This is a genomic window from Haemophilus sp. oral taxon 851 str. F0397 (genome assembly GCF_000242295.1).
GTDB lineage: Bacteria > Pseudomonadota > Gammaproteobacteria > Enterobacterales > Pasteurellaceae > Haemophilus.
The window spans coordinates 115,343-172,254 of record NZ_JH591072.1 but is presented as its reverse complement, the minus strand read 5'-3'; the positions used below and the strand labels follow the sequence as shown (position 1 = coordinate 172,254).

The 56,912-nt window shown below is 38.6% G+C and carries 65 protein-coding genes and 3 tRNA genes (2 of these 68 running past the window's edge); 45 read left to right on the top strand and 23 right to left on the bottom strand.

The genetic code is table 11. The annotated features are described in order from the left end of the window. Positions 1–124, top strand: partial view of an anhydro-N-acetylmuramic acid kinase gene (locus HMPREF9096_RS05420; RefSeq protein ID WP_009500245.1) — the end only. 1,016 nt of this gene lie to the left of the window's left edge; 124 of the gene's 1,140 nt are visible here — the last part of the coding sequence; its start codon lies beyond the left edge, outside the window; its stop codon occupies positions 122–124. Positions 125–133: 9 nt separating this feature from the next. Then, the gene (gene murQ / locus HMPREF9096_RS05425) at positions 134–1,045 is read left to right on the top strand and encodes an N-acetylmuramic acid 6-phosphate etherase (protein WP_009500243.1); all 912 of its coding nucleotides are present in this window, start codon (positions 134–136) and stop codon (positions 1,043–1,045) included. Between the two features lie 29 nt (positions 1,046–1,074). Here murQ and HMPREF9096_RS05430 read toward each other — a convergent pair whose 3' ends face one another. Beyond that, positions 1,075–1,917: a divergent polysaccharide deacetylase family protein gene (locus HMPREF9096_RS05430; RefSeq protein ID WP_032803333.1), complete on the bottom strand. Its 843-nt coding sequence runs from the start codon at positions 1,915–1,917 to the stop codon at positions 1,075–1,077. Beyond that, complete coding sequence (envC, locus tag HMPREF9096_RS05435; RefSeq protein ID WP_009500240.1) at positions 1,917–3,149, bottom strand: murein hydrolase activator EnvC; 1,233 nt, start codon at positions 3,147–3,149, stop codon at positions 1,917–1,919. The genes HMPREF9096_RS05430 and envC overlap by 1 nt, the downstream gene beginning before the upstream one ends. Positions 3,150–3,323: 174 nt before the next feature. On the opposite strand from envC, the gene HMPREF9096_RS05440 reads away from it, so the two are divergent. Together HMPREF9096_RS05440 and HMPREF9096_RS05445 are read left to right on the top strand one after the other, a co-directional pair. Beyond that, a complete protein-coding gene (locus HMPREF9096_RS05440) occupies positions 3,324–4,007 on the top strand; it encodes a 2,3-diphosphoglycerate-dependent phosphoglycerate mutase (RefSeq protein ID WP_005625827.1) in 684 nt (227 codons plus the stop codon). A 77-nt stretch (positions 4,008–4,084) separates the two neighbouring features. Continuing rightward, positions 4,085–4,687, top strand: a complete 603-nt coding sequence (locus HMPREF9096_RS05445) for a hypothetical protein (protein ID WP_009500238.1) — start codon at positions 4,085–4,087, stop codon at positions 4,685–4,687. 85 nt (positions 4,688–4,772) lie between these two features. On the opposite strand, the gene rpmE is transcribed toward HMPREF9096_RS05445, so the two are convergent. Further along, complete coding sequence (gene rpmE, locus HMPREF9096_RS05450) at positions 4,773–4,985, bottom strand: 50S ribosomal protein L31 (RefSeq protein WP_005625828.1); 213 nt, start codon at positions 4,983–4,985, stop codon at positions 4,773–4,775. Positions 4,986–5,159: 174 nt separating this feature from the next. On the opposite strand from rpmE, the gene mutY reads away from it, so the two are divergent. The 25 genes from mutY (at position 5,160) to HMPREF9096_RS05570 (ending at position 22,619) form a co-directional block, all read left to right on the top strand. Next, positions 5,160–6,296, top strand: coding sequence for an A/G-specific adenine glycosylase (mutY, locus tag HMPREF9096_RS05455; protein ID WP_009500235.1), 1,137 nt, complete (start codon positions 5,160–5,162; stop codon positions 6,294–6,296). Beyond that, positions 6,274–6,546, top strand: coding sequence for an oxidative damage protection protein (locus HMPREF9096_RS05460; protein WP_005625838.1), 273 nt, complete (start codon positions 6,274–6,276; stop codon positions 6,544–6,546). The genes mutY and HMPREF9096_RS05460 overlap by 23 nt, the downstream gene beginning before the upstream one ends. Positions 6,547–6,560: 14 nt before the next feature. Then, entirely contained in the window at positions 6,561–7,637 is a 1,077-nt protein-coding gene (gene mltC, locus HMPREF9096_RS05465; protein WP_009500231.1) for a membrane-bound lytic murein transglycosylase MltC, read from the top strand. 235 nt (positions 7,638–7,872) lie between these two features. Continuing rightward, a tRNA-Phe gene (locus HMPREF9096_RS05470) sits at positions 7,873–7,948 on the top strand. Between the two features lie 2 nt (positions 7,949–7,950). Continuing rightward, positions 7,951–8,026 (top strand) — tRNA-Asn (locus HMPREF9096_RS05475). A gap of 935 nt (positions 8,027–8,961) precedes the next feature. Beyond that, positions 8,962–10,152 (top strand): phage major capsid protein, encoded by a 1,191-nt coding sequence (locus tag HMPREF9096_RS05480; RefSeq protein WP_009500230.1) that lies wholly within the window; start codon positions 8,962–8,964, stop codon positions 10,150–10,152. Between the two features lie 44 nt (positions 10,153–10,196). After that, on the top strand, positions 10,197–10,763 hold the full coding sequence (locus HMPREF9096_RS05485; RefSeq protein WP_009500229.1) for an HK97 family phage prohead protease: 567 nt from the start codon (positions 10,197–10,199) through the stop codon (positions 10,761–10,763). 1 nt (position 10,764) lies between these two features. Next, a complete protein-coding gene (locus HMPREF9096_RS05490) occupies positions 10,765–11,997 on the top strand; it encodes a phage portal protein (RefSeq protein WP_009500227.1) in 1,233 nt (410 codons plus the stop codon). Then, positions 11,981–12,337: a phage head closure protein gene (locus tag HMPREF9096_RS05495; protein WP_005626382.1), complete on the top strand. Its 357-nt coding sequence runs from the start codon at positions 11,981–11,983 to the stop codon at positions 12,335–12,337. Before HMPREF9096_RS05490 ends, HMPREF9096_RS05495 begins: the two co-directional genes overlap by 17 nt. Further along, positions 12,324–12,638 (top strand): head-tail connector protein, encoded by a 315-nt coding sequence (locus HMPREF9096_RS05500; RefSeq protein ID WP_005626378.1) that lies wholly within the window; start codon positions 12,324–12,326, stop codon positions 12,636–12,638. The genes HMPREF9096_RS05495 and HMPREF9096_RS05500 overlap by 14 nt, the downstream gene beginning before the upstream one ends. A gap of 10 nt (positions 12,639–12,648) precedes the next feature. Beyond that, on the top strand, positions 12,649–13,005 hold the full coding sequence (locus HMPREF9096_RS05505) for an HNH endonuclease signature motif containing protein (RefSeq protein ID WP_009500225.1): 357 nt from the start codon (positions 12,649–12,651) through the stop codon (positions 13,003–13,005). A 229-nt stretch (positions 13,006–13,234) separates the two neighbouring features. Continuing rightward, complete coding sequence (locus tag HMPREF9096_RS05510; protein WP_005626376.1) at positions 13,235–13,609, top strand: phage terminase small subunit P27 family; 375 nt, start codon at positions 13,235–13,237, stop codon at positions 13,607–13,609. Positions 13,610–13,616: 7 nt separating this feature from the next. After that, a complete protein-coding gene (locus HMPREF9096_RS05515; protein ID WP_009500224.1) occupies positions 13,617–15,284 on the top strand; it encodes a terminase large subunit in 1,668 nt (555 codons plus the stop codon). Positions 15,285–15,420: 136 nt separating this feature from the next. After that, positions 15,421–15,603 (top strand): hypothetical protein, encoded by a 183-nt coding sequence (locus HMPREF9096_RS05520; protein WP_009500223.1) that lies wholly within the window; start codon positions 15,421–15,423, stop codon positions 15,601–15,603. Between the two features lie 2 nt (positions 15,604–15,605). Then, complete coding sequence (locus tag HMPREF9096_RS05525; protein ID WP_009500222.1) at positions 15,606–16,385, top strand: hypothetical protein; 780 nt, start codon at positions 15,606–15,608, stop codon at positions 16,383–16,385. Positions 16,386–16,634: 249 nt separating this feature from the next. Beyond that, positions 16,635–17,018, top strand: coding sequence for a hypothetical protein (locus HMPREF9096_RS05530; RefSeq protein WP_009500221.1), 384 nt, complete (start codon positions 16,635–16,637; stop codon positions 17,016–17,018). 99 nt (positions 17,019–17,117) lie between these two features. Beyond that, complete coding sequence (locus tag HMPREF9096_RS05535) at positions 17,118–18,092, top strand: hypothetical protein (protein ID WP_009500220.1); 975 nt, start codon at positions 17,118–17,120, stop codon at positions 18,090–18,092. A gap of 199 nt (positions 18,093–18,291) precedes the next feature. Then, positions 18,292–18,513: an AlpA family transcriptional regulator gene (locus tag HMPREF9096_RS0108695; protein ID WP_005760675.1), complete on the top strand. Its 222-nt coding sequence runs from the start codon at positions 18,292–18,294 to the stop codon at positions 18,511–18,513. A gap of 94 nt (positions 18,514–18,607) precedes the next feature. After that, a complete protein-coding gene (locus HMPREF9096_RS05540) occupies positions 18,608–19,195 on the top strand; it encodes a host cell division inhibitor Icd-like protein (protein WP_009500218.1) in 588 nt (195 codons plus the stop codon). After that, complete coding sequence (locus HMPREF9096_RS05545; RefSeq protein WP_009500217.1) at positions 19,188–19,559, top strand: hypothetical protein; 372 nt, start codon at positions 19,188–19,190, stop codon at positions 19,557–19,559. Before HMPREF9096_RS05540 ends, HMPREF9096_RS05545 begins: the two co-directional genes overlap by 8 nt. After that, positions 19,549–19,749: a hypothetical protein gene (locus tag HMPREF9096_RS05550; protein WP_009500216.1), complete on the top strand. Its 201-nt coding sequence runs from the start codon at positions 19,549–19,551 to the stop codon at positions 19,747–19,749. Before HMPREF9096_RS05545 ends, HMPREF9096_RS05550 begins: the two co-directional genes overlap by 11 nt. Then, positions 19,739–19,945 (top strand): hypothetical protein, encoded by a 207-nt coding sequence (locus tag HMPREF9096_RS05555; RefSeq protein ID WP_005629564.1) that lies wholly within the window; start codon positions 19,739–19,741, stop codon positions 19,943–19,945. The genes HMPREF9096_RS05550 and HMPREF9096_RS05555 overlap by 11 nt, the downstream gene beginning before the upstream one ends. Continuing rightward, positions 19,932–20,471: a hypothetical protein gene (locus HMPREF9096_RS05560; protein ID WP_009500215.1), complete on the top strand. Its 540-nt coding sequence runs from the start codon at positions 19,932–19,934 to the stop codon at positions 20,469–20,471. Before HMPREF9096_RS05555 ends, HMPREF9096_RS05560 begins: the two co-directional genes overlap by 14 nt. Beyond that, positions 20,464–20,856 (top strand): hypothetical protein, encoded by a 393-nt coding sequence (locus HMPREF9096_RS05565; protein ID WP_009500214.1) that lies wholly within the window; start codon positions 20,464–20,466, stop codon positions 20,854–20,856. The genes HMPREF9096_RS05560 and HMPREF9096_RS05565 overlap by 8 nt, the downstream gene beginning before the upstream one ends. After that, entirely contained in the window at positions 20,844–22,619 is a 1,776-nt protein-coding gene (locus HMPREF9096_RS05570) for a phage/plasmid primase, P4 family (RefSeq protein WP_009500213.1), read from the top strand. Before HMPREF9096_RS05565 ends, HMPREF9096_RS05570 begins: the two co-directional genes overlap by 13 nt. Positions 22,620–22,811: 192 nt before the next feature. On the opposite strand, the gene HMPREF9096_RS05575 is transcribed toward HMPREF9096_RS05570, so the two are convergent. The 8 genes from HMPREF9096_RS05575 to HMPREF9096_RS05610 all read right to left on the bottom strand — a co-directional run bounded on the left by HMPREF9096_RS05575 (position 22,812) and on the right by HMPREF9096_RS05610 (position 31,439). Then, a complete protein-coding gene (locus tag HMPREF9096_RS05575) occupies positions 22,812–24,038 on the bottom strand; it encodes an integrase arm-type DNA-binding domain-containing protein (RefSeq protein ID WP_009500212.1) in 1,227 nt (408 codons plus the stop codon). Between the two features lie 187 nt (positions 24,039–24,225). Then, a tRNA-Leu gene (locus HMPREF9096_RS05580) sits at positions 24,226–24,311 on the bottom strand. A gap of 25 nt (positions 24,312–24,336) precedes the next feature. Continuing rightward, positions 24,337–24,678: a preprotein translocase subunit SecG gene (gene secG, locus HMPREF9096_RS05585; protein ID WP_005639110.1), complete on the bottom strand. Its 342-nt coding sequence runs from the start codon at positions 24,676–24,678 to the stop codon at positions 24,337–24,339. Positions 24,679–24,786: 108 nt separating this feature from the next. Then, on the bottom strand, positions 24,787–26,742 hold the full coding sequence (locus HMPREF9096_RS05590; RefSeq protein ID WP_009500211.1) for a DNA topoisomerase III: 1,956 nt from the start codon (positions 26,740–26,742) through the stop codon (positions 24,787–24,789). A gap of 15 nt (positions 26,743–26,757) precedes the next feature. Further along, complete coding sequence (recR, locus tag HMPREF9096_RS05595; RefSeq protein ID WP_005626527.1) at positions 26,758–27,360, bottom strand: recombination mediator RecR; 603 nt, start codon at positions 27,358–27,360, stop codon at positions 26,758–26,760. A 62-nt stretch (positions 27,361–27,422) separates the two neighbouring features. Continuing rightward, positions 27,423–27,752 (bottom strand): YbaB/EbfC family nucleoid-associated protein, encoded by a 330-nt coding sequence (locus HMPREF9096_RS05600; protein WP_005629464.1) that lies wholly within the window; start codon positions 27,750–27,752, stop codon positions 27,423–27,425. A 168-nt stretch (positions 27,753–27,920) separates the two neighbouring features. Further along, positions 27,921–28,766, bottom strand: coding sequence for a 23S rRNA (adenine(2030)-N(6))-methyltransferase RlmJ (locus HMPREF9096_RS05605; protein WP_009500209.1), 846 nt, complete (start codon positions 28,764–28,766; stop codon positions 27,921–27,923). A gap of 72 nt (positions 28,767–28,838) precedes the next feature. Beyond that, a complete protein-coding gene (locus tag HMPREF9096_RS05610) occupies positions 28,839–31,439 on the bottom strand; it encodes a penicillin-binding protein 1A (RefSeq protein ID WP_009500208.1) in 2,601 nt (866 codons plus the stop codon). A gap of 98 nt (positions 31,440–31,537) precedes the next feature. On the opposite strand from HMPREF9096_RS05610, the gene HMPREF9096_RS05615 reads away from it, so the two are divergent. From HMPREF9096_RS05615 to glmS, 12 genes are all read left to right on the top strand, one after another. Then, positions 31,538–32,335, top strand: a complete 798-nt coding sequence (locus tag HMPREF9096_RS05615; protein WP_009500207.1) for a hypothetical protein — start codon at positions 31,538–31,540, stop codon at positions 32,333–32,335. Next, the gene (locus HMPREF9096_RS05620) at positions 32,336–32,842 is read left to right on the top strand and encodes a hypothetical protein (RefSeq protein WP_009500206.1); all 507 of its coding nucleotides are present in this window, start codon (positions 32,336–32,338) and stop codon (positions 32,840–32,842) included. Next, positions 32,839–33,360, top strand: a complete 522-nt coding sequence (gene comC / locus HMPREF9096_RS05625) for a competence protein ComC (protein WP_009500205.1) — start codon at positions 32,839–32,841, stop codon at positions 33,358–33,360. The genes HMPREF9096_RS05620 and comC overlap by 4 nt, the downstream gene beginning before the upstream one ends. Next, positions 33,357–33,770, top strand: a complete 414-nt coding sequence (locus HMPREF9096_RS05630) for a pilus assembly protein PilP (protein WP_032803332.1) — start codon at positions 33,357–33,359, stop codon at positions 33,768–33,770. Before comC ends, HMPREF9096_RS05630 begins: the two co-directional genes overlap by 4 nt. A 9-nt stretch (positions 33,771–33,779) precedes the next feature. Next, positions 33,780–35,117 (top strand): type IV pilus secretin PilQ family protein, encoded by a 1,338-nt coding sequence (locus tag HMPREF9096_RS05635; protein WP_009500203.1) that lies wholly within the window; start codon positions 33,780–33,782, stop codon positions 35,115–35,117. A 12-nt stretch (positions 35,118–35,129) separates the two neighbouring features. Continuing rightward, complete coding sequence (locus HMPREF9096_RS05640) at positions 35,130–35,816, top strand: ComF family protein (RefSeq protein ID WP_032803337.1); 687 nt, start codon at positions 35,130–35,132, stop codon at positions 35,814–35,816. Positions 35,817–35,891: 75 nt separating this feature from the next. Beyond that, positions 35,892–36,488, top strand: coding sequence for a Fe-S biogenesis protein NfuA (nfuA, locus tag HMPREF9096_RS05645; protein WP_009500201.1), 597 nt, complete (start codon positions 35,892–35,894; stop codon positions 36,486–36,488). A 67-nt stretch (positions 36,489–36,555) separates the two neighbouring features. Then, entirely contained in the window at positions 36,556–37,350 is a 795-nt protein-coding gene (nudC, locus tag HMPREF9096_RS05650; RefSeq protein WP_009500200.1) for an NAD(+) diphosphatase, read from the top strand. Positions 37,351–37,385: 35 nt separating this feature from the next. Continuing rightward, complete coding sequence (locus HMPREF9096_RS05655; protein ID WP_009500199.1) at positions 37,386–37,976, top strand: YjaG family protein; 591 nt, start codon at positions 37,386–37,388, stop codon at positions 37,974–37,976. Positions 37,977–38,113: 137 nt separating this feature from the next. Next, positions 38,114–38,386, top strand: a complete 273-nt coding sequence (locus HMPREF9096_RS05660; protein ID WP_005634530.1) for an HU family DNA-binding protein — start codon at positions 38,114–38,116, stop codon at positions 38,384–38,386. Between the two features lie 127 nt (positions 38,387–38,513). Beyond that, positions 38,514–39,287: a DeoR/GlpR family DNA-binding transcription regulator gene (locus HMPREF9096_RS05665; protein ID WP_009500198.1), complete on the top strand. Its 774-nt coding sequence runs from the start codon at positions 38,514–38,516 to the stop codon at positions 39,285–39,287. Positions 39,288–39,342: 55 nt separating this feature from the next. Continuing rightward, entirely contained in the window at positions 39,343–41,175 is a 1,833-nt protein-coding gene (gene glmS, locus HMPREF9096_RS05670; RefSeq protein ID WP_009500197.1) for a glutamine--fructose-6-phosphate transaminase (isomerizing), read from the top strand. 119 nt (positions 41,176–41,294) lie between these two features. Here glmS and fis read toward each other — a convergent pair whose 3' ends face one another. The 11 genes from fis to menB form a co-directional block, all read right to left on the bottom strand. Next, positions 41,295–41,594, bottom strand: a complete 300-nt coding sequence (gene fis, locus HMPREF9096_RS05675) for a DNA-binding transcriptional regulator Fis (protein ID WP_009500196.1) — start codon at positions 41,592–41,594, stop codon at positions 41,295–41,297. Continuing rightward, entirely contained in the window at positions 41,588–42,568 is a 981-nt protein-coding gene (gene dusB, locus HMPREF9096_RS05680; protein WP_009500195.1) for a tRNA dihydrouridine synthase DusB, read from the bottom strand. Before dusB ends, fis begins: the two co-directional genes overlap by 7 nt. A gap of 146 nt (positions 42,569–42,714) precedes the next feature. After that, positions 42,715–43,602, bottom strand: a complete 888-nt coding sequence (prmA, locus tag HMPREF9096_RS05685; RefSeq protein ID WP_009500194.1) for a 50S ribosomal protein L11 methyltransferase — start codon at positions 43,600–43,602, stop codon at positions 42,715–42,717. Between the two features lie 35 nt (positions 43,603–43,637). Beyond that, the gene (locus tag HMPREF9096_RS05690; RefSeq protein ID WP_009500193.1) at positions 43,638–44,510 is read right to left on the bottom strand and encodes a DMT family transporter; all 873 of its coding nucleotides are present in this window, start codon (positions 44,508–44,510) and stop codon (positions 43,638–43,640) included. Between the two features lie 119 nt (positions 44,511–44,629). Beyond that, a complete protein-coding gene (gene panF, locus HMPREF9096_RS05695) occupies positions 44,630–46,084 on the bottom strand; it encodes a sodium/pantothenate symporter (protein WP_009500192.1) in 1,455 nt (484 codons plus the stop codon). Further along, positions 46,081–46,338, bottom strand: coding sequence for a YhdT family protein (locus HMPREF9096_RS05700; protein WP_005634512.1), 258 nt, complete (start codon positions 46,336–46,338; stop codon positions 46,081–46,083). Before HMPREF9096_RS05700 ends, panF begins: the two co-directional genes overlap by 4 nt. Before the next feature lie 203 nt (positions 46,339–46,541). Then, positions 46,542–47,888, bottom strand: a complete 1,347-nt coding sequence (gene accC, locus HMPREF9096_RS05705) for an acetyl-CoA carboxylase biotin carboxylase subunit (protein WP_009500191.1) — start codon at positions 47,886–47,888, stop codon at positions 46,542–46,544. Between the two features lie 176 nt (positions 47,889–48,064). Next, positions 48,065–48,523 (bottom strand): acetyl-CoA carboxylase biotin carboxyl carrier protein, encoded by a 459-nt coding sequence (gene accB, locus HMPREF9096_RS05710; RefSeq protein ID WP_009500190.1) that lies wholly within the window; start codon positions 48,521–48,523, stop codon positions 48,065–48,067. Between the two features lie 152 nt (positions 48,524–48,675). Continuing rightward, positions 48,676–49,125 carry a type II 3-dehydroquinate dehydratase gene (gene aroQ / locus HMPREF9096_RS05715; RefSeq protein ID WP_032803331.1) on the bottom strand — a complete coding sequence of 150 codons (450 nt, stop codon included), beginning with the start codon at positions 49,123–49,125 and terminating at the stop codon, positions 48,676–48,678. Between the two features lie 56 nt (positions 49,126–49,181). Continuing rightward, complete coding sequence (gene menC, locus HMPREF9096_RS05720; RefSeq protein WP_009500188.1) at positions 49,182–50,171, bottom strand: o-succinylbenzoate synthase; 990 nt, start codon at positions 50,169–50,171, stop codon at positions 49,182–49,184. A 68-nt stretch (positions 50,172–50,239) separates the two neighbouring features. Beyond that, a complete protein-coding gene (gene menB, locus HMPREF9096_RS05725; RefSeq protein ID WP_005630980.1) occupies positions 50,240–51,097 on the bottom strand; it encodes a 1,4-dihydroxy-2-naphthoyl-CoA synthase in 858 nt (285 codons plus the stop codon). Positions 51,098–51,242: 145 nt separating this feature from the next. Between menB and HMPREF9096_RS05730 the strand changes: the two genes are divergently transcribed. Beyond that, the gene (locus HMPREF9096_RS05730; protein ID WP_032803330.1) at positions 51,243–51,809 is read left to right on the top strand and encodes a DUF5358 domain-containing protein; all 567 of its coding nucleotides are present in this window, start codon (positions 51,243–51,245) and stop codon (positions 51,807–51,809) included. Positions 51,810–51,880: 71 nt separating this feature from the next. Here the strand turns inward: HMPREF9096_RS05730 and rpsT are convergent, their stop codons facing one another. After that, the gene (rpsT, locus tag HMPREF9096_RS0108685; RefSeq protein WP_005548279.1) at positions 51,881–52,144 is read right to left on the bottom strand and encodes a 30S ribosomal protein S20; all 264 of its coding nucleotides are present in this window, start codon (positions 52,142–52,144) and stop codon (positions 51,881–51,883) included. 266 nt (positions 52,145–52,410) lie between these two features. On the opposite strand from rpsT, the gene murJ reads away from it, so the two are divergent. The 3 genes in view from murJ to ileS are tightly spaced (at most 46 nt apart) and all read left to right on the top strand, a layout consistent with a single transcriptional unit that may run on beyond the window. Beyond that, positions 52,411–53,985 carry a murein biosynthesis integral membrane protein MurJ gene (gene murJ / locus HMPREF9096_RS05735; protein WP_032803328.1) on the top strand — a complete coding sequence of 525 codons (1,575 nt, stop codon included), beginning with the start codon at positions 52,411–52,413 and terminating at the stop codon, positions 53,983–53,985. Between the two features lie 46 nt (positions 53,986–54,031). Further along, on the top strand, positions 54,032–54,958 hold the full coding sequence (gene ribF / locus HMPREF9096_RS05740) for a bifunctional riboflavin kinase/FAD synthetase (protein ID WP_032803327.1): 927 nt from the start codon (positions 54,032–54,034) through the stop codon (positions 54,956–54,958). Between the two features lie 28 nt (positions 54,959–54,986). Then, positions 54,987–56,912, top strand: partial view of an isoleucine--tRNA ligase gene (gene ileS, locus HMPREF9096_RS05745; protein WP_009500184.1) — the 5' portion only. 900 nt of this gene lie beyond the right edge of the window; the window shows 1,926 of its 2,826 coding nt (coding positions 1–1,926); it begins with the start codon at positions 54,987–54,989; its stop codon lies off the right edge, out of view.

Sequence of the window (56,912 nt, the reverse complement as noted above, 5' to 3'; positions counted from 1 at the left end):
TGTAGAAGCCGCTGCTTTTGCTTGGTTGGCTTATTGTCGAATGAACAATTTACCAGCAAACCTGCCTAGCGTAACTGGCGCAAAAAGTGCGGTTAGTTTGGGGGCTATTTTTCTTAAAAACTAAGGCCAAAATATGAATGACATTATATTAAAAAGTTTATCCACGTTAATTACTGAACAACGAAATCCGAATTCAGTTGATATTGATAGTCAAAGTGCTTTAGATATTGTTCGATTAATGAATAAGGAAGATAAACAAGTTCCTTTAGCTATTGAAGCGTGTTTGCCTGAGATTTCGTTAGCGGTAGATAAAATCGTTCATGCTTTTCAACAGGGCGGACGTCTGGTGTATATTGGGGCTGGGACGAGCGGTCGTCTCGGCGTATTGGATGCATCAGAATGTCCTCCTACATTTGGCGTGTCTGCGGAAATGGTTAAAGGTATTATTGCGGGGAGCGAATATGCTATCCGTCATCCCGTAGAAGGGGCAGAAGACAATACAAAAGCTGTACTTGAGGATCTACAAAGTATAAATTTTTCAAAAAATGATGTATTAGTTGGTATTGCCGCAAGTGGTCGCACACCTTATGTTATTGCAGGTCTTCAATACGCTAAATCTCTCGGCGCTTTGACAATTTCTATTGCGAGTAATCCAAAATCTGCTATGGCTGAGATAGCCGATATTGCGATAGAAACTATTGTTGGCCCCGAAATATTGACGGGTTCTAGCCGCTTAAAATCTGGCACAGCACAAAAAATGGTACTGAATATGCTGACTACGGCAAGTATGATTTTATTGGGTAAATGTTACGAAAATTTGATGGTCGATGTACAAGCTAGTAATGAAAAGCTTAAAGCACGCGCTGTACGCATTGTGATGCAAGCAACGGATTGTGATAAAGTGCTCGCTGAGCAGACATTAATTGAAGCAGAGCAAAATGCCAAACTTGCAATTATGATGATTTTGAGTAATTTATCGAAATTAGAGGCGAAGGCATTATTAGAAAGACATCAAGGTAAATTAAGAAATGCACTTTCTAAATAAGACAAAAACCTGATTGTAAAATCAGGTTTTTATTTTGGAATTCCACGTAGTAATCCAACGGGTTCAAAAGGTTCCATTGAGGTTGGCGCAGGCATTTCTGTAAATAATAAAATAAATGGTTTAGGCGGGATTATTTTTTCATTACGCCATAAGTTGCCCATTCCGACAAGTTGGATATCTTCAGGTAAATTGTTAATTCCTGCTTGTAACGTCGCAATGGTATTTGGACGAGGATGTCCTATCGCAATCGCTGTACCATGTTTCCTTGCATATTGAATTGCAGCTTGAAATTGATGTTGAACGTCAGCTAGCTCGTTACTATCATCTAAAAATATGTGGCGATCTAATGAACGAACCCCTTGTTCTTTTGCTATTTTTCCTGCTACAGATTTTCCTATTGTTCGACTATCTAAAAAGAATAAATGTTTTTCTTGAAGTGCTGTCATTAAATAAGTCATTAATTTGGGATCGACCGTAGCCGCACTGCCCATGTGATTATTCATGCCAATGGCATAATTTACGATATTTTTAGCCGTATTTACCCGATCATTGACCTGAGCTGAAGACATTCCTAAATGCAGCCCTCCATCTTCTATTTTCATCGCACTCACCGGTTGCATTGGCATATGAATTAAAATGTCTCGACCTTGAGATTTTGCTTCTTGATTTCGTGCTCGAGCATGAGGCGAAGCAGGAATAATTGCTACGGAAATTTCACGCGGCATTGCAAAAATAGCCGCATCTTCTTTGAGATGATAGCCGACATCATCAATAACAATAGCAAGTTTATTTTGCGCAAGGGAGATGGAAGTATAAAGTGCGGTAGAAAAAATGATGAAATTTTTTACCGCACTTTTTATGAGAAGTTTCATTAACGAATCCATCCGGTTGGATTGACTGGTGTGCCTTTTCGGCTAATTCCAAAATAGAGTGCGGAACGAGAGATTTCACCAGTATTGCCCACTTGAGCAATAGTTTGTCCAGCAGAAACAAGTTGACCAACTTTTACCAATACAGCTTGATTGAAACCATACAAGCTTAAGTCGGTTTCTCCATGTTTAACGATGACCATATAACCGTAGCCATTCAAATACCCAGCTAAAATGACACGTCCAGCCGCAATCGCTTTGACTGCAGTTCCAGATGAGGCACCAATAACCATACCTTTCCAACGAACTTCACCAGCCTGAATCGTTCCAAAATTATGTAAAGTTGGGCCTGAAACTGGTGCTGAATATTGTTTTTTAGCAATCCCTAAACCACTTGTGCTGTTAAGCAATTGACGTTCTTGTGCTGTCGGTTGATAAGGTTTTGAAGTCCTTTTTTCTTCAGCTTTTTGTCGTTGTGAAAGCGCTTCTCGCTCTCTTTTTTCTTGTTCTAAGGCCGCTTTTTCGGCACGTTGAATTTCTTGACGGAGCGCTTGTTCATTAGCCTTTAGGTTATCCAATTTATTTTGATCTCTCGCCAAATTTTTATTAAGTTCATTTAGCGTAGATTGGCGTTCTTGTTGTGATTTTTGTAATTCTTGTTGCTGTTTTTTTTGCGTTAAAAGTTGATCTCGATGATTTTTTTGTTGGCCTAAAATTGATTCTTTTTGGGATACAATTTGAGCTTGTGTTGCTTTTAAACTATCAATTATTTCGATTCGAACTTGGTTTAAATGTTGATAGTACACTTTCATGCGTTCTGCTTTTTCCGCATTTTTAGAAAACATTCTTTCAATGACGGAAGGATTTAAACCTGAGCGATAAATCATATCCATTTGTTTCGCTAATCGTGATTTTTGTTCAGATTCTTGTTTTTCCAATTGTTTGAGTTGTTTATCTGAATCAGAAATTTGCTTACGAATTTCTTTCAAGCTCATTTCCGTTTCATGTAACTCACCCACGACAGCATTAATTTTACTTTCATGGTTTTTCAAATTAGCTTGTAACTTAGCTTGCTCGCGTTTTTGTTCAGCAATTTTAGATTCTTGTTGCTTAATTTGCTTTTGAATCTGGTTAAGATCGGAAGCATGGCTTATTGGGGAAAAAATCAACAAACCGCAGCTAAAAAGTGCGGTGAAAAATGGTGATATTTTTTTGTTTAGTCCCGAATACAGCATAATTTTTCCTAAATTCTTAAAAACGCACAAATCTTATCATATTTGTTAAAAGGCGAAAAAGTTTAGCCTCTATTTTTTGCTAAAGATCAGGAAAACTTGCTTTTTGCTTTTAAACATACTTAATTTTTGCTATAAAGTGCGAGTTATCTTTTACTTAAATTTTAGGAGATTCTTATGGAATTAGTATTTATCCGTCACGGTTTTAGTGAATGGAATGCGAAAAACTTGTTCACTGGCTGGCGTGATGTAAATTTAACAGAACGCGGCGTAGAAGAAGCAAAAGCAGCGGGCAAAAAATTATTAGATGCTGGCTATGAGTTTGATATCGCATTTACATCTGTGCTAACTCGTGCAATCAAAACTTGTAACATCGTGTTAGAAGAATCCCATCAATTATGGATTCCTCAAGTGAAAAACTGGCGTTTAAACGAACGTCATTATGGTGCTTTACAAGGTTTAGATAAAAAAGCGACTGCGGAACAATACGGTGACGAACAAGTTCATATTTGGCGTCGTTCTTATGACATTTCTCCACCAGATTTAGATCCACAAGATCCAAATTCTGCACACAATGACCGTCGTTACGCAAATATCCCATCTGACGTAGTGCCGAATGCAGAAAACTTAAAAATTACTTTAGAGCGTGCACTTCCATTCTGGGAAGATCAAATTGCACCAGCAATGCTTTCTGGTAAACGAGTTTTAGTTGTTGCTCACGGTAACTCACTCCGTGCATTAGCAAAACATATTATCGGTATTTCTGATGCTGAAATTATGGATTTTGAAATTCCAACAGGCCAACCTTTAGTATTAAAACTAGATGATAAATTAAATTATGTAGAACACTACTACCTTTAATTTATCGCTTTACTTTTTTAATTTAACATTCAAAGTGCGGTTAATTTTAACCGCACTTTATGTTTAAGGAGACATGAATGAGAAAATTGATAACGTTCATTTTGGTGGTGTTGCCATTTTTTACAACATCAGTTACTGCAGCACCAGTACATAAAAATCAAATAAATAAAAAAATTGTAGTAATCAAATCTTTAGATAAAAAACAACAAACTAAAAAAACGAAAGAAACTAAATCAGTTCTAACCAAGAAAACTAGTACTAAGAATAAAAAACGAGTTGAGAAATTGACAGACAAAAAGCCCAAAGTTTTGGTAAAGGAAATTAGTTCGAAACCTAAGGCATCTATTGAGAAAAAAACGACAACAGTTGTTTCAACAAAACATGAAAAAACAGCAAAGGAGAAATCAGTTTATAAGCCAGTGATTGTGCCACAGTGTAATGATTTTTCTGTATCAAAAGTGCTATCTGATGCATTTAAGCAGCAAGGAGATTCAACTAAAACCAGTATGATGGTGAAACAAATTCTTCAAGCAAGAGAAACACAATTTTATCCACAAAAAGGCATTAGAAGTTGCCATGCTTTAGTGGTGACTGAGAGCAAAAGTTATCAAACAGATTACAGCATTATTTTGAATGATAAAGGATTTTTCGTTCAGGTTGAGAATGCGATAAGTTTGTAAACTAGTTTGCTGAAATGAGCAAAATTTTATCTTCTTGATAAAACAAAACCCCGCAGATTCGCGGGGTTTTTCAAACAAGTCCAAATTATTTTGTGCTTGGAATTTTGAAACGGCTGTTGAAACGCTCAACACGACCACCAGTATCAACAACACGTTGTTTACCAGTATAGAATGGGTGGCAGTTACCACACACATCAAGATTGATGTCTTTACCTAAAGTTGAACGAGTTTTGATCACATTACCGCAAGAACAGGTTGCTGTGATTTCTTTATATTCAGGATGAATACCTTGTTTCATAGAAAACCTCAAAATGAAGCCACGCCGCTATAAGAACTTTCTCCCCACACCGCGTGAGTTAATAATACGCCATAATTGGCACCAAATAGATCGCGGATTATACTGAAAAAATACAGATAAACAAGCCTTATTTTCGTGTAAAATCATTCGGATTTTTAACCGCACTTTTCTTTTATGTTAGCAAAATCTTCAAGTAACGCACCTTTTGCACAATCTGTGCTGAAATGGTATGACAAATTTGGCCGTAAACATTTGCCGTGGCAACAAGATAAAACGCTTTATGGTGTATGGCTTTCTGAGGTGATGTTACAACAAACACAAGTCGCGACAGTGATTCCTTATTTTGAGCGATTTATTAAAACATTTCCAAATATCACCGCACTTGCCAATGCTTCTCAAGATGAAGTTTTGCATTTATGGTCTGGTTTAGGCTATTACGCTCGGGCGCGTAATTTGCATAAAGCGGCCCAAAAAGTGCGGGATGAATTTAATGGAAATTTTCCGATAGATTTTATGCATGTTTGGGCGTTACCAGGTGTAGGGCGCTCGACAGCTGGGGCTATTTTATCTTCCGTATTAAATCAGCCTTATCCGATTTTAGACGGTAATGTAAAACGAGTGTTAGCTCGCTATTTTGCTGTTGAAGGGTGGCCTGGTGAGAAAAAAGTAGAAAATCACTTGTGGACGTTGACGGAACAGGTTACACCCACAGATCGTGTGGCGGATTTTAATCAAGCTATGATGGATATTGGCGCGATGGTATGTACGCGAACCAAACCAAAATGTGAGCTTTGCCCATTAAATTTGGAGTGTTTAGCTTATCAAAATCATAGTTGGGAAAAGTTTCCTGCCAAAAAGCCTAAAAAAAATATGCCTGAAAAAGACACTTATTTTTTGATTTTATCTAAAAATGGCAAAGTGTACTTAGAGCAGCGAGAAAACTCGGGGTTATGGGGCGGATTATTTTGTTTTCCACAATTTGAAGATAAAGCTTCGTTGCTTCATTTTTTAGCGCAAGAAAAAGTCAGCTATTATCAAGAATGGCCAGCTTTTCGTCATACCTTTAGCCATTTCCATTTATATATCTATCCTATTTATGCAGAAATGGACGGTGGAATTAATATTGAGCAAGCTAATTTAGATTGGCGCAAAGTTGTGGAAAGTCCAAAAGAATATCAATCAAATCTATCAAGTGCGGTCAAATATTGGTATGATCCGCAAAATCCTGAACAGATCGGGCTGGCTCAGCCTGTGAAGAATCTTTTAATACAATTTGCAAGGAATTATTATGGCAAGAATGGTATTTTGTGAGTATCTTAAACAAGAAGCGGAAGGTTTAGATTTCCAACTTTATCCTGGAGAACTAGGTAAACGAATTTTTGATTCGGTGAGTAAGAAAGCTTGGGGCGAATGGATTAAGAAACAGACGATGTTAGTGAATGAGAAAAAACTCAATATGATGAATGCGGAACACCGTAAATTGTTAGAACAAGAAATGGTAAATTTTTTGTTTGAAGGTAAAGATGTTCATATTGAAGGTTATGTTCCTCCATCAAACTAATTGGCTGTTATACAATGAAAAAGTATTTAGTATTAGCGTTATTACCGCTTTTGTACGCTTGTAGCGATTCATTAAATCGTGGAGGCATGAATTATGATGAGTCCTTTGCAAAAGACACGCAAGGGTTAGATATCCTCACAGGACAATTCTCGCATAATATTGACCGCATTTGGGGCGTAAATGAATTGTTAGTGGCTAGTCGAAAAGATTACGTGAAATATACAGATTCTTTTTATACGCGTAGCCATGTGAGTTTTGATGAAGGTAATATCGTTATTGAAACCCAGCAAGATTTAAATCGTTTACATAATGCTATTGTCCATACCTTGTTAATGGGGGCGGATGCAAAAGGTATTGATTTATTTGCATCTGGAGATGTGCCGATTAGCTCTCGCCCATTCCTTTTAGGGCAGGTTGTGGATCATCAAGGGCAACAAATTGCTAATCAAGTTATCGCAAGTAATTTCGCCACTTACTTGATTCAAAATAAATTACAAACTCGTCGATTACAAAACGGGCATACTGTGCAATTTGTTGCGATTCCAATGATTGCAAATCACGTAGAAGTGCGTGCACAGAAATATTTACCATTAGTTCGTAAAGCGGCTGAACGTTACGGCATTGATGAAAGTTTGATTTTAGGTATTATGCAAACAGAATCGAGTTTTAACCCATATGCGATTAGCTATGCAAATGCTATTGGATTAATGCAAGTCGTGCCTCATACAGCAGGCCGAGATGTATTTGCAATGAAAGGAAAGAGTGGTCAACCATCAACGCGTTATTTATATGATCCTGCGAATAATATTGATGCTGGCGTATCTTATTTGTGGATTTTACAAAATCAATATTTAGATGGGATTACGAACCCAACCTCAAAACGTTTTGCAATGATTTCTGCTTATAATAGTGGTGCAGGTGCTGTATTGCGTGTTTTTGATAATGATAAGGATATGGCGATTTACAAAATTAACCAAATGTATCCAGAGCAAGTTTATCGCATTCTAACGACAGCTCACCCATCATCACAGGCTCGCAATTATTTGTTGAAAGTTGATAAGGCACAGAAAAAATTCCGTGTTAGACGATAATTGAATTTTTTCAGATAATCAAAAATGCTCGTTGGGAAATGTCATCGAGCATTTTTTATAATAAGTGCGGTTTATTTTAAAATAATTTTATTATTTCGTTGTTTTAATAAACATATTGATGATTAACTATTCAAACGCAACGTTTTTTTGTATTTTTTTAAATTTAAGTGTTGACCGAATCCCGAAAAAATAGTTTAATACGCTCCGTTGTCAGGCAGTGGCCAATAACGATAACGCCTCGATAGCTCAGTCGGTAGAGCAGGGGATTGAAAATCCCCGTGTCGGTGGTTCGATTCCGCCTCGAGGCACCATTTCCTCCTTAGTTCAGTCGGTAGAACGGTGGACTGTTAATCCATATGTCGCAGGTTCGAGTCCCGCAGGAGGAGCCAAATTCAGAAAGGCCGCTAAAGAAATTTAGCGGCTTTTCGCTATCTTTTATTCCAGCATATAAATCATTTCTCCATTTAAAACGGAAGTTATTAAGCATCAGAATTAATTCTCTTTCTTCCCATCCTTTTTTCTTTATCTTCTTTCTTTTGTATTTTCATTAATGCTTTGAATCAGTAAAGAAAAACGTTCATATGAACTTTGTGTATATTTATAAAGATTATATCTAGTTATAAAAGGAGTGGTTTCTTACAGCTTGTAATAATGAAATAAAGCCTTTATAGGGCATTCAAGGAAAACTCTTTGCTATATCTAATAATCAGATCTTATCTTCTATAGTTTGCTGTTTTTGATATTGAATTCTGGAGATCGTATTGTGATGGAATATGAGAGGGGAAATAAGATAAATTCAATAATATAGATAAAACAAAACCCCGCGATTAGTTTCGCGGGACTTTGTTTAGTCAAATGGTGCCTGGGAGAGAAGTGAATTAGTTATATAAGATATTGATTTAAAATAAGTTTATTTTAGTTTATTTATTTTTGGTTACTATTTTGGTTACTAAGGCAAAATCTAATAAATCACACTATATCAAAAAAACTTTTTATATTTTAGCCTCCATCTCTCTACTTTTATTAAAAAATATTAAAAAAACCTTATTTATTATATATTTATAAAAGTGGACACTATTTTTTTAAGTCTCCACTAGTATCCACTAGTCTCCACTTATAAAAAAATAGATAAATTCCTATCTTAAGTTATCTTTTCAAACCCAAAATTACCTAAAAAAATCACTAAATAAAATATTTTACTCAACGTATCTAAACGTGTCTAAACTATTGAAATTTAAGGTATTTACTTTATATTTTTTGTATATATATTGTTCTATGGGCTTTTTATAAGCCATCTTAATTAAGGCTAAATAAAGGACAAGTTATGCTTAAAAAATTAATTGAGTTACGCCAACAAAAGGCAGAAAAAGTCGCAGAAATGCGAGCAATGCTTGATAAAGCAGAAAAAGAAAATCGTTCATTGGATGAAACTGAATCAGTAGATTTTGATAAATTGAAAGATTTAGTGAAACAATTAAGTGATGAAATCAGTAAATACGAAACCGTAGCAGATGAAGAACGTAATCTTGGTGCACAATCTAACCCATTAGAAACCCGCAGCACGAAACAATTTTCAAATGATGAATTGCGCCATTATGTTAAAACTGGTGAACTTCGCAATTTAACTACTGGTAATGGTGAAGATGGTGGATATTCAGTTATCCCACAGTTAGACAAAGATGTAATGAAACGCTTAACAGACGATAGCGTAATGCGCCAACTTTGTAACGTAGTGCGCTTACCGGTTGGAGCTAAAGAATACAAAAAATTAGTATCGGCTGGCGGCGCAGCAGTAGAACACGGAACAGAAGGCACAGCACGCAACGGCACAGCAAGCCCGAAACTTCATGAAGTAACAATCGCTTTAAATTCTATCTATGCTTATCCAAAAACCACTCAAGAGATTTTGGACTTCTCAAGTATTGATGTTTTAGGTTGGCTCACTGATGAAATCACTGAGACCTTCACTGAAACAGAAGAAGTGGATTTAACCTCTGGTGATGGTAACAAAAAATCAAAAGGTTTATTGACCTACGAACGCACAACTGAAAACGATAAAGTGCGCCCATTCGGTAAACTTCAAAAAATCGAAGTGGCTGGTGCGGCAAAAATTGAGGCAGACACTTTAATCGATGCGTTCTATACCCTTCACAGTAAATACCGCAAAAATGCCGTATGGGTGATGTCATCAACCATTGCAGCAGCATTACAAAAACTCAAAAACAAAAATGGCGATTACATTTGGCGCGATGGTTTAACAACCGATGCACCCGCTACATTATTAGGCCGTCCAGTTTACTTCTTAGAGACAATGCCGACAGGTGGTGCAAATCAAGCCGTTATTGCCTTTGGTGATTTCAAACGAGGTTACTTCATTGTCGATCATGAAACAGGCGTACGAACTCGACCAGACAACTTAACCGAGCCAGGATTTTATAAAGTCCACACCGATAAATATTTGGGTGGTGGCGTGGTAGATTCCAACGCAATTAAAATGATTGAAACAACGGCATAAATCATAGAGGGGCGAAAGCCCCTTTTTTGCTTAATAGGTGAAAAATGAAGAAAGAATTTGAAATCCGCTCTGCAACCATTTCAACGGATGAAGAGAATCAAAAGCTCGTTGGTTATGCGGTCAAATGGAATAGCCTTTCACAAGTGCTTTACTGTGATTTTGTAGAATCCTTTGCGCCTAAAGCATTCAGTGAAAGTTTAGCCAGTGGCGAAGATGTTCGCGCACTCTTTGAACACGACTACACCAAGTTACTCGGTCGCACCAGTTCTGGAACATTAAAACTAGAAGAAGATTCAATCGGCTTACGTTTTGAATTAACACCACCTGATACCACCTTAGGGCGTGATTTATTGGTGAGTGTGGCGCGCGGTGATATTACAGGCATGTCCTTTGGATTTATAGCCAGTCAAGAAGAATGGAATTTTGATGTAGAACCTTGCCAACGAACTGCGAAAAAAGCCGAACTCTTTGAAGTTACAGTAACAAGCATTCCCGCCTATCCTGAAAGTAGCGTAGAAATTGCTAAGCGTTCGATGGTTGCAGCAAAAGAAAAAACACAAGAACATTCTACCGCACTTTTGAAACAGTGGCTTGATGTGATGGAGGCTTAATATGTGGAATCCTTTTAGACGAAAAGAGCAACGTAGCGAGCCAACCACAATCGAAGAGCTTTTATCTTACATGGGCGTAAACAATACAGGTGCGGGCGAATTTGTCAGTCCACAAACTGCAGAATCGTTACCTGCAGTAATGAATGCCGTTACCGTCATTTCAGAGGCGGTCGCATCAATGCCTTGTTATCTATACGCACTAAAAGAAGATGGCCGAGAAAGAATCTATCGTCATCCTGTTGAATATCTTCTCAATGAAATGCCAAACCGCAGCCAAACACCGTATCAATTCAAAAATACGATGATGCGCCATTGTTTGCTAAATGGTAACGCTTATGCCGTGATTGAGTGGAATAACAAAGGCGAACCAATAAGCCTTACGCCTTATCAACCCAGTGCGGTAAATATCTTCCGTAAAGTAACCGGTGAATATATTTATCAAATCACAGACTTAAACGGGGTAACCAAAAACTATCTTCAAGATGAGATTTTACATTTACGCCATAGTTCTATTGATGGATTTATGGGGCGTTCTCCGATAACAGTTTGCCGTGAAACGGTGGGATTAGGTTTAGCTCAACAACGCCATGGTGCAGCCATTATGAAAAACGGATTGATGGCAAGCGGACTTATTTCAACGGCTGAATGGTTAGATGATGCAAAAGCACAGAAAGCCGTGAAAGCTCTTGAGCGTTACAAGGGTGCGAAGAATGCAGGTAAAACGCCTATTCTTGAAGACTCAATGGAATATAAACAATTGGGCATGACAAACCAAGATGCAGAATGGTTAGCCAGTCGCACGTTCACCATTTCCGATATAGCCCGAATCTACAATATTAGCCCGATTTTCTTACAAGACTATTCCAATAGTAGTTATTCAAATTTCAGTGAGGCAAGCCGAGCATTTCTTTCTCAAACCTTGCGCCCTTGGCTTACTAACTTTGAACAACAGCTCAAAGATGCCTTGATGATTGATTTAGGCAGCAACAGCAATAAACGTTACTTAATAGAATTTGATACAAGCGACTTATTGCGCACCAGTCAAAGCGAACGTTTCAGTAGTTATGATGTAGCAATCAAAGCGGGTGTAATGTCTCCGAATGAAGTTCGCCGCCGTGAAGGTTTACCGCCTTATGAAGGTGGAGATGAATTTAGCCAGGCTTGGAAACAAACTGTAGAAGTTAAACGCGGTGATGAACAAGAACAGGGGGCAAGCGATGGCAGTGATGCTTAAGGCGGGGAAATATAACAAGGTCATCACCATTGAGGCGAGAAACTATCCCCGAGAGCGAGAAACCAATCTACACGGTGAACACAAAGCATTTTGGAAACATATCGCAACCGTCCGAGCCAGTGTAGAGCCATTGCAAGGGCGAGAGTATTTTAGTGGCCCGTTTCAAATGGGTGAAAACATCATCCGCATTCGCATTCGCTACATTGAGGGCATTACAAACAAAATGCGAATTAAATACGGTAAACGACTATTTGATATTTATTCGGTGATTGACAGTATGGAATCACACCGAGAATTGCAGTTAATGTGTAAAGAGGGCGAGGCTTATGGCGAATATTAATTTAACCATCGATGACATCAAAGCGCATTTAAATCTTGATCATGATTTAGATGATGAGTTACTCGAAACCTATAAGGTCGCAACATTGGAAGTATGCCAAAAGCATATAGGCAAAATCTTTGGTGATGAAGAAACAGAAAATACCGTTCCGTTTACGCCATCAATTAAAGTCGGCTGCTTAATGTATATCGCCTACCTCTACACAAACCGTGAGGCTATAACAGACTTAGCTAATCTTAAACAAGCACCCATGACGATTTCCGCATTATGGGAAGTCTATAGAGAGCCTTGCGCTTACTAAGGGTGTAGCTATGCCTTATCAACCATTAAGACGTTGTAGTTATCCTGGATGCAGAAATAAAGTGAAGTCGGGCAGATGTGAAGAGCATAAGCCAAAGGACAACCGTCCAAGCAGTCGCGCACGAGGTTACGATCACAAGTGGAGTAAATACCGAGCGCAATACTTAAAGCATCACCCTCTTTGCGTGATGTGCTTAGAGAAAGGTATCTACACGCCCGCTACAGTGATAGACCATATCAAGCCAGTTGAGAACGGACAAGCAGCCCCGCTATTTTGGGTTGAATCTAACCATCAATCTTTATGCCGTGATTGCCATAGCTATAAAACACGAGTGATAGACCAACGCGGATTTGGTGCGAAGAAGTGAGTTGAGTACATAAGTGTACAACTGAATTATGGTGATATATCCACAGTTGAGTTGTGGTCATATGGTAACAACTAAGCCAACCAATCCAAATTTGGATTGGTATAAATTTTGAACAAAAGACAATTTGAACAGGTGGGGGGAGTTTTTGAAAGAAAGTGGCAAGCCTAAAGAACCGCCCGCCCCCTTTAATTTTTATGCAAGGCAATTTTTTTGAAAATAAGGAAACACAATGACAGCCAAAAAGAAGAATTTACACACCCCGCCAAGTTTTTTAGATCCGATTGCTAAATCAGTATGGAAAGAGCGCATCCCTCAACTTCTTGAACGTGGCGATATTCAAGATGCCGATTTAATTCACCTTGAGTTATATTGCGTGAACTATTCCCTTTTCCGTGCAGCCGTTGAAGATATTCACAAAAATGGCTTTTCAATCGTCAATAGCCAAGGTACGCAATCAAGAAACCCCGCATTATCCGCGAAAGCCGATGCAGAAAAAGTGATGGTGAAAATGTCCTCACTGTTAGGCTTTGATCCAGTTAGCCGTAGAAAAAATCCTGTTGAAGTTGATTCAACCGATATGATTGATGAAATCCTCACAATGTAGGCTAAATATGGCAATCTGGCACGCATACGCAGAGAAAATTCAATCAGGTGAAATAGTAGCTTGTAAGAAGATAAAACAAGCCGTAGCGCGTTATTTTAACGATTTAAACAACCCCGATTATTTCTTTGATCAAAGTGCGGTAGAAAAATTTATCGCTTTCTCGAAACTATGCCCACACGTTAAAGGACACTTGCGCGGTGAGCCGATTATTCTTTCAGATTGGCAAGTTTTTCTCTTTGCTAACATTCTCGGCTTTAAACGAAAAGATACAGGATTAAGAAAATATCGCTCTGCTTACGTTCAAGTAGCAAGAAAAAACGCCAAATCAACGGTAGCAGCCGTTTTAGCCAATTGGTTTTTGGTGATGGAAGGCGGCCAACAAGATATATACACGGCAGCCGTGAGTCGAGATCAAGCCCGAATCGTTTTTGATGATGCGCGTCAAATGTGCTTACTTTCGCCTTTACTGAAAAAACGGCTCAATATTCAACAGCACAAACTCATCAACCCGAAGAACAACAGTATCATGCGCCCATTGGCTGCCAAATCTTCAACCATTGAAGGCACAAACCCTAGTTTAGCGATTGTTGATGAATATCACCTACACACAGATAACAGCGTCTATAGCGCGTTAGAGCTAGGACAAGGCGCACGCCCAGAAGGTTTGCTCTTTGCCATTACAACGGCGGGAAGTAACGTGATTTCGGCTTGTAAACAGCACTATGATTATTGCGCACAAATCCTTGAAGGAAACAAACAAAACGACAGCTTATTTGTGCTCATTTTTGAATTAGATGAAGAAAGTGAAATCGACAAGCAAGAGAACTGGATAAAAGCCAATCCCAATATTGGTAAATCCATTCCTTACCTTGATTTTGAGAACACGATTAAAAAAGCGAGGGGAATTCCTTCCGAGTGGGTGGAAATGCTTACCAAGCGATTTAATGTATGGTGCCAAGGCACAACCCCGTGGCTCGGCGAAGGAAACTGGGCGCAATGCGAACGGCAGTACACCGAAAGCGATTTACTTCACCAAGATTGCTATTTAGGACTGGATTTATCTAGTACCAATGACTTAACCAGTCTTTGCTATACCTTTCCACAAGGGAAGAAAGTGCGGTTAGTTACTCGGCATTATATCCCCGAATTTCAACTTAATAACGTGGCAAATAAAAACCGTGCAATGTATCGAAACTGGGTGCGTAGTGGTTGGCTGATTGCAACAGAAGGCGACTGTATCGACTATGACAAAATCAGAGATGATATTTTGAAAGATGCACAACGTTTCAATATTAAGATGATTGGCTTTGACGTATGGAATGCCACTCACCTACGCACACAATTACAAGCGGCAGGGCTTGAGGTTGAACCATTCCCGCAAACCTATCAACGATTTAGCCCAGTGGCGAAAAGTGCAGAAGTATTAATAAATAGACAGATGATAGAACATCATGGCGATCCAGTGCTTACCTGGGCGTTATCCAATGTGGTGATGGAAACTGATGCCAACGCCAACATTAAACCGAACAAGAATAAAGCCGCAAACAAAATCGACCCAGCCGTAGCGTTTTTAATGTCTTTCGGCACTTATCAACTTGAATATGGTGATTTGATTTTCGAGCTTTCAGATGAACACAAACAGGCACTAGAACAATTTAACGGTATTGATTTATAGTTTGAGTGATAAAATTATTGCTTTGGAGTTCTGTAGCATATACACTAAACATTGAAAGCAAAAATTAAGAATAATTCTGTGCGTATGTATACGTATAAATTTTAACCATAACAAGTAGGGATTAAGGAGGTTGAGCATGACAACAGCACAATTAGCTTGTCTGATGCAAGAGGATCGTCTTTATCGTGCGTTAAAAGATAACAAAGATAATTATACCATTAACTCAAAAGGTCAAGTAACCCTAAAGCCTGACTATGTCAAAAAAGAACTAGATAAAGTTTTGAAAAAACTAAAAGATATTGATGTACAGGTTAGATAATCATGGAATCTTTGAGTATATTGGTGATTGCTATTACAGGATTTCTCTATGTAAACTTAAGCCTAATAACTAGATATAAATTTAAGCGCTCTACAGATTGGAGCGCTTATTTGTATGTGGTAGGTTGGGGGATTATTTTTTTCTTTGCTGCTTGGCTTATTACTTTATTATTAAGTAGCTTTGGTTGTTTAAGACTCATTTATGATTGGTTATCTTCTAGAATAAATCTTAGTGGAGCAGTTATGGCAACCTCTAATTTAGAGGAAAAGAAAAATTTACTAAAGTTTATTTTTGTATGTGTGTTAAGTATTTTTTTGGCAAGTTTGATGGGGTATACAAATCGTGTTTATTATGATAGTAGGCGTTCAAAAGATAAAAAATTAAAAGCTTTATCTAAAATTATTAGTAATAATCCCCTTGAATCTTTAGCTTTAGAAGCTCACCTTGGCACGAATCCTGTTTTAGTAACTTTATCTTCAAATAAAGTTTATGTAGGAGTTCTGAATTCTCTACCTGGGCTAGAAGAGGGGCGGTTGGAATATCTCAGTTTATTTCCATTGTTAAGTGGCTATAGAGATACTAATAGTTTAGAAGTTAATTTTACAACCAACTATTATGACCATTACCAAAAACTACTTGATGACGGTAATAATAGTAGCTCTAATACAGCTTACTTTAATGTTACTTTTGCTATTTCTGAAATATCAATCATTTCTCTCTTTGATATGGACACTTATGATAGGTTTCAAAATGCAAAAAATAAAATAAAACTTATTTTATAAAAATAAAGTGTATGAAATATAAGTAACTAAAAGGAAATCAGATACTTTAGTTAAAAAAATCCCCGCGTCTCACAACGTGGGGGTTTTTATATCAATATATCCATCACTACCATTTTGCTAAATTGGCTCACGCCAATATAGCCATTTAATTATACTGCAAAGCAATCAATGCCGAAATATCCATAGCTTAACGCATCTAAACTTTGATAAAATAGAGCAAGAAACAAACAGAACAACAAGGGGGAAGGAATGATTAAATCCGTTTTATCCGCATTTGGTTCATTTGTATTTTCTGCTTTAGATTTTTTGTTATTTTTGGCTATATTGCTTTTTGTTAGCTTGTTGGTTTTCATCTTTTGGCCAATATTAAAATGGCCTTTACTGGCTTTTCTAATAGGTGCTATCGCCTTCTTTTGTTATCTAATATACAAGATAAAAGAGAAACCAAAACCGCTAGAACAAGACGAAACATTATCCAGCTGGGCAGAACAGGAATTGCAACGCCCTATCATTCAACGAATTCTACAAAAACAAGAGGAAAATAAGCCGTTCATTAGCGGAACAATAACGCATATTGGAAATGACAGAAAAGAAACTCGATTAGGCAATATCACTATCCATTTAAAGGAATAATTAATCAAATAAAGCGCATCTAGGCTGATCCCCGAAAGCAAGAAACCTTATCTTGTTGATGCGCTCCTACCAATAAGGACAAATGCAAAAGGGGCGTTTATGAAAATCAAAATACCATCCAAAAATGTGTATTCATTAAAAGAGTCTTTAGAATATCTATCTAGAATAGATGGCGATCATGGATTGACCATTAAAGATTTATTAGATTTTGCTTATGAAGGAAAATTGAGAACTGTTATATTTTTGACAGGTGGTAGAGATTTTGAAACGAGTGAAAATAACTGTAGAGCTAAATTATTCACACTCAATAACAAGCAGCTTGATAGTGTTTATTATATAAAAAACGAAAGTATTGAAGTGAATTATGATGAAATAGAAATAAGTGAGGTTAAAAAACCACTTAATCATAAAGAAGTGAAAGAGTGCGAGGTAGGCAATAGTCAGCTTCTTAATGTATATTTTCAGCAAATAGTAAAGTCTAACCGATTAATGTCTCGGTATCCTTATGAGAAGATAACACTAATTAAAAGCGATTCGGAACGAGAATTATTGGATAATGTTGAAGGATTTAACTTTCTTGGATATTTTAAAATTGAAAATAGCTTATATTATGGGGATAGAGAAAAAATAATTGATGATGGATTTATAATTAAAGATTTTATGTCACTATTTGAAAGTATAGTGGAAAATGGAACTAAGCTATCCTTTAAGTTAGAGGCAAAGAAAGAAAAAATGCTTTATATATATGCTTACCCCGATTTAAAAATTTCTTTAGATGATATTTTTATCTTACATGATGATTTAGCTAAATGTTTTGGATTATTCAAGGATAATGAGTCAGAACCTTTGAAAGAGGAAAGGCTAAAACAGCATTTAGAGTATGAAGGTGATTTACCTGAAAAGACTAATGCGGATAAGCTAGCTGAATTTATAGAACTTATCATAAATCCTACATTACTTGAAAATGGTAAATTGCCAACTTATAGCAAGCTATATTCAAAATTAGATCACACATACCGAGGGAAAAGAAGTATTCCCGCTAAAAACACTATAAAAAAATATCTTAATCAATAGCCAGTATTTACTGGCTTTTTTGTTGCTTGAAATTAGCAAAACACATAAAAAATAGTTCATTTGTTCATTGAACTAGTTCATTTGTTCAGAGTTCTGACACGCCTAAAAAAATACTGATAATCCCCTCCGTAACGTTACGCAACCAATCGAGTTATTAAATAGCTCAATGTCATTAATCAACAATTATAGAGGTTACGAGATGAACGAGGCTCAAAAATTAAATCTGAAATTAAACCCACAACAAAAACTAATCTCTGGTGAAACCGCTTGCCATATTGTTGGCTTTGGTCGCACCAAACTCAATGAGCTTGTAAAAGCTAAAAAATTCCCTCAACCAATCCGCTTTTCACAAAACTTTGTCCGTTGGGATTTAGAAGAAGTGAATCAATGGATTGAAGAACAGAAGGCTGCACGTGCTTAATCATTGGTTAATAGAAAAGAAAAACGCCATAGCAAGGAAAAAAGAACTATGGCGTAACAATTTAGAAACGATTCTAATTTAAGGAGGTAACCATATGGGTGGTTACAAAACTATTTTATCAGAAATCTTTATAAAAAACACTTTACAAAGTGCGGTGAAATTTGGCATTATTTTCTCGCAATCAGAAAAAGTGATTGCCAGCCGTGGAAAGCTGAACTATTTAACTTTGGCGAACGACAGCACGCCATTAAACCGTGCTTTTTTTGTTCGTGACATTCGCACACCAAAAGAATATGCGGATTTTGTTTTCAATCTAAATCCGATCATTCTCTCAATGGTAGAGCGTAATGAGCAGTCTTTGACTGGCTGTCTTCCAAAGTTGGCAGTTTTCCACCTTGTTACGCTCTACCGCCCGACCGTGGAAAGTCTAGCGGTAGTTCCTGAAAATTTAACTTTGGAACTTACGCAAATGTATCAATTCATTTTTGCGCTTATTCGCGCACCTCAAATCAAAATCAGACTTCTTGCCGATAATGAACAACAAGCACGCTCACGTTTTACCGATAGCGACACCTTGTTATTCGTTGGCAGAATCAACCAAAACCCACTCAAAAACAACCGCACTTTAGCGGCACTTCCTACCCTTTCTTTATCTGCAGCACAAGGGGGCGCAAATGCTTAATCAATCAATTTTATCTGCACTTCAAGAGATGGCGGAATTTAATGACATTAACAACTACAAGCAAATCCCTGTACCAATAAGCAAGGAAAAATTAACAGACTTGTGCAATGAATCTGAAATGTTATGTGAATCTATCGAATATGGATTGATGCACTTAGGCGACTTAATGCAAACGCTGGGCAATCTTGCCGACACAGAGCAGGATTTTACACGCGAGGCAATGAGTAACGATAACGTGAAACATATCGGGGGATTAATCAAGGCAAATGCCTATCTACTCAATGCGTTAAGAGAAACAGCTAGCTTGAGCGAATATTATCTTGCTGGTGGCTTAGATGGGGAGATTGAAAGAAATGATGATTAAACCGAACCTACCCTATCAATTAATCTTTGTTTATGACGATGGCGAGCAATTCATAGCGGGCAAATATGGCACGCTTAGAGATGCGTTACAGGCAAAAATCAGATGTAAGCACGAAATAGGACAAGCCGATATTTGCGGTCGAGTGTTAGAAGTGATCTCGGTTTTGAAAGGGGAAGACAATGAAAGCTAAAAAAATCAAAGCATTCAAAGCACCCTATACACCGACACCAGAGCAGTTAGAGAAATCTTACAAACGTATTAAACAATTCTTAGCCTTTGCAGAAGATTATCTACACTCTGGACACTACAAAGGACTGGCGGCATCAATCGAACAAATCAAGAAAGCAGCAACAATTAGAAAGGTGGCACAACATGAAACCAAGTAACCCAATGCAACAACTTCAACAATGGAAAGCGAACAACGGCAAAAGCAGCGAACGCAAAAATGCGTCCGCTAAAAGTGCGGTTAAAAATTCAAGTAACCTCAAATTTGAGGAGACCTCAAAAACACAGCAGGAGACGCAAGGCGAGACCAAAAACAAATATCAAGGGAAACTCTACGCGAATCCATTAGCCTTTAAATTCGCCCAGCTCACACGCCAATTCAAACTGATTTTGGACAGTAACCGCAAGTGTTTAGAGGTTTACCCCGATGATTTTCATCATAAGCTCAAAATGCGTGATGAGATGGTGGACTTAATCGGCCGATTAAAAGCTGGTGGCAAGCTATTAAATGCACTGGCTAAATCTCAAGGGATAACATTTTGCCGAGACAATCAATCCACCCTAAAAGACTTTAATCAAGCTAACGGCTATTTAATCCATAAGTTTGGCGAGGTAGTGGCTCAAATTGAGCGACTAAATATTGAACGCATCGAGGGCGAGAAATTACAGGGGGTGAGCAATGAGTAAAACTGCTTTTATTTTAACTGCTGGCTTTCACGTTATTGATGATTTATTTATGCTGACTGTTGTCGCAATGCGAGAAACCAAAGGGGATATTTTAAGCCTTCACCGCGCTTATGCTCGACAAGGGAAACTAACGAACGTCAGAGCCATTAATTTAAACCATTACACGCTAGAATTTGTCTTAGGCAATGCACGCGCGCCCATTATTCACGCAGAGGGAAAAAGAGAACGTGCAGAGGTTGAAAAGTGGGTAGGACATTTTCAAATTCTCTACCCTACCGCTCAAATTCGAGTGATTCAGTTCAAGGACGCATTTTTATTTAAGCAATGTGCAGGAATTGGATTGGGGATTGATGCAGAGCAAGGGGGCAAGAAATGGCTAAATTAATCAATGCACCGCACCTTGCGGATCAAATTCATGAACCTTACTCTGATGTTTTTATTCTTGCTGGGCGTAAAGCCTGGCAAGCATGGGATAATGGAAAGGGTGAAGAATGGCTCTTGTTATGTTCTTTAATTCACGGATTAGATAGAAATATAAAACCAGTTATTCTTGCTGAAAACCAGTTAGAGAGTATTTCATCTATCCGCATAGTCAAAGAAGATCAACAATCAGTAAAACTTGTTCAATATGGTGAACTGGCACAAGCTGAAATAACGGCTATTTGTCAAAACTTAGCTAAAAACTCTGATGCAATAGATGTCAAACTTCTTGATTCTACAGCGCAGACTAAAGAAGATTTAAGTGCTTATATTCAACGCTTACGCAATGATAAAGAGACTGCAGATCTCGCAGAGAAATTAGCACCGCCAGAGAAAGTGAAAGATAGCGATTGGGCAGATAAAAAAGCTCGTGCACTTTCTAAATATCTAGGCTTTGATTTTGGATATATACCGCTCACAAAAGAAACGCTAACTTATAATGGCATAAGTTGGGATCGATACGATGAGGGAAATTTAATCAGTGGTGCAGTACGTTTTTTTGAAGAAAATAATCTTAGATATAACGCCAATTCAATTGAATTGACAGTAAAGACGTTGAAGATTCAATCTACGATACTAGGCTCACCAAAACAAGGTTTATTAGCCTTTAAGAATGGGGTTCTTGATAGAAAAACGTTGGAATTTTCAGAGCATTCTAAAGAAAACTGGCTTTTATCGCATATTCCTCATGATTATATTAATAAGAGACAACCAACGCCAAATTTTGATAAGTGGCTTGACTGGGTAAGCGATGGTAACCAATCAAAACAAAATGCAATTTTGGCCGCGTTCTATATGATTCTCACCAATCGTTATAACTGGCAAATGTATTTAGAAGTTACAGGACATGGCGGAAGTGGAAAATCAGTCTTTGCTAAATTAGCTAAAATGTTAGTTGGTGAACAAAATATTAGTGCAGCATCTTTAGAAGATTTTGAAGACCCCAAAGAAATGGATGGATTTGAGGATAAACTACTATTAATTTGTTCTGAACAGCAAGCATATGGTGGAAAAGGTTCTGGATTAAAACGCGTAACAGGTGGCGATGATGTTCGAATAGATAAAAAATATATATCTAGATTTACCACCGTCATTCCCGCGGTTATCTTGGTAGTGAATAATGAGCCAACAAAATTTACTGATAGAACTGGTGCGATAGAGAGACGGAGAGTTATTTTTTCTTTTGATAAAATCATCCCAGAAAAAGATAGAGATCCTGATTTGATGGACAAAATAGCAAGTGAAATCAGTGCTATCATTTACAAGATAATCCACTCCTTTAAGCATCCATCAGATGCAAAGCAACTTCTAGAGCAGCAACAAAAAAGTGATGAGGCGTTAAAGATTAAAATCAATTCCGATCATATCACTTTATTTTGTAGTTATTTCTACACTACAGAAGAAGAAAATGGGCTTGGGATCGGTAACGCAAAGATGCGCAGTCGTTTTAGAACTCACCTTTATCCTGCTTATTTAGAATTTGTCGATGCGCTAAACCATGAATACCCGATAAGTTATAACAACTTTACGAGAGCAATCAAACAAGGGTTGATTCAAAATAGAAACCCGATTGCTTTCAAGAGTAAAAAGTCCACAGGTGGAGTATTTAAAACAAATGTTCACTTCAAAAACTTTGATGAGTTTTTTAATGAATATTTACAAAAATAATAAAATTGAGGGCGAAAGCCCTCTTTTGGGTTAATTAAAGAGGGGAAACAGTGGAGAGATGGACACGTGGAGATACACTGATTTTCAAGTATCCACTCACCCAACTATATGATTTAAAACAATAAAATGTGAAAAAATGGATAGTGGAGGCAAAAAATCAAAAAATAAACTTTTTTTTTAAAAAAATACTAATTATAAATTCAAGTTCATTCCGCAAGATTCACAATAATCACCGATAAGCTGCATCACTGGTTTTCTTTCTTCTAAATAATTATATCGATTGTAAGTATTTTCTAAGTCGTCTCCGCCTTCTAATAAATGAGAGAGAATAGTTTCAGATACATTGCGTTCAACTTTATGAGAGGCTAAGAATGTTTTAATAAACGCACGGATGCCGTGAGCAGTTAATTTATCTTTATAGCCGATACGTTTTAGAGCAACATTTACGGTTGCTTTATTCATGGGTTGATTTTTTGATGAGCGACCAGCAAAAACAAAAGAGCTATTTTCTGAAAACAGTTTCATCACTTCTAAAAGCCGAATTGCTTGTGAAGATAAAGGCACAGTATGCGGTCGTTTTTTATCTGCTTGTCCTTTCATTTTTTCTTTGGGGATATTCCACAACTTGTTATCAAAATCAATTTCTGACCATTCCGCATTTACCGCCTCTTTTGGTCGTAATGCAGTTAAGAATGACCAACAAATTAATAAATAGGTTTTTTTGCCTATACGAGCATTTTCTAAGTCTTGGAATAATTTTGAGAGTTCATCAAGTTTAATAGTGGGATGTGGCGTAGATGATTTTATATAGAAGTTTTTCACGGCCAATCTGCAGTTATGGCTTTCTATGATACCTTTTGTTATCGCATGATCCATAATTGCACTGACAAGCTGGTGGATTTTTTTGAGCGTGTTACTTCTATCTGCTATTTTTTCATAAATGCTAACTAACTCTTTTACTTTTATTTCTGATACATGCTTATCGCCAATATAAGGGAAGATATGATTTTTCAATCGTTCCCAATTCTTTTCTCGTGTTTCTGGATTTTTAGCTTTTTCTTTGTAGATACCATTAAAGTAACTTTCTGCAACAGAATGGAAAGTATCTTTTAAACGGTTTTCATATTCTTGTTGGATGCGGATTTTTTCTTCTTGTGGATCGATACCTTTCGCAAGTAACGCACGATATTCTTCACGTTTAGCACGAGCATCTGCTAATGATAATTCTGGATAACCGCCTAAGGCCATTTTTGTTCTTTTCCCGGTTACTGGTCTGGCGTAGTTAAATCGCCAGCTTTTAGAACCACTAGGTAAGATTAGCAGCAATAAGCCCTCACCATCAGATAGGGTATATTCTTTCTCTTTTGGTTTAGCATTTTTGATTTCAGTCGGAGATAAAGGTTTTACTATTCTGGCCATCTTGTAATTTCACTGATAAGGTTTTAGTAACCATTATAAGTTTTGGTTACTATTTTGGTTACTAAAATTTGCGATTAAAGACAATTAGAAACGATTAGATATGAGGGGTGAAAGTGCTATAAACCCTTGTAAAACCTGGATAAAACAAAACCCCGCGATTAGTTTCGCGGGGCTTTGTTTAGTCAAATGGTGCTCTGGGCGAGACTTGAACTCGCACGACCTGTGGTCACTACCCCCTCAAGATAGCGTGTCTACCAATTCCACCACCAGAGCGTTAATTTTTTATGCTAATCCTATTTTATTGTGGGATGTCGCTATTTTTATTTTCTTTCGCTGGAGCTGTTTGTTGTTGCTGAATTTGCTCTGCAGCTTGTGATAAATCGTCAAAAGCACCTTTTTGAATATTGCCTTTATGTGAATTCATGTTACCTAAAACAAGAGCAATAACAAAAAATGCGGTTGCTAAAATCGCGCTAGTACGTGTTAAAAAGTTACCTGCACCAGCAGAGCCAAACATTGTACCTGATGCGCCACCACCAAAAGATGCGCCAGCGTTCGCTCCTTTACCTTGTTGAACGAGAATAAACCCGATCAAGGCAATCGCGACAACAACATAAATAAATAAAAGAACTTGATACATTTTTTCTCTCTAATTTGCAATTTTGCAAGAAAACTGTTCGTGAATGTTATAGAAAATTCAATTTTCTCGCAAGTGCTTTGCATAAAAAAAATATTAATTGGTTTAACTTTAATCAGTTCGATTGTTTGATTTACTCGATTTTTTTACCGCATTTTTAGGTTTTGCTCTATCGGATTTAATCATTTTAATGCGGCTTAATTGTCTTAATGCATTAAGATCTACAAAACGGACTAAATCAGGCAACATTTGATTCAAGTTATGCATAAATTGCTGATAGGTCGCTTGTTTTTGACTAATGTCTGTGAGTTGCGATTCCCAATGGGCTGTCATATCTGGTTGGGTGGCAATATCCGGTAATGCCTGAATTAAAATTCTTCCAGTTTCTGTACTATGAATATTTCGCCCTTTTTTCGTTAAAAAACCGCGTTTAAAAAGTAATTCAATGATGCCAGCGCGAGTAGCCTCTGTACCTAGCCCATCCGTTTCTCGTAGGATTTTTTTGAGATCTTTATCCTGTACAAATCGCGCAATCCCCGTCATTGCTGAAAGCAAGGTTGCATCTGTGAAAGGCTTTGGCGGCTGAGTTTTTTTACTTATGACTTCTCCGCGTTCACAATGCAAAATTTGTCCTTTCTTTACTATTGGTAATAAGGGTTCTTGATTTTCTGTGTCGTCTTCTTTGCCTAATAATTCTTTCCACCCAGCCGTTTGTAAATTCCGCGCTTGGGCTATAAAAGTACCACCGGCAATATTCAATGTGATTTTACTTTTACGATATTCTGCGTCAGGACAAAATTGCATTAAATATTGGCGAGCGATAAGGCTGTAAATATTACGTTCTTCTTGTGTTAGATTTACTGGACGATTTTTAGCCGTTGGAATGATTGCATGGTGAGCTTCTACTTTTTTATCATTCCAACAGCGATTTCGCTGTTCAGTTGAAATGACATTGGGTAAGACTTGATAAGCTTCACAATGGCTTGAAATTGCATTTAGTACATTGTGTCGTTCGGCAAAATGTTCTTCGGGTAAATAGCGACAATCAGAACGCGGATAAGTGATTAAACGATGAGTTTCATATAGGCGTTGGCACGTATCTAATACGGCTTGAGCGGACATACCAAATCGCTTTGCTGCATCAATTTGTAACGCAGAAAGTGAATAAGGCAAGGGCGCCGTTTCTTTTTCACGAACGTCTTTGTATTCGGTTACTTCTGCAGATTGATTTGTAATACGTTTTACAACGTTTTCTGCTAATCCTTTAGAGAGCACCCTGCCGTCATCATCTTGGTAATCCTCACAAGCTTTGCTTGGTTGCCATAAGGCACTGAAAAGTGCGGTTGATTTTTCCTGAGTTTTTTCTTCTTTATTCTCTGGATTAATCCAAGCTAGTACTTCAAAGAAATCTTTCGGTTGGAAATGTTCAATTTCCAAATCTCGACGTACAATTAAACCTAGCACTGGGGTTTGCACTCGACCAACCGAAAGCACGCCATCATAGCCAGTTTGTCTGCCACGAATAGTATAGGCTCTCGTCATATTGATGCCATAAAGCCAATCGGCGCGAGCTCGTGCGAGTGCGGATGTGGCAAGAGGAATAAAATTACGGTTGGGTTGTAATTTTTTAACCGCTTTTTCTACCGCACTTGGATTTAGGTCGCTAATCAAGCAGCGTAAAATTTTATCGCGTTTTTCGGCAGATAAATTGGCATAACTGAACACTTCATCTACAAGTAATTGTCCTTCTCTATCTGGGTCTCCTGCATTAACAAGTGTATCGGCTTGATGGATCAGTTTTTCCACCACAGAAAGTTGTTTTTTTACTTCTTTTCGCGGTAAAAGTTGCCATTTTTCAGGAATGATAGGGAGATGTTCTAAACGCCATTGTTTGAATTTAGGATCATAGGCATCGGGTTCTGCTTGCTCGAGTAGATGCCCTACACACCAAGTTACCACATCATTATCGCCACATTTAATAAAACCATCCCCACGTTGATGAGGGTTGGGGAGCACATCAGCAATAGCGCGAGCTAAGCTTGGTTTTTCGGCGATAAATAAACGCATAATGGTATGAGAAGATTAGTCGATTTGGCGGCGACCAAGAAAAGAGTGAGTAAGCGTTGTGCCGTCCACAGTTTCTAGTTCACCACCGACAGGAATGCCATGAGCGATACGACTCACTTTGATATTATGTTGGCGGCACATTTCAGCGATGTAGTTTGCTGTTGCATCACCTTCCACTGTTGGGTTTGTTGCAAGAATTACCTCATGGAAAGATTCTTCTACTAAACGTTTTTGCAGTAAATCTAAGCCAATTTCACGAGGTCCAATACCATCAAGTGGTGATAAGTGTCCCATTAAGACAAAATAACGTCCTGAAAATTGCCCTGTTTGCTCAATCGCTTGAATATCTGCTGGCATTTCAACGACACAAAGCAAACCTGAATTTTGACGGCGTGGATTATTGCAAATGTTGCAAGTATCTTCTTCCGTAAAGTCTCGACATTGTGAACAATGTCCAATTTTAGACATCGCTTCTGTGAGTGCTCGAGCTAAATTCATTCCACCGCTACGATTACGTTGTAAAAGATGATAAGCCATACGTTGCGCAGATTTAGGTCCTACGCCTGGAAGACAACGTAAGTTTTCAATAAGGTGTTCTAAAAGTGGGCTGCTTTGCATAGTGATTTAATGAGAGGTAAATGAGAGATGACGCGTGAATTTTATATTCACGCGCCTAATAATTAAAACGGAAACTTCATTCCTGGAGGCAATGGCATTCCAGCAGTAACCGATGCCATTTTTTCTTTTTGTAATTCTTCTGCACGACGTACCGCATCGTTAAAAGCTGCCGCGATTAAATCTTCTAACATTTCTTTATCGTCTTCCATTAAAGACGGATCAATGTCAATGCGACGGCAGTTATGTGCACCATTAATTGTGATTTTCACTAAACCTGCACCAGATTCACCTGTTACTTCTAGTTGCGCGATTTCTTCCTGCATTTTTTGCATTTTTTCTTGCATTTGTTGGGCTTGTTTCATTAAGCCGCCTAAACCGCCTTTTCCAAACATAATGTTATCCTTTATTAAGTCAAAAATTGCGTGCATTCTAGCGAAAAAATGGGCTTTTGGGAACAGTGGGGTTAATGATTTAGGGTATTTAAAATCTCAGAAAATTTCACCGCACTTTTGAAGTCAAGTGCGGTGAAATTTAGATGAGTTTAGAGTGGCAAGAGATGGCTATTCAGGGGTAATCCATTCGATAGTCCAGCTACCAGTACCTTCTGGAACTAATGTTTTTGTGAGATAAGGCAAAACTTCTTTCATTTGGGTTTCTAATGTCCAAGGCGGATTAATTACTACCATACCGCTTGCCGTCATACCCCGTTGATCGCTATCAGGGCGAACGGCGAGCTCAATTTTTAGAATTTTTCTAATCCCCGTTGCTTCTAATCCCTTAAAAATACGTTTAGTTTGTTGGCGTAATACAACGGGATACCAAATCGCATAGGTACCAGTGGCAAAACGTTTATAGCCTTCTTCAATCGCTTTGACGACAAGATCATAATCTTCTTTTAATTCATAAGGCGGATCGATTAGCACCAAGCCACGGCGTTCTTTTGGTGGTAGTGTTGCTTTGACTTGTTGAAAGCCATTGTCACATTTTACGGTGACATTTTTGTAGTCACTAAAATTATTGCGAAGAATTGGATAATCGCTAGGATGAAGCTCGGTCAATAGTGCGCGATCTTGTGGGCGCAACAATTCTGCGGCAATTAACGGTGAGCCAGCGTAATAACGTAGTTCTTTGCCACCATAATTGAGTTTTTTGATCATTTTTACATAATGAGCAACATCTTCGGGTAAGTCTGTTTGATCCCACAATCGTCCAATACCTTCTTTATATTCCCCTGTTTTTTCTGATTCGTTTGAGGATAAACGATAACGCCCCACGCCAGAGTGCGTATCTAAGTAAAAAAAGCCTTTTTCTTTGAGTTTAAGATTTTCCAAAATGAGCATTAAGACGATATGTTTCAAGACATCAGCATGATTGCCCGCATGGAATGAGTGACGATAACTCAGCATAATATATCCTTTGTTCAATAACGAAGGCGAGCCAATTGACTCGCCTGATTGTGCACTAAAGTGCGGTCATTTTTAGAAGAGTTCTTCTGGTTGTGCAGCAGGCGTTGGCGTATTGCCTTCATTATTTAAGCGTTGCTGTAACTCCGTAGGAACATAATAACCACGCTCTTGCATTTCCGAAAGGTAGGTACGTGTCGGTTCAGTACCTACAATAAAGTATTCTTTACGTCCACCAGCGGGAGAAAGCAATCCAGTCATCGTATCAATACTTTTTTCCATAATTTTCGGTGGTAATGGTAATTTACGTTCAGGTTTGTCGCTCAATGCAGTTTTCATATAAGCGACCCAAGCTGGCATCGCTGTTTTCGCCCCCGCTTCTCCGCGCCCGAGTACACGTTTGTTGTCGTCAAATCCGACATAAGTTGTGGTTACTAAGTTTGCACCAAATCCGGCATACCAAGCTACTTTTGAACTGTTAGTTGTACCTGTTTTACCACCTATATCGCTACGTTTAATAGTTTGTGCGATACGCCAGCTAGTTCCTTTCCAGTCTAAACCTTGTTCTCCATAAATCGCAGTATTTAAGGCACTACGAATGAGAAAGGCAAGTTCGCCACTAATGACACGTGGCGCATATTCTATTTTTGACGAGGCATTTTTTGCTGCTGCCATTAAATCAATCGCATCTTCTTTAAGTGCGGTCATATTTGACTGTAATTCTGGCAGTTCAGGTACCGTTTCAGGTTGTTGATCAACTTCTTCACCGTTTGTACTGTCATCTGATGGTTTTAAGGCATTCTCGCCTAAAGGAATATTGGCAAAGCCGTTGATTTTATCTTTCGTTTCACCATAAACCACTGGGAGATCATTACACTCAATACAAGCAATTTTAGGGTTTGCAACAAATAAGTCTTTACCCGTGTTATCTTGAATTTTTTCAATGATATAAGGTTCAATAAGGAAACCGCCATTATCAAACACCGCATAAGCTCTAGCCATTTCTAATGGTGTGAAAGAGGCTGCGCCAAGCGCTAAGGCTTCACTTGCAAAATATTGATCACGTTTAAAACCAAAACGCTGTAAAAATTCTGCTGTGAAATCAATACCTGTCGTTTGGATAGCGCGAATAGCAATCATATTTTTGGATTGACCTAATCCTACGCGTAAACGCATTGGGCCATCATAACGATCAGGTGAGTTTTTGGGTTGCCACAATTTTTGTCCTGGTTTTTGAATAGAAATAGGACTGTCTTGTAATACACTAGAAAGCGTTAAGCCTTTTTCTAATGCCGCTGCGTAAATAAATGGTTTGATAGAAGAACCCACTTGAACTAAGGATTGTGTCGCACGGTTGAACTTACTTTGTTCATAGCTAAAGCCACCAACAATTGCTTCAATCGCACCATTATCTGAGTTAAGTGATACTAATGCAGAGTTAGCAGCTGGAATTTGTCCTAATTGCCATTCACCATTAGTGCGTTGACGAATCCAAATTTGCTCACCTACTTTTACAGGATTGCTTCTGCCAGTCCAACGCATTGCATTAGTGGATAGCGTCATTTTTTCACCAGATGCTAATAATAGATCAGCCCCACCTTTTGCCATGCCAACCACAGCCGCTGGAATAAATGGTTCAGAATCTGGCAATTTACGTAAAAATGCTAGAATACGTTCATCATCCCAAGCCGCTTCATTTTTTTGCCATAAAGGCGCACCACCACGATACCCACGACGCATATCGTAATCAATTAAGTTGTTACGTACGGCTTTTTGGGCTTCAGCTTGGTCTTTTGAAAGTACAGTGGTAAATACTTTATAACCACTGGTGTAGGCATTTTCTTCACCAAAACGGCGAACCATTTCTTGGCGAACCATTTCAGTGACATAATCAGCACGAAATTCAAATTTTGCGCCATGATAACTGGCAACGATAGGCTCTTTTAATGCAGCATCATATTCTTCTTTGCTGATGTATTTTTCATCTAACATTCGGCTTAGCACCACATTGCGGCGTTCTTCTGAGCGTTTTAAAGAATAAAGCGGGTTCATGGTTGAGGGTGCTTTTGGTAAGCCTGCGATAATGGCCATTTCCGATAATGTCAATTCATTTAATGATTTACCGAAATAGGTTTGTGCAGCAGCCGCAACACCATAAGAACGATAGCCTAAAAAGATTTTGTTTAAATAAAGCTCTAAGATTTCTTGTTTGGTTAGGGTATTTTCAATTTCTACGGCAAGCACGGCTTCACGAGCTTTACGAATAATAGTTTTTTCTGGGGTTAAGAAAAAGTTACGTGCTAATTGTTGGGTGATCGTACTTGCACCTTGTGATGCGCCACCATTATTCACTGCAATAAACAATGCTCGGGCAATGCCGATAGGGTCTAATCCGTGGTGATCGTAAAAGCGGCTATCTTCTGTCGCTAAAAATGCATCAATTAAGCGTTGTGGAACATTTGTTAATTTAACTGGAATACGTCGTTGCTCACCCACTTCGCCAATTAATTTACCGTCGGCCGTATAAATCTGCATTGGTTGTTGTAATTCAACGGTTTTTAATGCTTCTACTGAGGGCAATTCTGATTTTAGGTGGAAATACAGCATTCCGCCTGCAACTAAACCTAAAATACATAAAGTTAATAGGGTACTAAATATTAATTTTGCGATCCGCATCGTAAAATTCTCGCTTCGTTAATGAATATTCTTGTCAAGAGACCTATGATTTAGCTGCTAAGTATAAAAGATTCAGCCTTTAAAGAATAGGAAAGAATATGCAATTCTCCTGGAAAAATCACCGCACTTTACAAATTGGTATTCACCGTAAGCAGGGGTATTTTGATTTCGTGTGGTTTGATGAGTTAGAACAACCACAATGTTATCAAATCTTTGTCAATGATAAAGATTTTAAAAATCGTTTTTTACAACACTTAAAAATACAATTTCAAGGGAAAACCTTTCCTTTACAGTTTGTGGCAAGTATTTCTGCTCACTTGACTTGGTCGAAAGTATTAATGTTGCCGCAAATATTAAATGCGCAAGAATGTCATCAACAATGTAAATTTGTGATTGAGAAAGAGTTGCCTATTCCTTTGGATGAATTGTGGTTTGATTATATTTCTACTCCGTTAAAGCAAGGTTTTCGTTTAGAGATTACGGCCATTCGAGAGGCGAGTGCTCAAACTTATTTACAGGATTTTCAACCATTTAGAATTAATGTGTTAGATGTTGTTCCTCATACCATCTTGCGTGCATTTCAGTATTTATTGAATGACCAAGTGCGGTCAGAAAATACCTTATTTTTATTTCAAGAAGATAACTATTGCTTGGCGATTTGTGAAAGAGCGCAGCAATCGCAAATTTTACAATCTCACGAAAATTTGACCGCACTTTATGAGCAATTTACCGAACGTTTTGAAGGGCAAATTGAACGAATTTTTGTTTATCAAATTCCTTCAAGTCATACGCCATTACCAGAAAACTGGCAGCGGGTAGAAACAGATTTACCCTTTATCGCACTCGGCAATGCGCTGTGGCAAAAAGATTTACATCAACAAAAAGTGAGTCGCTAAATGTCGATGAATTTATTGCCATGGCGTATTTATCAACATCAAAAGCGTTTACGTCGTTTAGCTTTTTATATCGCTTTATTTATCTTGCTTGCTATTAATTTAATGTTGGCTTTTAGCCATTTGATTGAACAACAGAAACAAAATTCGCAGGCGCAGCAAAAGTCGTTTGAACAACTTAATCAGCAACTTCACAAAACTGCCACGCAAATTGATCTGTTACGTAGTACGGTGAAAGTTGGTGAAGTTTTACAACCTCTCACGAATGAGCAAGTCCAAAATAGTTTGCAGCAATTAAGTGAATTGCCTCTTCAAAAAGGCGAATTGAACCGATTTAAACAAGATGCTCATAACTTAAGTTTGGAAGGTCGAGCGCAAGATCAAACGGAATTTGAGTCGGTACATCAATTTTTAAATAAATATTTTCCCAATGTGAAATTAAGTCAGGTTCAGCCTGAACAACATACATTGTTTTTTCGCTTTGATATGGAACAAGGAGAGGAAAAGTGAAAGCCTTTTTTAACGATCCTTTTACACCTTTTGGAAAATGGCTAAGTCAGCCTTTTTATGTGCACGGTTTAACTTTTTTATTGTTATTAAGTGCGGTGATTTTTCACCCCGTTTTAGATTATATCGAGGGGATCTCGCGTTTCCATGAAACTGAAAGTGAATTAGCAGGGAAAAGATCGGAATTGTTGCATCAACATAAAATTTTAACCTCTTTACAGCAGCAGTCGGAAAGTCGAAAACTTTCTCCAGAACTGGCTGCACAAATTATGCCGTTGAATAAACAAATTCAACGTTTAGCTGCGCGTAACGGTTTATCTCAGAATTTACGTTGGGAAATGGGGCAACAGCCTATTTTGCATTTACAGCTTGTAGGTCATTTTGAAAAAACGAAGACATTTTTAACCGCGCTTTTAGCTAATACGTCACAGCTTTCTGTAAGTCGGCTGCAATTTATGAAACCCGAAGACAGCCCATTGCAAACCGAGATCATTTTTCAGCTAGATAAGGAGGCAAAGTGAAACATTGCTTTTTCCTGATTATATTATTTTTTATGAATTGCAGTTGGGGACAAGATCCTTTCGATAAAACACAGCGTACCCATTCTCAGTTTGATAACGCACAAACAGTAATGGAGCAGACAGAAATAATTTCCTCTGATGTACCTAATAATCAATGCGGAGCGGATGAAAATCGCCAAGCGGCTGAAATTCCTTTGAACGCTTTAAAATTGGTGGGCGTAGTGATTTCTAAAGATAAAGCGTTTGCGTTATTGCTGGATCAGGATTTGCAAATTTACAGTGTTTTAGAAGGTGTTGATGTGGCTAAAGAGGGCTATCTAGTGGAAAAAATTCATAAAAATAAAGTGCAATTTATGCGTAAGCTCGGTGAGCAATGTGATAGCACTGAACAGAAAGAATTAAGTTTTTAAAGGAAGATTATGAAGAAATACCTTGTAAAGTGCGGTTGTTTTTTAATGTGTTTTTGTTTGCCATTAATCGTTTGTGCTAATCCTAAAACAGATAACGAACGTTTTTTTATTCGTTTGTCGCAAGCGCCTTTAGCTAAAACACTGGAGCAATTAGCTTTCCAACATGACGTCAATTTAGTGATGGATGAGACGCTAGAAGGCAATATTTCTTTGAAATTAGATAATATTGACATGCCACATTTGCTACAAATAATCGCTAAAAGTAAGAAGCTTACTCTGAATAAAGATGAAGGCATTTACTATCTGAATGGAGGGCAATCAGGCAAAGGTCAAGCTGTAGGGAATCTTACTACAAATGAACCGCACTTAGTGAGTTACACGGTAAAACTCCATTTTGCTAAAGCCTCTGAATTAATGAAGTCCTTAACGACAGGAAGTGGCTCTTTGCTTTCACCAGCAGGGAGCATTACCTTTGATGATCGCAGTAATTTGCTCGTGATTCAAGATGAACCTCGTTCTGTGCAAAATATCAAAAAACTAATTTCTGAAATGGATAAGCCTATTGAGCAGATTGCTATTGAAGCGCGTATTGTGACGATAACAGATGAGAGTTTGAAAGAACTTGGCGTTCGGTGGGGGATTTTTAATCCAACGGAAAATGCTGCGCGTGTAGCAGGTAGCTTAGCTGGCAATAGCTTTGAAAATATTGCGGATAATCTTAATGTAAATTTTGCGACAACGACGACACCTGCTGGCTCGATAGCATTACAAGTCGCGAAAATTAATGGTCGATTGCTTGATTTAGAATTGAGTGCTTTAGAGCGTGAAAATAATGTGGAAATCATAGCAAGTCCTCGCTTACTCACTACGAATAAGAAAAGTGCGAGTATTAAACAGGGTACAGAAATTCCTTATGTTGTAAGTAATACTCGTAATGATACACAATCTGTGGAATTTCGTGAGGCAGTACTTGGTTTGGAAGTGACGCCACATATTTCTAAAGATAACAATATTTTGCTTGATTTATTGGTGAGTCAAAACTCACCAGGTTCTCGTGTCGCTTATGGACAAAATGAGGTGGTTTCTATTGATAAGCAAGAAATTAATACTCAGGTTTTTGCCAAAGATGGGGAAACTATTGTGCTTGGCGGCGTATTCCACGATACGATCACAAAAAGCGAAGATAAAGTGCCATTACTTGGCGATATACCTGGCATTAAACGATTGTTTAGTAAAGAAAGTGAACGACATCAAAAACGTGAGTTAGTGATTTTCGTGACGCCGTATATTTTAAAAGCTGGAGAAACGTTAGAGGCGTTGAAACAAAAAAGTGTGGGTAAAAAATAACTTTTTTAGATGATGAATTTTTTTAATTTTCGCTGTATCCACTGTCGTGGCAATCTTCATGTCGCAAAAAATGGGCTATGTTCAGATTGCCAAAAACAAATTAAATCTTTTCCTTATTGTGGTCATTGTGGTGCGGAATTGCAATATTATGCGCAGCATTGTGGTAATTGCCTTAAACAAGAACCTAGCTGGGATAAGATGGTCATTATTGGGCATTATGTTGAGCCACTTTCTGTATTGATTCACCGTTTTAAATTTCAAAATCAATTTTGGATTGATCGCACTTTAGCTCGACTTTTATATCTTGCGGTGCGAGATGCTAAACGAACACATCAACTTAAATTGCCAGAAGCAATCATTCCAGTGCCTTTATATCATTTTCGCCAGTGGAGACGAGGTTATAATCAGGCAGATTTATTATCTCGGCAATTAAGTCGTTGGCTGGATATTCCTAATCTGAATAATATCGTAAAACGTGTGAGACACACGCATACCCAACGTGGTTTGAGTGCAAAAGATCGTCGTCAGAATTTAAAAAATGCCTTTTCTCTTGCTGTTTCGAGAAATGAATTTCCTTATCGTCGCGTTGCGCTGGTGGATGATGTGATTACTACTGGTTCTACACTCAATGAAATCTCGAAATTGTTGCGAAAATTAGGTGTGGAGGAGATCCAAGTGTGGGGGCTGGCGCGGGCTTAATATAAAGCACTGGAAAAAAAAGCGCGATGGGCGTATTATTCCTGATACTTTCTCTCAAGTATTTAGGACATAATTATGGAACAAGCAACCCAGCAAATCGCTATTTCTGATGCCGCACAAGCGCATTTTCGAAAACTTTTAGACACGCAAGAAGAAGGAACGAATATTCGTATTTTCGTGGTTAATCCAGGCACACCTAACGCGGAATGTGGCGTATCTTATTGCCCACCGAATGCCGTAGAAGAAAGTGATTTTGAAATGAAATATGACACTTTTTCTGCATTTATTGATGAGGTCAGCCTGCCTTTCTTAGAAGAAGCAGAAATTGATTATGTTACCGAAGAACTTGGTGCGCAACTTACCTTAAAAGCACCAAATGCCAAAATGCGTAAGGTGGCTGATGATGCGCCATTAATTGAACGTGTTGAATATGTGATACAAACTCAAATTAATCCACAGCTTGCAAGTCATGGTGGACGCATAACCTTAATTGAAATTACTGAAGATGGTTACGCAATTTTACAATTTGGTGGTGGCTGTAATGGTTGCTCAATGGTGGACGTTACGTTAAAAGATGGCATAGAAAAACAACTTATTAGCCTATTCCCTAATGAATTAAAAGGTGCAAAAGATGTAACCGAACATCAGCGTGGAGAGCACTCTTATTATTAGTGAGTGGTAAAAAGAAGATTTATAATAACCGCACTTTGAAAGTGCGGTTATTTTTATGGAGTAAAAAATGAAAACACTTCATCCAGATGATTTTGGTTATTGGTTGCTTACTCAAGGTTCGAATCTTTATTTGCTGAATAATGAGTTGCCTTGTGGTACGGCTAAAGCGCTTGGAATGGAAGGATTGCAGGCAATGCAAATCGGTGAATGGAAAAATCATCCGTTATGGCTTGTGGCTGAGCAAGAAAGTGATGCGCGGGAATATGTAAGTTTACGTGGATTACTTTCACTGCCAGAGGATGAATTCCATGCATTAAGCCGAGGTGTGGAAATTAATCATTTCCTGAAAACCCATAAATTCTGTGGAAAGTGCGGTCATAAAACACAACAAACTCAAGAAGAGCTTGCCGTGCAATGCACTCACTGCGGGTATCGAACTTATCCTGTAATTTGCCCATCCATTATTGTTGCAATTCGACGTGGCAAAGAAATATTGCTTGCTAATCACAAGCGTCATTATCACCCGAACGGAGGAATGTATACCACTCTTGCAGGTTTTGTAGAGGTCGGTGAAACATTTGAACAAGCGGTGCGTAGAGAGGTTTTTGAGGAAACAGGGATTTTGATAAAAAACATTCGTTATTTTGGTAGCCAGCCTTGGGCATTTCCGAATTCTCAAATGGTCGGTTTTCTTGCTGATTATGAGGGCGGTGAAATTACTTTACAGGAAAGTGAAATTCATGATGCGCAGTGGTTTTCTTATGATCACCCCTTGCCAGAATTACCGCCAACAGGTACTATCGCTCGCAAATTAATTCATGCAACGCTTGAACTCTGTAAAGCGGAACATAAATGCGTTTAATAAATACTCCAACCCTTACGAATTAAGGACATAAGATGCGAAATCCGATTCATAAACGCTTAGAAAACTTAGAAAGTTGGCAACATCTTACTTTTATGGCTGCTTTATGTGAACGTATGGCGCCAAATTTTAAATTATTCTGTCAAATGAACGAGCTTAGCGCTGAAGCCAATACGTATGAAAATATTCTCAATTTGGTGTGGGAATATTTAACGGTTAAAGATGCCAAGATCAACTTTGAAAATCAGTTGGAGAAATTGGAAACGATTATTCCTGATGTGAATGATTATGAGAGTTTTGGTATTGTGCCGGCGTTAGATGCTTGCCAGGCTTTAGCTGAAATTTTACACGCTATTATCGCAGGTGAAACATTAGAAAGAGCGGTGGAAATGAGTTTGATTTCTTTAGGTACGGTAACAAGTTTATTGGAAACTGAAACGGGGCGAGATTGGTCGGACAGCGAACTGAAAGAAAGTGAAGATATTCAAGCTGAACTTGATGTGCAATGGCAAGTTTATCGCTTACTTAAAGAATGTGAAAAACGTGATATTGAATTAATTTTAGATTTAAAAAATGAGATCCGAGCCGAGGGGATATCTAATATTGGTATAGAATTTCATCAATAACGTGAGATTTGTCACAATTTTTAAAAATCTTGCTTTTAATTCATCGTAAGTTAGATTATCCTTTGCACAGCTTTTGTGGTTAATCCGCAGGCATATTTTGAAGAGTCAAATTTTTATTTAACAGAAGGTACAAATTTATGAACAAAACAGATTTAATTGATGCAATTGCAAGCGCTGCAGAATTAAACAAAAAACAAGCTAAAGCTGCATTAGAAGCTACTTTAGAAGCGATTACTGCAAGCCTCAAAAAAGGTGAACCTGTACAATTAATCGGTTTCGGTACATTCAAAGTAAATGCACGTGCTGCACGTACTGGTCGTAACCCACAAACTGGTGCTGAAATTAAAATCGCAGCATCTAAAGTGCCAGCGTTTGTATCTGGTAAAGCATTGAAAGATGCAATCAAATAATTGATATTTGAATGATTTTAAACCCTGCCAATGAGCAGGGTTTTTTGTTACCTAAAATTTACTTTACAAAACAATATTGTTTACATAAACTTTCGAAACGAAATTTATTGCATTTAAGGATAGCTTTATGAAAAAAAATAGCCAGCCTCGTAATACTAAACAACGTCGCCATACTATTATGCAACTTTTGCAAGAACAAGGTGAGGTGAGTGTAGAGCAGCTAGTACAGCTTTTTGATATATCTGAAGTGACTATTCGTAAAGACTTAAGTGCGCTAGAAACAAATGGTTTTTTATTGCGTAAATACGGTGGCGCAATTTTAATGCCAAAAGAAATTATTAATGAAAACGAAAACTATGAACTTACGAAACGAAAGCTTGTCATAGCGAAAGCTGCCGCAGAGCGTATTCGTGATCATAACCGTATTATTGTAGATAGCGGTAGTACTACGGCGACTTTGATTAAACAACTTAATTTAAAACAAGGCTTAGTAGTCATGACGAACTCGCTTTCGGTGGCAACAGAATTGAGAGCATTAGAAAATGAACCTACGTTGCTGATGACTGGTGGAACTTGGGATACTCGTTCAGAATCGTTTCAAGGAAAAGTAGCTGAACAGGTGCTACGTTCTTACGATTTTGACCAACTTTTTATTGGTGCCGATGGCATTGATCTAGCGCGAGGTTCTACGACTTTTAATGAACTTGTAGGATTAAGCCAGGTGATGGCGGAAGTTTCTCGTGAAGTTGTTGTCATGGTGGAATCTCAGAAAATTGGTCGAAAAATGCCAAATTTAGAATTAACTTGGCAACAAATTGATGTGCTTATTACTGATACAGGATTATCAGAACAAGACAAACAAGCCATTTTAGCTCATGGCGTAGAAGTAATTTGCATATAAAGTGCGGTTAAAAAAGTAGACGTATTTTTTATTTAATTAACAATAAGGAAAGCTTATGTGTGGTATTGTCGGCGCGGTAGCGCAACGTGATGTAGCGGAAATCTTAATTAATGGTTTACATCGTTTGGAATATCGTGGTTATGATTCTGCAGGCGTTGCAGTGGTAAATGAACATCATGAATTACAACGCGTGCGCTGCTTAGGTAAAGTTAAAGCATTAGATGAGGCCGTATCGGAGAAACCATTGATTGGCGGTACAGGGATTGCGCATACGCGTTGGGCTACTCATGGTGAACCTTCAGAAACCAATGCTCATCCACATGCGTCAGGCACTTTTGCCGTAGTACATAATGGTATTATTGAAAATCATGAGGAACTTCGAGAATTATTAAAATCTCGTGGTTATGTCTTTTTATCGCAAACAGATACCGAAGTAATCGCTCACCTCGTTGAGTGGGAAATGCGTAGCACGGATTCACTTTTAGAAGCTGTGAAAAAAGCAGTAAAACAACTCGCGGGCGCATATGGTATGGTGGTAATGGACAGTCGTCATCCTGAACATTTAGTTGCGGCTCGTTCTGGTAGTCCGCTAGTGATTGGCTTAGGTATTGGTGAAAATTTCTTAGCTTCAGATCAACTTGCGCTTTTAAGTGTTACCCGCCGTTTTATCTTTTTAGAAGAAGGGGATATTGCAGAAATCACTCGTCGTACAGTTGATATTTATGATACTTACGGCAATAAAGTTGAGCGTGAAATTCACGAATCTAATCTTGAAAATGACGCGGCAGAGAAAGGTAAATTCCGTCATTTTATGCAGAAAGAAATTTACGAACAGCCAACCGCACTTATCAATACAATGGAAGGACGTATCAATCATGAAAATGTGATTGTTGATTCAATTGGCAATAGTGCAAAAGGCATTTTAGAAAAAGTTGAGCATATTCAAATTGTTGCTTGTGGTACATCCTATAATGCAGGTATGGTGGCGCGTTATTGGTTTGAATCTTTGGCTGGAGTGAGCTGTGATGTTGAAATTGCATCAGAGTTTCGTTACCGAAAATTTGTTACCCGTCCAAATAGCTTATTGATTACACTTTCTCAATCTGGCGAAACAGCAGATACTTTAGCCGCACTTCGTTTAGCGAAAGAAAAGGGCTACATGGCGGCATTAACAATTTGTAATGTTGCTGGATCTTCGCTAGTACGCGAATCAGATCTTGCATTTATGACGCGTGCTGGTGTTGAAGTTGGGGTGGCATCAACAAAAGCATTTACGACGCAGCTCGCTGCGTTATTAATGTTGGTGACGGCACTTGGTAAAGTTAAAGGTCATATTTCTGCAGAAAAAGAGCAAGAGATTATCAAAGCAATGCAATCTTTACCTGCTGAAATTGAAAAAGCGTTAGCTTTTGATACAGACATTGAAGCATTAGCTGAAGATTTTGCTGAAAAACATCATGCTCTTTTCTTAGGTCGTGGAGCATTTTATCCAATTGCAGTAGAGGCCTCTTTGAAATTGAAAGAGATTTCTTATATTCACGCTGAAGCATATGCGGCGGGAGAATTAAAACATGGTCCATTAGCGTTGATTGATGCCGATATGCCAGTAATTGTTGTGGCGCCAAATAATGAATTATTAGAGAAAGTAAAATCGAACATTGAAGAGGTTCGTGCTCGTGGCGGCCAATTATATGTATTTGCCGATAAAGAAGCGGGCTTTACACCAAGTGAAGGAATGAAAATCATCACGCTGCCAAAAGTCAATGATATCGTTGCACCGATTTTTTATACCATCCCAATGCAGTTGCTTTCTTATCATGTGGCCTTAATTAAAGGTACTGACGTAGATCAACCTCGTAACTTAGCGAAGTCTGTTACCGTAGAATAAAGTGCGGTTGATTTTAAGATAAATTTAAGGCACAGGTTATAGCTTGTGCTTTATCTGATTGAATGAAAAGGGCGAACATTAAAATGTTCGCCCTTTTCTGATCTAAAAAAACGTATAACTTAGCCCATACCGTATTTTTTTAGTTTTTTACGTAATGTACCACGGTTGATACCAAGCATATTTGCTGCACGGGTTTGATTACCACGAGTATATTGCATAATCATATCTAACATCGGGTGTTCAACTTCCGCTAATACTAATTCGTAAAGGTCATTCACATCTTGACCATCTAATTGCGCTAAATAATTACGCAATGCTTGTTTTACTGAATCGCGTAATGGTTTGTTGGTCACTTGTGATTGCGCATTTAATACTGATACCGTTAAGGCTTCAGCAGGATTACGTTGTTGTTCTAACATTTTTCTTTATCCAAAATTAAATTGAAAAAATCTTCCAATACAATAAGTTGCTCTTTTGGATCACTAATTGCATTAAAAGTCTGTTTAAAAACGGAATCAGGTTGAATTCCCTGTAAATACCAAGCCACGTGTTTACGCGCAATGCGATAGCCTTTTTGTTCGCCATAGAATTGATGTAATTCTTGAATATGACGCAAAATTTGACCGCACTTTTCGTTTAAACTTGGCATTTGGCTTATCGAGTTATGCTCAATTAGGTTTTCCACAGCTTGAAATAGCCAAGGGTTACCTAGCGCAGCACGACCGATCATAATGGCATCCGCTCCAGTATAATCGAGAACGAATTTTGCTTTCCGAGCAGAATCAATATCACCATTGGCTATAACCGGTATGGCAATTGCTTGTTTAACAGCTTTGATGTTGTCATATTCCGCTTCGCCTTCAAAAAGACAAGCGCGTGTACGACCATGCACTGTTAATGCTTGTATGCCACATTGTTCTGCAATTTTGCCGATTTGAACGCAGTTTCGATTAGATTTATCCCAGCCTGTACGAATTTTTAAGGTCACCGGCACATTGACGGCGGACACTACTTCTCGCAAGATTTTTTCCACCAAATCTGGAAATTGCAACAACGCAGAACCTGCGAGTTTGCGATTTACTTTTTTGGCGGGGCACCCCATATTAATGTCAATGATTTGAGCACCATATTCCACGTTGATAGCTGCAGCTTGTGCCATTTCTAGCGGATCACTGCCTGCAATTTGGACGGCATTGAGACCTAAATCTTCGCTATGTGCCAAACGCAATTTAGATTTTTCGGTATGCCAAACTTGCGGATTTGTGGACATCATTTCTGAAAATGTGAGTCCAGCACCATAATATGCACAAAGACGACGGAAAGGCTGGTCGGTAATACCTGCCATTGGTGCAAGTAAAACACGATTTCTTAATTGGTATGAACCGATTCGCATTTTACGTTACCTTCCTAGCAAACCTAAATCTAATTAGTGTCGAACTGGTCGACGACCGACAAGGCTGGCTATAATACGCATTTTGCCTTACTTTGCAAAGTGAAATTTGTTTAAAAAATACACTTTTTTTGATTGACAAAAAGAAATTAAAGCGTTTTTAGCTTACCCGTAATTCGGCACCATTCTTCTCTGACCGCGACTGGCTCTAACGCAAATGTTTGCGTATAGGCATCGCATACCGATTGCGCTTGAATTTCTAAAATGCCCGATAAACCAAGATCGCCATTCGGTTTAACAAGTTGGCTAATGATTGGGTAAAGTTCTTTGAGAGGCCCAGCAAGAATATTTGCCACCACGACATCAGCTTTTAAATCAGCGGGTTTTTCATCAGATAAGAACAACTGTAAGCGATCTGCGACGCCATTTTGCTCGGCATTATTGTGACTGGCCAGAATGGCTTGTGGATCGATATCAATTCCCACTGCACTTTTCGCCCCAAGTTTTAATGCGGCAATGGCTAAAATGCCAGATCCACAACCAAAATCAATGACGGTTTTATCTTTCAAATCTAGACCATCTAGCCATTCTAAACATAGTGCAGTTGTAGGATGCGTGCCTGTTCCAAATGCTAAACCTGGGTCGAGCATAACATTGACGGCATTTTCATCAGGCACATTACGCCAACTTGGACAAATCCATAAACGCTTACCAAATTGCATTGGGTGGAAGTTATCCATCCATTCGCGCTCCCAGTCTTTATCTTCTATTTGTTCAATTTTGTATGCCGTATTGCTATCTAAGTGTTTCGCTTCTTTTAATAAGCGGACGATTTCTGCCATATCTGTTTCTGCATCAAATAACGCAATAACATCGGTGTTGCCCCATAAACGAGTTTCACCAGGCAAAGGCTCAAAAATCGGTGTATCTTGACTATCCATAAAAGTCACAGAAACGGAGCCGATTTCTTCTAAAAAATCACTTATTTGTTCTGCTTTTTCATTGGTGCTATTTAGGCGAATTTGAATCCAAGCCATTTGTTTTTTTCCTTTATTTCATAAAATGGGGCGTATTATACCGATTTTTTTAAAAGTTTCGGCAGTAAAGTCGAGCCAAGTGTAGCGAGCATGATGATTGTTATACCAAGTGCGGCTGAAAATGATAGCGTTTCGCCAAGTAATGATATGGCAAATAAGATGCCGAATAGCGGCTCAAGTGCAACTAAAATACCGGAGATATTGGCATCCACATTATTAAGGCCTTTATTCCATAACCAATAGGCAAGCCAGCTACAGCCAATGGCAAGATATAATAAACCTGCAATACCTGTGGAATTTAATGATATTTGCCAGTTTTCTGTGAGTAATACCGTAAATGGCAATGTTGTGATGGTGCCAAGTACAATGCTGACGGAGGTATAAGCTTGCGTTGAAACTTTGGCTACAACTCGCTGCGTCCAACGTAACACGGCAGCGAAAATGATCCCCGCACTTAGCACTAATAAACAGCCGAATAAACTGATGTTATCAATGCCTTCATTATTTTTTCCACCATTGATTAAAATCGCCACGCCAATAAATGCCATTGCGCCGAATAGCCAGTGAAACCATTTTGCTTTGTCTTTAAAGAAGAAATGCCCGACAAATACAACGAGCAGCGGTTCTAGCCCAATCATGGTGACTGCACTGGACGCAGATGTATATTTTAGTCCGATGAATTGCAATAAAAATATGGCGGTATAGTTAAAGAATGCCAACCACCAAAGCTGTTTACGCATTGGTTTATCAATTTTTTTCCAACGACGTAGAAAGAGTGGCATGACAATAATCATTGCAATAATTAACCGCACTTGCACAACAAGCACAGGATCCATCATCGAATAAGTGAGTTTACCGACGATTAATGAACTGCTCCAAATAAGTAGCGCGAGAATTTGATAGAGCATTGATGTATCCCTGTGAATTGTTCCAATTCTATGTTTTCGCGTAGAAATTTCTGAAAGTGAGAAAATTAAATATCACCTTCCTCTCATTTAGAAGAAGGTGACAGCATATTGATTAATTCTTAAAGTGCGGTAACTTTTAATTGAGTTTTTTCAATACGACGTTCGCCCAATTTATTACCCACTAAAAAGGCAATTAATCCAAATACTAATGACGGTACGATTTGATGGAAATTAAATAATTTTATGCTAAGTTGAGTGAGCAAGATATAACTTCCCAAGCCGATAATCATTGAGCTTAAGGCACCATAAGCATTTGCTTTATTCCAGTAAATACCCAGCACAATTACCCATAAAAATGCGGCTTCTAGCCCACCAAAGGCAAATAGGTTTAACCAAATAATCATATCTGGTGGATTGAGTGCGGCAAAGATTAAAAGTGCGGTCAAAATCAGCGTAATAATTGATGAAAAATAACTCACTTTTTTCTCATTTTTTGCGGCTTCTGGTTTCGTAGAAAGGTATAAATCTTTTACAAAAATAGAAGAAGATTGAATAAGTTGAGCATCAATTGTGGACATAATTGCTGACATTGGTGCAGCTAAGAAAATACCCGCAACAATAGGCGGTAATACTTTGAGCATTAAAGTTGGAATCACTTGATCCGAGACTGTTAAATTTGGAATAACTGCACGACCAAGTGCACCAGCTAAGTGCATCCCAAACATAATGATGGATAGTACAATTGTTCCAATCAGCATCCCTCTATGTAGGGCTTTGCTATCTTTAAATGCCATGCATCGAACAGCAGTATGTGGAAGACCGACGACACCGAAACAGACGAGTACCCAGAAGGAAGCCATAAATTGAAAATCTAACATTCCATTTGGCCCGTAAGGCGTGACTAATGCAGGATCGATTTCTGTTAATTTATTAACCGCACTTTCTACACCGCCGAGCGCATAAATGGTTCCTACAAGGAGAATAATAGTACCTAAAATCATGACAGTACCTTGAATGGTATCCGTGAGTACGACGGCGCGGAATCCCCCGATAAATGTATAGATACCTACCGTTAAAGCAAATAAGAGCAATGCTTGAGTATAAGAAATGCCAATGGTTGTTTCTAATAAACGTGCACCACCAATAAATTGCACAGTCATGGCTGCAAAAAATGCGAGAAGAAGGGCAAGGCTTGATAGCCAGACTAAATATTTGTTTTTATAACGATAAAGGAAAAGATCGTTAATCGTTAACGCATTGGTTTCTCTTGATAATAGTGCGAATTTTTTACCTAATGCGCCTAATGCAAGCCACACTGCTGGGACTTGAATCATCGCCAGTAATACCCAACCTAATCCGTATTTATAAGCTGCGCCAGGCCCTCCGACAAAAGAACTTGCACTGGCATAAGTTGACGCGGTTGTCATTGCGAGCACAAAACCAGTCATGGAGCGGTTACCTACATAATATTCCGTTAGGAAATCGCCTTTTGTACGTTTTACATAAGCGAAAATCGCAGCACCAAATATAAATGCAAGATAAATAATTAAAGGGAGAATAATACCTAAATTCATTTTTGATTCTCCTCATCCTTGATTTCAAGAGAGATATCTTGATAAATAATTTTGATAATCCAATGGCCAATTACAATAAACAGAATAGGCAAATAAATACAAGAGAGTTCAAACCAGAGAGGGAAACCAATCGGCCCTTGAGTTTCTTTAGGCAAATAAGCACATAAGCACCAACCTATCACATATAAAATAGATAGGCCTAATGCCCAACTAGCTTCCTTGGCAGCTTGTTGATAACGTTGTTTTAATGTCATGTTTCTTCCTTAAATTTTTATAAGTGAAAGTATATTTTTGAATGGTATAAAGGGCGTATATTTCATACGCCCCTTGTGTTTGCTAATCTTACAACTTTTTTGAATAATTCAAAATGTTTTGCTGATTCTAGTGATTATTACCATTAAATAAAGTTTAGGAACATGTGAAAATGGCTAACACCTGTTAGCCATTTAAAATTTAATTATTCATGCATACCTAATTTTTTCTCCAAATAGTGGATGTTTGTTCCACCTTTTTGGAAATTTTTATCTTCAAGAATTAATTCATGAAGTGGGATGTTGGTCTTGATACCATCAATAATTGTTTCAGATAATGCATTTTGCATACGGCGGATTGCAACTTCACGCGTATCGCCATAAGTGATAAGTTTTGCGATCATAGAGTCGTAATGTGGAGGCACCGTATATCCGCCATAAACATGAGAGTCCCAACGAACGCCCAATCCGCCAGGCGAATGTAAGTGATTTACTTTGCCCGGAGATGGTAAGAATGTTTTTGGATCCTCTGCATTAATACGGCATTCCATTGCATGGCCTTTAACTTTGATGTCCTCTTGCTTAAAGGAAATTGGCAAGCCTGCCGCAATACGCAATTGCTCTTTCACTAAATCTACACCTGTAATCATTTCAGTTACTGGGTGTTCCACTTGGATACGTGTATTCATTTCAATGAAATAGAATTCGCCATTTTCATATAAGAATTCAAACGTACCTGCTCCGCGATAGCCGATTTCTACGCAGGCTTTTGCACAGCGTGAGCCGATATCGCGGCGAACTTCTTCTGTGATACCTGGAGCTGGCGCTTCTTCCACAACTTTTTGGTGACGACGCTGCATTGAGCAGTCACGTTCAGCCAAATAAACTGCATTGCCATGCGTGTCTGCTAATACTTGAATTTCCACGTGACGTGGATTTTCTAAGTATTTTTCCATATAGACCATATCATTGTTGAATGCGGCTTTCGCTTCTGCTTTGGTCATTGCGATAGATTCTTCTAATGCGCCTTCGCTACGAACTACACGCATTCCTCGGCCGCCACCACCGCCTGATGCTTTGATGATGATTGGATAGCCAATACGTTTGGCGATTTCTTTATTTTTAGCAATATCATTACCTACAGGGCCATCAGAACCGGGTACACAAGGCACGCCTGCTTTTTTCATCGCTTTAATAGCTGAAACTTTATCGCCCATTAAACGGATGACATCCGCAGTTGGGCCGATGAAAGTGAAACCTGAGCGTTCAACTTGTTCAGCAAAATCAGCATTTTCAGATAAGAAACCGTATCCAGGGTGAATTGCATCCGCACCTGTGACTTCGGCAGCAGCAATGATAGCTGGAATATTTAAATAACTTTTTGCGGAAGGTGCTGGGCCGATACAAACGGTTTCATCCGCGAGTAAAACGTGTTTTAAATCACGATCAGCGGTAGAGTGAACCGCCACAGTCTTAATACCTAATTCTTTACAAGCACGTAAAATGCGTAGTGCAATTTCACCGCGGTTAGCAATCACAACTTTTTCTAACATAAAAGAGTCCGTTTAGTCAGATAGACGTGAATTTTTATGTAGGTTCTTGAAATATTGTTCTCCCTATAAAATTTGGTGTGAACAGATTTCAATTTATATTGCCTACGATAAATTCGCTCTAATTGTTTGTATATGAAATAGGCGGACTAAAGTCCGCCCGACGAAAATATTGGAAATTATTCAATAACGATTAATGGTTCGTCGAATTCAACAGCGTCCCCGTCGTTGATAAGAATTGCTTTTACTACGCCAGCTTTGTCCGCTTCAATGCGGTTCATCATTTTCATTGCTTCAACGATACAAAGGGCGTCGCCAACTTTCACAGATTGACCCAGTTCAACGAATGCTTTTGCTTCTGGGCTTGGACTACGATAGAACGTTCCCACCATTGGTGAACGTACCAGATGGCCTGATAATTCATCGGATGCTGCTGGCGCAGCTGCTGGAGCTTGAGCTGGCGCAGCAGTTGGAGTTGGTGCTACTACTGGTGCCGCAGCGTATTGAACAGCTGCAGGAGCAACTGCTGGCGCTGCACGGCTAATACGTACTGTACCTTCTTCTTCTTGCACTTCTAATTCAGTAATGCCAGATTCTTCTACTAATTCGATTAATTTTTTGATTTTACGAATGTCCATACGTTCTTCCTAAAAAGATTGAAATTTTAACCGCACTTTTAAATGAAAAAGTGCGGTTATGAATAAACTTATTTTTGTGTTGTAAAGATTACCTTAAATTTTGCAAATTTGCGATAAAATTCTGTGAATTTCGCCCAAAATGCTTGATTTTCTTATTTTTTAGCAAGGTAATCGATAGCAAATAAAAAGGCAAACTCGTAACCTTTTGCTCCTAAACCGCAAATAACGCCTTCAGCCACATCGCTAAAGTAAGAGTGATGACGAAATGGTTCACGTTTATGCACGTTGGATAAATGAATTTCCACAAAAGGAATTGAAACGGCTAAAAGTGCATCGCGCAATGCCACACTGGTATGGGTGTAGGCCGCAGGATTGATTAAAATAAAATCGACTTGCTGAAAACTTTCGTGGATCTTATTAATTAATTTTTCTTCACTATTAGCTTGAAAACATTCCACTTGTACATTGTGCTGAGTGGCTAATGTTTGTATTTTCTCTTCAATTGATGCAAGAGAAATACTGCCATAATGTTTTGGCTCGCGAGCCCCTAACATATTTAAGTTTGGGCCATTTAACAGCAAAATTCTGTGTGTTTGCGACATTTTTAATCCTTTTTGTGTGGCGCATTATACTGGTTTTTCGATTTTTGGTGGTCGAATCAGATAATTTTAGTGATAAATTCAGATTCTAAATCTACAATAGGTAAATCAGAACTAGGCCAAGCGCGTAGCACTTGATATTCCATCAAATCTAAAGTGTCTAAGCCTGGAGTTACATTCGGGGTGTATTGTTGTGCGATTCGTGCAAGCTGAGAGAGCCCTAAACTGCTTTCGATACTTGAACTAATAACTGCTTTTAGACCTAACGAATGTGCTTGGTTAATGAGTTCAGCACAACGTTGAATTGAACCAATTAAAGTGGGTTTGATTACGACAGCCGATAAGTTCGGTTCTTTTTCCAGGCAAAAATTAGGCTCTCGAACGGATTCATCCCATGCAATCGCAATGTCGGTTTGCGCTGCAAATTCACGGCTGAGTGCTTGTGTTTTACAAGGCTCTTCTAAAAATTGAATACGTTTTCTATGTTGAGGTTTGACTTTAGCGGCAAATTGTAACGCTTTTTCTAACGACCAATGGCGGTTTGCATCAAGTCGTAATTGTAAATCAGGAATGGCTTCTAAAAACATATCGGCAATTAATCCATCGCGATTGGCTTCGTATATGCCCACTTTCATCTTTGCCACTTTTTCGCCTTCTATGCTCGCAAGTTTGGCGTATAGTTCATCTGGATCGCCATAACAAAGTGGTGCTGTATGGTAATTGCCTTCAGCTTGTAAATAACCTTTCATTTCATCCATTGCGCAACTGATACCAAAAGCAACGGAGGGATAGGTGCCATCTAATGGGACGCGAGGCGCATCACAGCTTGCATTGCACCATGTCGTTAGCCATTCAATTGCTTGTTCTTGAGCTTGATCTAAGGTTTCTTCGCTAAAACCAGGTAGCGGGGCGATTTCTCCCCAACCGTCTCGGCTGCAACTCACTCTTACGATTAAGCCTTCACGGCGTTTTAAAAAACGATCACGCAGAATAAGTTGGCTATCAACGGGGATGGAATAACGGTAAAGATTAAATGATTTTTCAGCCATGCTTGCTCCCAATACAAAAGTGCGGTCAAAATTCACGAAGATTTTTAACCGCACTTTAGAACGATAAATTAAGGGTTACGTCTGAATTTGCTGAAGTCTGGGGCGCGTTTTTCGTTAAACGCATTGCGACCTTCTTGACCTTCTTCAGTCATGTAGAACAACATTGTTGCGTTACCCGCTAATTCTTGAAGACCTGCTTGGCCATCACAATCCGCATTTAATGCTGCTTTCAAACAACGAATCGCGATTGGGCTATTGCGTAACATTTCACGACACCAGCGTACGGTTTCTTTTTCAAGATCAGCGTAAGGCACAACAGTATTGACTAAGCCCATGTCTAATGCTTCTTGTGCATTATATTGACGGCATAAGAACCAAATTTCACGCGCTTTTTTCTGACCAACTAAACGAGCCATATAGCTTGCGCCCCAGCCACCATCGAATGAACCAACTTTTGGCCCAGTTTGACCGAAAATGGCATTTTCAGCAGCAATCGTTAAGTCGCAAAGCATATGTAATACATGACCACCACCAATTGCATAACCTGCCACCATTGCCACAACCGGTTTTGGGCAAGAACGAATATCGCGTTGGAAATCCAATACATTTAAGTGATGTACGCCGCTGTCATCTTTGTAGCCGCCGTAATCGCCACGTACTTTTTGGTCACCACCAGAACAGAATGCTTTTTCGCCTTCGCCAGTTAATACGATAACACCAATGTTTTCATCGAAGCGTGCATCAGAAAATGCAGTGATCATTTCTTTTACTGTTTGTGGGCGGAACGCGTTGCGAACCTCTGGGCGGTTAATCGTGATTTTAGCAATACCATCAGTGGATTTATGATAGCGAATGTCGCTATAGCCTTCACTGTGATCGACCCATTCAACAGGCGCATATAACACATCATCTTTTGGATTTTGCATGAGAATTCCTTTTAATTAACGTAAAAAAGTGCGGTCATTATAGCGGAAGTTTTTCGGATCAGGAAAACTAAATTCATTTGCTGCTTTATCTGTTGTGAAGATATTGCTAGAATTTTGCGCATTCTCACTTTTATAAGGATCAAATGTGAAATTAATTGCAACCTTAGGTGTGGCAGTATTGCTGTCTGGCTGCTCAATGTTTGGTAGCTCACAATCCGCAATCCCAGGTGAATTTGCGGGGGCGGATTACCAACTCTCCGATCAAGATGCAAAACAATGGGCGATTGCAAGTAAGCAAGCTGAACAATGCGTTTACCCAAATTTAACTCGAATTTTGCAACAGCATTTTTCAAAAGAAGATAGCTATATTCACTCACAATATGTCTTTTTCTATCCATTGGAAAAAATTATTGGCGAGCAATATGTGAAGATTATTCAAGGTGATGAAAAATCAATGAATTATGCAAGCTATCAGTTTAAAAAATTCCGTACCGAAGTGGGTAATGTTGAACCTTTAACTGAACAGGCGTGTTTAAAATTACGTAATGAAGCGCGTGATGATTTGGCTGTCGTGAAAGGCCAATATAAAAATGGCATGGTGGAAGTGCAGAAAAATGAAGATGGCACACCGAAAAATCAAGATGGTATCGCGACGAATGAAAATAAATTCTTCTTTGATATTATCAAATGGGGATCCATGTTGTTGCTTTAGTCTAAAATTCGATGAAATAAAAAACCGCACTTTAAAGTGCGGTTTTATTTTTCATTTTTTCTAGCTAAAAATTACGCTAATTTTTTGATTTGTGCAGCTAATTTAGATTTGTGGTTTGCTGCTTTGTTAGCGTGGATTAAGCCTTTAGAAGCCATACGGTCAACAACTTTTTGCATTTCAACGAATGCTGCTTCAGCTGCTGCTTTTTCACCTGCTGCTACTTGAGCATATACTTTTTTGATGTAAGTACGCATCATAGAGCGTTGGCTTGCGTTGTGTTGGCGGCGTTTTTCAGATTGAACCGCGCGTTTTTTTGCTGACTTGATATTAGCCAAGGTCAAACTCCTAAAATTTCTGTTGATTGATAGACAAAATAAAGGGCGTCAATATGCCGATTTTTTATACTTTTGTCAATGAAAAATTTGTGTTGATTTCGGTGAGACACAACCGAAAGTAAGTATCGTTATTTTTACAAGCTCTTTCAATATGGGCTCACACAAACGATGTGCGGCGGATTTTATCAGTTTTTTTTCACGGAATATAGCGTAAAAACAAAATTTCTATACAATTAGGCAAAAATTTTAGGGTAGAGAAGAATATTTTGAGTAAACGACTTTTAAAATCTAGCATTGTTGTTAGTTCTATGACTTTATTATCTAGAGTGTTAGGTCTTGTTCGCGATGTAGTTATCGCTCATCTCATTGGTGCAGGTGCTGCGGCGGACGTTTTTTTATTTGCTAATCGTATTCCAAATTTTCTTCGTCGTTTATTCGCTGAAGGGGCTTTTTCACAGGCTTTTGTCCCTGTTCTCGCAGAATATCAAAAATCTGGTGATATTAATAAAACCCGAGAATTTATTGGAAAAGTTTCTGGTACTCTTGGGGGATTAGTTAGCATTGTTACGATCCTCGCAATGGTTGGCTCACCTGTCGTTGCCGCTTTATTTGGGATGGGCTGGTTTACCGATTGGATAAATGATGGTCCAGATGCACATAAATTTGAACAAGCTTCCCTTTTACTTAAAATAACTTTTCCTTATTTATGGTTTGTTACTTTTGTGGCACTTTCTGGTGCGGTGCTTAACACGATTGGGAAATTCGGCGTGATGTCCTTTTCACCAGTGTTATTAAATATAGCGATGATTGCCACCGCACTTTTTCTTGCACCACAAATGGATAACCCAGATCTTGCACTCGCTATCGGGATTTTTCTTGGCGGATTATTACAGTTTTTATTCCAAATTCCATTTATGAAACAAGCTGGTTTACTAGTGAAACCCAAGTGGGCTTGGCGGGATGAAGGCGTAACCAAAATTCGTAAATTAATGATCCCTGCGTTATTTGGTGTATCGGTAAGTCAAATTAATCTTTTGCTGGATACAGTGATTGCAAGCTTTTTAATGACAGGTTCAATTAGCTGGTTGTATTATTCCGACCGCTTACTGGAATTTCCTCTCGGTTTATTTGGTATTGCTATTTCTACCGTAATTTTGCCAACACTTGCTCGCCACCATGTTAATCGTGAAGGCGATTCAGCTAAAAGTGCGGTTGATTTTCGTAATACAATGGATTGGGGCGTGCGAATGATTTTATTACTTGGCGTTCCCGCAGCCATTGGTATTGCAGTATTGGCTCAACCGATGTTACTTACGCTATTTATGCGTGGAAATTTCATGCTAAATGATGTTCATGCCGCCTCTTATTCTTTATGGGCATTTAATGCGGGTTTACTTAGCTTTATGTTGATTAAAATCCTCGCCAATGGCTATTACGCCCGCCAAGATACCAAAACACCAGTAAAAATCGGCATTATTGCCATGGTGAGTAATATGGGGTTTAACTTATTGGCGATTCCTTTCAGTTATGTTGGTTTAGCTATTGCTTCAGCAATGTCGGCAACCCTTAATGCCTATTTACTCTATCGCGGCTTAGCCAAAGCGGATGTCTATCATTTTCCACGTAAAAGTGCGGTCTTTTTTGGAAAAGTTTTATTGGCAGCAATCGCAATGGGCGCAGCAGTTTGGTATTACGTGCCTGAAATCAACCAATGGGCGAAAATGGATTTCTTCATGCGTGTTTATTGGCTTGTTTGGTTGATTGTATTAGCCGCAATAGTTTATGGCACAACGTTGATTTTATTAGGCGTTCGAAAGCACCATTTGCTGACAAAAAACTAACTTCTCGCTATAATGCCGAAATTCTCTTATTTTCATGGATAAGGACATGCAATTAATTCGCGGGCTTCATAATGCAAATCGTGTTTTACAAGGTTGTGCGCTAACGATCGGCAACTTTGATGGCGTGCATTTAGGGCATCAAGCCGTCCTTCGCCATTTGCGCCAAAAAGCTGACGAATTAAATTTACCCATGGCAGTATTGTTATTTGAATCACAGCCGCGTGAATATTTTATGGGTAAGAATGCACCCGCGCGTTTAATGCGCTTGCGTGACAAAATTTATTATCTCGAAAAGGCTAAGGTTGATGTCGTAATTGTGGCGAAATTTGACCGCACTTTTGCCGAACAACCAGCTGATGTTTTTATTGAACAAACGCTTGTTAATCATCTACATGTTAAATTTTTAAGCATTGGCGATGATTTCAAGTTCGGTTCAAAACGCCAAGGCAATTTTGCAATGTTGCAAGCAGCTGGTCAGCGTTTCGGTTTTATTGTTGAAGATAACCGTAGCTTTTGTCTAGATGAACAGCGAATTAGTAGCACTGCAATTCGCGAAGCGTTAGCGAATGATGACTTACAACTTGCAGAAAATTTACTCGGTAAACCTTATCGTATTTTCGGGCGAGTGATCCATGGTAATAAATTAGGTAGATCAATAGGATTTCCAACGGCAAATATTCGTTTGCATAGGCAAGTCAATCCAATCAAAGGCGTTTATGCCGTAAAAGTGCAGTTAAAATCGGGTGAGATTTTTAATGGCGTGGCAAACATGGGAAAACGCCCAACTATAAATGGATTAATGCAATTATTAGAAGTTCATTTGTTTGATTTTTCTCAGAATATTTATGGCCAAATGGTAGAAGTTGAATTCTACCACAAGATTAGAAACGAGATTAAATTTCCGTCTTTTGATGATTTGAAAGTACAAATTGAGAAAGACGTAGAAACTGCGAAAGCGTTTTTTAACAGTTAATTTTAAAATGTAAAAATTGGAAAATAAAATGACAGTCGATTACAAAAACACTCTTAACCTACCTGAAACCAGCTTTCCAATGCGCGGTGATTTAGCTAAGCGCGAACCTGATATGTTGAAAAATTGGTACGATAAAAATCTTTATCAAAAAATTCGTGAAGCGAGCAAAGGCAAAAAATCTTTTATTTTGCATGATGGCCCTCCGTATGCGAATGGTAACATTCATATTGGTCACGCAGTAAACAAAATTCTGAAAGATATTATTATTAAATCCAAAACGGCATTAGGTTTTGATTCTCCTTATATCCCGGGTTGGGATTGTCATGGTTTGCCTATTGAACTTAAAGTAGAAGGTTTAGTGGGCAAACCAAACGAGAAAATTACAGCAGCTGAGTTCCGTCAAAAATGTCGCGAATATGCTGCAGAACAAGTAGAAGGTCAGAAAAAAGACTTTATCCGTTTAGGTGTGTTGGGCGATTGGGATAATCCTTATTTAACGATGAACTTCGACACCGAAGCAAACATCATCCGTACACTCGGTAAAGTGATTGCGAATGGCCATTTATACAAAGGTTCAAAACCAGTGCACTGGTGTTTGGATTGTGGCTCTTCTTTAGCAGAAGCAGAAGTGGAATATGAAGACAAAGTTTCTCCGTCTATCTATGTTCGTTTCCCAACAGTAAGTGCGGTTGAAATTGAAGAGAAATTTAACGCAGTAGGTAAAGGCCATGGCAAATTATCTGCGGTGATTTGGACAACCACACCTTGGACAATGCCATCTAACCGTGCAATCGCGGTAAATGCAGAATTAGAATACAACCTAGTCCAACTTGGCGATGAGCGTGTGATTTTAGCTGCTGAATTAGTTGAATCCGTAGCGAAAGCGGTGGGCGTAGAACAAGTTGAAATTTTAGGTTCAGTAAAAGGTCAGGCGCTTGAGTTAGTACGCTTTAACCATCCGTTCTATAATTTTACTGTACCAGTAATTTTAGGTGATCACGTGACCACTGATGGTGGTACGGGTTTAGTACATACCGCGCCAGATCATGGTTTGGACGACTTTATTGTAGGGCAAAAATATAATTTACCAATGGCGGGTCTTGTATCTAATGACGGTAAATTTATTTCAACCACTGAATTCTTTGCAGGTAAAGGCGTATTTGAAGCGAATCCATTGGTTGTTGAAAAATTGCAAGAAGTGGGCAACTTATTAAAAGTGGAGAAAATCAAACACAGCTACCCACACTGCTGGCGTCACAAAACCCCAATTATTTTCCGTGCAACACCACAATGGTTTATCGGTATGGAAACGCAAGGTTTACGCCAACAAGCATTAGGCGAAATCAAACAAGTTCGCTGGATTCCAGATTGGGGTCAAGCACGTATCGAAAAAATGGTTGAAAACCGCCCAGACTGGTGTATTTCTCGCCAACGTACTTGGGGCGTGCCGATGACCTTATTCGTGCACAAAGAAACTGAAGAACTTCATCCTCGTACTTTAGAGTTACTTGAAGAAGTAGCGAAACGTGTAGAGAAAGCCGGTATTCAAGCATGGTGGGATTTAGACGAAAAAGAATTATTAGGTGCGGACGCAGAAACTTATCGCAAAGTGCCTGATACCCTTGACGTGTGGTTTGACTCAGGATCAACCTATTCTTCTGTTGTCGCGAATCGTCCGGAATTTAACGGTCAAGATATCGACATGTATTTGGAAGGTTCCGACCAACACCGTGGTTGGTTTATGTCTTCTTTAATGCTTTCTACGGCAACAGACAGCAAAGCACCATACAAACAAGTATTAACTCATGGCTTCACGGTGGATGGTCAAGGCCGTAAGATGTCAAAATCTATCGGTAACATAGTGACACCACAAGAAGTGATGGATAAATTCGGTGGTGACATTTTACGTTTGTGGGTTGCATCTACCGACTATACGGGTGAAATGACCGTTTCG

Coding starts and splice junctions, on each gene's coding strand:
- secG (WP_005639110.1), bottom strand. CDS start 24,678: ATGTATCAAGTTCTTTTATTTATTTATGTTGTTGTCGCGATTGCCTTG.
- nfuA (WP_009500201.1), top strand. CDS start 35,892: ATGGAACAAGCAACCCAGCAAATCGCTATTTCTGATGCCGCACAAGCG.
- HMPREF9096_RS05545 (WP_009500217.1), top strand. CDS start 19,188: ATGCTTAATCAATCAATTTTATCTGCACTTCAAGAGATGGCGGAATTT.
- accC (WP_009500191.1), bottom strand. CDS start 47,888: ATGTTAGAAAAAGTTGTGATTGCTAACCGCGGTGAAATTGCACTACGC.
- HMPREF9096_RS05540 (WP_009500218.1), top strand. CDS start 18,608: ATGGGTGGTTACAAAACTATTTTATCAGAAATCTTTATAAAAAACACT.
- HMPREF9096_RS05460 (WP_005625838.1), top strand. CDS start 6,274: ATGGCAAGAATGGTATTTTGTGAGTATCTTAAACAAGAAGCGGAAGGT.
- HMPREF9096_RS05440 (WP_005625827.1), top strand. CDS start 3,324: ATGGAATTAGTATTTATCCGTCACGGTTTTAGTGAATGGAATGCGAAA.
- HMPREF9096_RS05495 (WP_005626382.1), top strand. CDS start 11,981: ATGGCAGTGATGCTTAAGGCGGGGAAATATAACAAGGTCATCACCATT.
- HMPREF9096_RS05550 (WP_009500216.1), top strand. CDS start 19,549: ATGATGATTAAACCGAACCTACCCTATCAATTAATCTTTGTTTATGAC.
- HMPREF9096_RS05480 (WP_009500230.1), top strand. CDS start 8,962: ATGCTTAAAAAATTAATTGAGTTACGCCAACAAAAGGCAGAAAAAGTC.
- panF (WP_009500192.1), bottom strand. CDS start 46,084: ATGAATTTAGGTATTATTCTCCCTTTAATTATTTATCTTGCATTTATA.
- HMPREF9096_RS05570 (WP_009500213.1), top strand. CDS start 20,844: ATGGCTAAATTAATCAATGCACCGCACCTTGCGGATCAAATTCATGAA.
- glmS (WP_009500197.1), top strand. CDS start 39,343: ATGTGTGGTATTGTCGGCGCGGTAGCGCAACGTGATGTAGCGGAAATC.
- ribF (WP_032803327.1), top strand. CDS start 54,032: ATGCAATTAATTCGCGGGCTTCATAATGCAAATCGTGTTTTACAAGGT.
- accB (WP_009500190.1), bottom strand. CDS start 48,523: ATGGACATTCGTAAAATCAAAAAATTAATCGAATTAGTAGAAGAATCT.
- HMPREF9096_RS05515 (WP_009500224.1), top strand. CDS start 13,617: ATGGCAATCTGGCACGCATACGCAGAGAAAATTCAATCAGGTGAAATA.
- HMPREF9096_RS05560 (WP_009500215.1), top strand. CDS start 19,932: ATGAAACCAAGTAACCCAATGCAACAACTTCAACAATGGAAAGCGAAC.
- envC (WP_009500240.1), bottom strand. CDS start 3,149: ATGCTGTATTCGGGACTAAACAAAAAAATATCACCATTTTTCACCGCA.
- HMPREF9096_RS05485 (WP_009500229.1), top strand. CDS start 10,197: ATGAAGAAAGAATTTGAAATCCGCTCTGCAACCATTTCAACGGATGAA.
- recR (WP_005626527.1), bottom strand. CDS start 27,360: ATGCAAAGCAGCCCACTTTTAGAACACCTTATTGAAAACTTACGTTGT.
- HMPREF9096_RS05665 (WP_009500198.1), top strand. CDS start 38,514: ATGAAAAAAAATAGCCAGCCTCGTAATACTAAACAACGTCGCCATACT.
- HMPREF9096_RS05590 (WP_009500211.1), bottom strand. CDS start 26,742: ATGCGTTTATTTATCGCCGAAAAACCAAGCTTAGCTCGCGCTATTGCT.
- HMPREF9096_RS05535 (WP_009500220.1), top strand. CDS start 17,118: ATGAAAATCAAAATACCATCCAAAAATGTGTATTCATTAAAAGAGTCT.
- HMPREF9096_RS05655 (WP_009500199.1), top strand. CDS start 37,386: ATGCGAAATCCGATTCATAAACGCTTAGAAAACTTAGAAAGTTGGCAA.
- mutY (WP_009500235.1), top strand. CDS start 5,160: ATGTTAGCAAAATCTTCAAGTAACGCACCTTTTGCACAATCTGTGCTG.
- HMPREF9096_RS05525 (WP_009500222.1), top strand. CDS start 15,606: ATGGAATCTTTGAGTATATTGGTGATTGCTATTACAGGATTTCTCTAT.
- HMPREF9096_RS05600 (WP_005629464.1), bottom strand. CDS start 27,752: ATGTTTGGAAAAGGCGGTTTAGGCGGCTTAATGAAACAAGCCCAACAA.
- mltC (WP_009500231.1), top strand. CDS start 6,561: ATGAAAAAGTATTTAGTATTAGCGTTATTACCGCTTTTGTACGCTTGT.
- HMPREF9096_RS05605 (WP_009500209.1), bottom strand. CDS start 28,766: ATGCTGAGTTATCGTCACTCATTCCATGCGGGCAATCATGCTGATGTC.
- HMPREF9096_RS05445 (WP_009500238.1), top strand. CDS start 4,085: ATGAGAAAATTGATAACGTTCATTTTGGTGGTGTTGCCATTTTTTACA.
- prmA (WP_009500194.1), bottom strand. CDS start 43,602: ATGGCTTGGATTCAAATTCGCCTAAATAGCACCAATGAAAAAGCAGAA.
- aroQ (WP_032803331.1), bottom strand. CDS start 49,125: ATGTCGCAAACACACAGAATTTTGCTGTTAAATGGCCCAAACTTAAAT.
- HMPREF9096_RS05500 (WP_005626378.1), top strand. CDS start 12,324: ATGGCGAATATTAATTTAACCATCGATGACATCAAAGCGCATTTAAAT.
- HMPREF9096_RS05620 (WP_009500206.1), top strand. CDS start 32,336: ATGTCGATGAATTTATTGCCATGGCGTATTTATCAACATCAAAAGCGT.
- rpmE (WP_005625828.1), bottom strand. CDS start 4,985: ATGAAACAAGGTATTCATCCTGAATATAAAGAAATCACAGCAACCTGT.
- fis (WP_009500196.1), bottom strand. CDS start 41,594: ATGTTAGAACAACAACGTAATCCTGCTGAAGCCTTAACGGTATCAGTA.
- HMPREF9096_RS05575 (WP_009500212.1), bottom strand. CDS start 24,038: ATGGCCAGAATAGTAAAACCTTTATCTCCGACTGAAATCAAAAATGCT.
- HMPREF9096_RS05640 (WP_032803337.1), top strand. CDS start 35,130: ATGAATTTTTTTAATTTTCGCTGTATCCACTGTCGTGGCAATCTTCAT.
- murQ (WP_009500243.1), top strand. CDS start 134: ATGAATGACATTATATTAAAAAGTTTATCCACGTTAATTACTGAACAA.
- HMPREF9096_RS05690 (WP_009500193.1), bottom strand. CDS start 44,510: ATGCTCTATCAAATTCTCGCGCTACTTATTTGGAGCAGTTCATTAATC.
- HMPREF9096_RS05520 (WP_009500223.1), top strand. CDS start 15,421: ATGACAACAGCACAATTAGCTTGTCTGATGCAAGAGGATCGTCTTTAT.
- menC (WP_009500188.1), bottom strand. CDS start 50,171: ATGGCTGAAAAATCATTTAATCTTTACCGTTATTCCATCCCCGTTGAT.
- HMPREF9096_RS05700 (WP_005634512.1), bottom strand. CDS start 46,338: ATGACATTAAAACAACGTTATCAACAAGCTGCCAAGGAAGCTAGTTGG.
- dusB (WP_009500195.1), bottom strand. CDS start 42,568: ATGCGAATCGGTTCATACCAATTAAGAAATCGTGTTTTACTTGCACCA.
- nudC (WP_009500200.1), top strand. CDS start 36,556: ATGAAAACACTTCATCCAGATGATTTTGGTTATTGGTTGCTTACTCAA.
- HMPREF9096_RS05635 (WP_009500203.1), top strand. CDS start 33,780: ATGAAGAAATACCTTGTAAAGTGCGGTTGTTTTTTAATGTGTTTTTGT.
- HMPREF9096_RS05660 (WP_005634530.1), top strand. CDS start 38,114: ATGAACAAAACAGATTTAATTGATGCAATTGCAAGCGCTGCAGAATTA.
- HMPREF9096_RS05505 (WP_009500225.1), top strand. CDS start 12,649: ATGCCTTATCAACCATTAAGACGTTGTAGTTATCCTGGATGCAGAAAT.
- menB (WP_005630980.1), bottom strand. CDS start 51,097: ATGCAAAATCCAAAAGATGATGTGTTATATGCGCCTGTTGAATGGGTC.
- HMPREF9096_RS0108695 (WP_005760675.1), top strand. CDS start 18,292: ATGAACGAGGCTCAAAAATTAAATCTGAAATTAAACCCACAACAAAAA.
- HMPREF9096_RS05490 (WP_009500227.1), top strand. CDS start 10,765: ATGTGGAATCCTTTTAGACGAAAAGAGCAACGTAGCGAGCCAACCACA.
- HMPREF9096_RS05510 (WP_005626376.1), top strand. CDS start 13,235: ATGACAGCCAAAAAGAAGAATTTACACACCCCGCCAAGTTTTTTAGAT.
- HMPREF9096_RS05530 (WP_009500221.1), top strand. CDS start 16,635: ATGATTAAATCCGTTTTATCCGCATTTGGTTCATTTGTATTTTCTGCT.
- HMPREF9096_RS05555 (WP_005629564.1), top strand. CDS start 19,739: ATGAAAGCTAAAAAAATCAAAGCATTCAAAGCACCCTATACACCGACA.
- HMPREF9096_RS05615 (WP_009500207.1), top strand. CDS start 31,538: ATGCAATTCTCCTGGAAAAATCACCGCACTTTACAAATTGGTATTCAC.
- HMPREF9096_RS05430 (WP_032803333.1), bottom strand. CDS start 1,917: ATGAAACTTCTCATAAAAAGTGCGGTAAAAAATTTCATCATTTTTTCT.
- HMPREF9096_RS05610 (WP_009500208.1), bottom strand. CDS start 31,439: ATGCGGATCGCAAAATTAATATTTAGTACCCTATTAACTTTATGTATT.
- HMPREF9096_RS05565 (WP_009500214.1), top strand. CDS start 20,464: ATGAGTAAAACTGCTTTTATTTTAACTGCTGGCTTTCACGTTATTGAT.